General features: G+C 67.2%; 52 protein-coding genes and 4 pseudogenes (1 of these 56 running past the window's edge). 23 read left to right on the top strand and 33 right to left on the bottom strand.

Translation table 11 applies throughout. The features are described 5' to 3' along the window. The first annotated feature begins 31 nt into the window (after window positions 1-31). The 3 genes from VL15_RS15340 (at window position 32) to VL15_RS15350 (ending at window position 3721) form a co-directional block, all read left to right on the top strand. A complete protein-coding gene (locus tag VL15_RS15340) occupies window positions 32-934 on the top strand; it encodes an HpcH/HpaI aldolase/citrate lyase family protein (RefSeq protein ID WP_048246489.1) in 903 nt (300 codons plus the stop codon). Between the two features lie 190 nt (window positions 935-1124). Further along, window positions 1125-2207, top strand: coding sequence for a porin (locus VL15_RS15345; RefSeq protein WP_048246490.1), 1083 nt, complete (start codon window positions 1125-1127; stop codon window positions 2205-2207). A 44-nt stretch (window positions 2208-2251) separates the two neighbouring features. Continuing rightward, entirely contained in the window at window positions 2252-3721 is a 1470-nt protein-coding gene (locus VL15_RS15350) for an MmgE/PrpD family protein (RefSeq protein WP_048246491.1), read from the top strand. 14 nt (window positions 3722-3735) lie between these two features. On the opposite strand, the gene VL15_RS15355 is transcribed toward VL15_RS15350, so the two are convergent. The 17 genes from VL15_RS15355 to VL15_RS40155 all read right to left on the bottom strand — a co-directional run bounded on the left by VL15_RS15355 (window position 3736) and on the right by VL15_RS40155 (window position 21406). Then, window positions 3736-4665, bottom strand: a complete 930-nt coding sequence (locus VL15_RS15355) for a LysR family transcriptional regulator (RefSeq protein ID WP_048246556.1) — start codon at window positions 4663-4665, stop codon at window positions 3736-3738. A gap of 291 nt (window positions 4666-4956) precedes the next feature. Further along, on the bottom strand, window positions 4957-5976 hold the full coding sequence (locus tag VL15_RS15360) for a cyclase family protein (RefSeq protein WP_048246492.1): 1020 nt from the start codon (window positions 5974-5976) through the stop codon (window positions 4957-4959). Continuing rightward, window positions 5973-7454, bottom strand: a complete 1482-nt coding sequence (locus VL15_RS15365; protein WP_053077656.1) for an MmgE/PrpD family protein — start codon at window positions 7452-7454, stop codon at window positions 5973-5975. Before VL15_RS15365 ends, VL15_RS15360 begins: the two co-directional genes overlap by 4 nt. Next, complete coding sequence (locus tag VL15_RS15370) at window positions 7451-8323, bottom strand: HpcH/HpaI aldolase/citrate lyase family protein (protein ID WP_048246493.1); 873 nt, start codon at window positions 8321-8323, stop codon at window positions 7451-7453. Before VL15_RS15370 ends, VL15_RS15365 begins: the two co-directional genes overlap by 4 nt. Further along, a complete protein-coding gene (locus VL15_RS15375; protein WP_048246494.1) occupies window positions 8320-9558 on the bottom strand; it encodes a CaiB/BaiF CoA transferase family protein in 1239 nt (412 codons plus the stop codon). Before VL15_RS15375 ends, VL15_RS15370 begins: the two co-directional genes overlap by 4 nt. Before the next feature lie 102 nt (window positions 9559-9660). Further along, a complete protein-coding gene (locus tag VL15_RS15380; protein ID WP_048246560.1) occupies window positions 9661-10824 on the bottom strand; it encodes a zinc-binding dehydrogenase in 1164 nt (387 codons plus the stop codon). Between the two features lie 58 nt (window positions 10825-10882). Then, on the bottom strand, window positions 10883-11470 hold the full coding sequence (locus tag VL15_RS15385; RefSeq protein ID WP_048246495.1) for a hydrolase: 588 nt from the start codon (window positions 11468-11470) through the stop codon (window positions 10883-10885). A gap of 8 nt (window positions 11471-11478) precedes the next feature. Beyond that, window positions 11479-12975 (bottom strand): MFS transporter, encoded by a 1497-nt coding sequence (locus VL15_RS15390; protein WP_053077657.1) that lies wholly within the window; start codon window positions 12973-12975, stop codon window positions 11479-11481. A gap of 387 nt (window positions 12976-13362) precedes the next feature. After that, window positions 13363-14118: a histidine utilization repressor gene (hutC, locus tag VL15_RS15395; protein WP_048246496.1), complete on the bottom strand. Its 756-nt coding sequence runs from the start codon at window positions 14116-14118 to the stop codon at window positions 13363-13365. A 71-nt stretch (window positions 14119-14189) separates the two neighbouring features. Beyond that, window positions 14190-15683 (bottom strand): HAL/PAL/TAL family ammonia-lyase, encoded by a 1494-nt coding sequence (locus VL15_RS15400; RefSeq protein ID WP_048246497.1) that lies wholly within the window; start codon window positions 15681-15683, stop codon window positions 14190-14192. A gap of 7 nt (window positions 15684-15690) precedes the next feature. Beyond that, the gene (locus tag VL15_RS15405) at window positions 15691-16482 is read right to left on the bottom strand and encodes an ABC transporter ATP-binding protein (RefSeq protein ID WP_048246498.1); all 792 of its coding nucleotides are present in this window, start codon (window positions 16480-16482) and stop codon (window positions 15691-15693) included. Between the two features lie 27 nt (window positions 16483-16509). Then, window positions 16510-17256 (bottom strand): ABC transporter permease, encoded by a 747-nt coding sequence (locus tag VL15_RS15410; RefSeq protein WP_048246499.1) that lies wholly within the window; start codon window positions 17254-17256, stop codon window positions 16510-16512. Window positions 17257-17268: 12 nt separating this feature from the next. After that, a complete protein-coding gene (locus VL15_RS15415; protein ID WP_048246500.1) occupies window positions 17269-17991 on the bottom strand; it encodes an ABC transporter permease in 723 nt (240 codons plus the stop codon). A gap of 101 nt (window positions 17992-18092) precedes the next feature. Further along, window positions 18093-18953, bottom strand: coding sequence for a transporter substrate-binding domain-containing protein (locus VL15_RS15420; protein WP_048246563.1), 861 nt, complete (start codon window positions 18951-18953; stop codon window positions 18093-18095). A 579-nt stretch (window positions 18954-19532) separates the two neighbouring features. Beyond that, window positions 19533-20531, bottom strand: coding sequence for an ABC transporter substrate-binding protein (locus tag VL15_RS15425; protein ID WP_048246501.1), 999 nt, complete (start codon window positions 20529-20531; stop codon window positions 19533-19535). A 41-nt stretch (window positions 20532-20572) separates the two neighbouring features. Continuing rightward, window positions 20573-20917 (bottom strand): DUF3088 domain-containing protein, encoded by a 345-nt coding sequence (locus VL15_RS15430; RefSeq protein WP_048246502.1) that lies wholly within the window; start codon window positions 20915-20917, stop codon window positions 20573-20575. 105 nt (window positions 20918-21022) lie between these two features. Continuing rightward, the gene (locus VL15_RS40155; protein WP_155420232.1) at window positions 21023-21406 is read right to left on the bottom strand and encodes a hypothetical protein; all 384 of its coding nucleotides are present in this window, start codon (window positions 21404-21406) and stop codon (window positions 21023-21025) included. Between VL15_RS40155 and VL15_RS15440 the strand changes: the two genes are divergently transcribed. The 4 genes from VL15_RS15440 to VL15_RS15455 all read left to right on the top strand — a co-directional run bounded on the left by VL15_RS15440 (window position 21405) and on the right by VL15_RS15455 (window position 25828). After that, window positions 21405-22589 carry a porin gene (locus VL15_RS15440; protein ID WP_048246504.1) on the top strand — a complete coding sequence of 395 codons (1185 nt, stop codon included), beginning with the start codon at window positions 21405-21407 and terminating at the stop codon, window positions 22587-22589. The genes VL15_RS40155 and VL15_RS15440 overlap by 2 nt on opposite strands. A gap of 132 nt (window positions 22590-22721) precedes the next feature. Continuing rightward, entirely contained in the window at window positions 22722-23996 is a 1275-nt protein-coding gene (gene soxC / locus VL15_RS15445) for a sulfite dehydrogenase (RefSeq protein ID WP_048246505.1), read from the top strand. Continuing rightward, on the top strand, window positions 23989-24513 hold the full coding sequence (locus VL15_RS15450) for a c-type cytochrome (RefSeq protein WP_048246506.1): 525 nt from the start codon (window positions 23989-23991) through the stop codon (window positions 24511-24513). The genes soxC and VL15_RS15450 overlap by 8 nt, the downstream gene beginning before the upstream one ends. A 127-nt stretch (window positions 24514-24640) precedes the next feature. After that, on the top strand, window positions 24641-25828 hold the full coding sequence (locus tag VL15_RS15455) for an LLM class flavin-dependent oxidoreductase (RefSeq protein ID WP_048246565.1): 1188 nt from the start codon (window positions 24641-24643) through the stop codon (window positions 25826-25828). Window positions 25829-25830: 2 nt separating this feature from the next. Here VL15_RS15455 and VL15_RS15460 read toward each other — a convergent pair whose 3' ends face one another. From VL15_RS15460 to VL15_RS15475, 4 genes and pseudogenes are all read right to left on the bottom strand, one after another. Beyond that, window positions 25831-27192, bottom strand: coding sequence for an LLM class flavin-dependent oxidoreductase (locus tag VL15_RS15460; RefSeq protein ID WP_048246507.1), 1362 nt, complete (start codon window positions 27190-27192; stop codon window positions 25831-25833). A 68-nt stretch (window positions 27193-27260) separates the two neighbouring features. Next, window positions 27261-28478 (bottom strand): acyl-CoA dehydrogenase family protein, encoded by a 1218-nt coding sequence (locus VL15_RS15465; protein ID WP_048246508.1) that lies wholly within the window; start codon window positions 28476-28478, stop codon window positions 27261-27263. Window positions 28479-28690: 212 nt separating this feature from the next. Further along, window positions 28691-29092, bottom strand: a pseudogene (locus tag VL15_RS15470) (Tn3 family transposase); the annotation flags it as partial. A gap of 195 nt (window positions 29093-29287) precedes the next feature. Continuing rightward, window positions 29288-30871 (bottom strand): S8 family peptidase, encoded by a 1584-nt coding sequence (locus VL15_RS15475; protein WP_048246567.1) that lies wholly within the window; start codon window positions 30869-30871, stop codon window positions 29288-29290. Window positions 30872-31640: 769 nt separating this feature from the next. Here VL15_RS15475 and VL15_RS40160 point away from each other — a divergent pair. Next, window positions 31641-32096, top strand: a pseudogene (locus VL15_RS40160) (DDE-type integrase/transposase/recombinase); the annotation flags it as partial. Between the two features lie 48 nt (window positions 32097-32144). Here VL15_RS40160 and VL15_RS15480 read toward each other — a convergent pair. Further along, a pseudogene (locus VL15_RS15480) lies at window positions 32145-33071 on the bottom strand (TauD/TfdA dioxygenase family protein); the annotation flags it as partial. A gap of 168 nt (window positions 33072-33239) precedes the next feature. After that, window positions 33240-34448 (bottom strand): DKNYY domain-containing protein, encoded by a 1209-nt coding sequence (locus VL15_RS15485; protein WP_053077658.1) that lies wholly within the window; start codon window positions 34446-34448, stop codon window positions 33240-33242. 318 nt (window positions 34449-34766) lie between these two features. Here VL15_RS15485 and VL15_RS15490 point away from each other — a divergent pair, with 318 nt between their 5' ends. Further along, the gene (locus tag VL15_RS15490) at window positions 34767-35051 is read left to right on the top strand and encodes a helix-turn-helix domain-containing protein (RefSeq protein ID WP_048246510.1); all 285 of its coding nucleotides are present in this window, start codon (window positions 34767-34769) and stop codon (window positions 35049-35051) included. Further along, on the top strand, window positions 35041-36345 hold the full coding sequence (locus VL15_RS15495; RefSeq protein WP_048246511.1) for a HipA domain-containing protein: 1305 nt from the start codon (window positions 35041-35043) through the stop codon (window positions 36343-36345). The genes VL15_RS15490 and VL15_RS15495 overlap by 11 nt, the downstream gene beginning before the upstream one ends. Window positions 36346-36382: 37 nt before the next feature. Here the strand turns inward: VL15_RS15495 and blaOXA are convergent, their stop codons facing one another. Then, a complete protein-coding gene (blaOXA, locus tag VL15_RS15500) occupies window positions 36383-37174 on the bottom strand; it encodes a class D beta-lactamase (protein WP_048246512.1) in 792 nt (263 codons plus the stop codon). A 479-nt stretch (window positions 37175-37653) separates the two neighbouring features. On the opposite strand from blaOXA, the gene VL15_RS42725 reads away from it, so the two are divergent. Next, a complete protein-coding gene (locus tag VL15_RS42725) occupies window positions 37654-37797 on the top strand; it encodes an HHHH-motif protein (RefSeq protein WP_196319595.1) in 144 nt (47 codons plus the stop codon). A gap of 308 nt (window positions 37798-38105) precedes the next feature. On the opposite strand, the gene VL15_RS15505 is transcribed toward VL15_RS42725, so the two are convergent. Together VL15_RS15505 and VL15_RS15510 are read right to left on the bottom strand one after the other, a co-directional pair. Then, window positions 38106-38318, bottom strand: a complete 213-nt coding sequence (locus VL15_RS15505) for a twin transmembrane helix small protein (RefSeq protein WP_048246513.1) — start codon at window positions 38316-38318, stop codon at window positions 38106-38108. Then, window positions 38315-38665, bottom strand: coding sequence for a hypothetical protein (locus tag VL15_RS15510; RefSeq protein ID WP_048246573.1), 351 nt, complete (start codon window positions 38663-38665; stop codon window positions 38315-38317). The genes VL15_RS15505 and VL15_RS15510 overlap by 4 nt, the downstream gene beginning before the upstream one ends. A gap of 241 nt (window positions 38666-38906) precedes the next feature. Between VL15_RS15510 and VL15_RS15515 the strand changes: the two genes are divergently transcribed. Then, window positions 38907-39665, top strand: a complete 759-nt coding sequence (locus tag VL15_RS15515) for a YoaK family protein (RefSeq protein ID WP_048246514.1) — start codon at window positions 38907-38909, stop codon at window positions 39663-39665. 87 nt (window positions 39666-39752) lie between these two features. After that, window positions 39753-39938: a ribbon-helix-helix protein, CopG family gene (locus VL15_RS15520; protein WP_021158209.1), complete on the top strand. Its 186-nt coding sequence runs from the start codon at window positions 39753-39755 to the stop codon at window positions 39936-39938. Window positions 39939-39971: 33 nt separating this feature from the next. On the opposite strand, the gene VL15_RS15525 is transcribed toward VL15_RS15520, so the two are convergent. Together VL15_RS15525 and VL15_RS15530 are read right to left on the bottom strand one after the other, a co-directional pair. Further along, entirely contained in the window at window positions 39972-40808 is an 837-nt protein-coding gene (locus VL15_RS15525; RefSeq protein WP_048246515.1) for a spermidine synthase, read from the bottom strand. Between the two features lie 43 nt (window positions 40809-40851). Further along, window positions 40852-41205, bottom strand: coding sequence for a zinc ribbon domain-containing protein YjdM (locus tag VL15_RS15530; RefSeq protein ID WP_412025689.1), 354 nt, complete (start codon window positions 41203-41205; stop codon window positions 40852-40854). Between the two features lie 290 nt (window positions 41206-41495). Here VL15_RS15530 and VL15_RS15535 point away from each other — a divergent pair, with 290 nt between their 5' ends. The 5 genes from VL15_RS15535 (at window position 41496) to VL15_RS15555 (ending at window position 44459) form a co-directional block, all read left to right on the top strand. Beyond that, window positions 41496-41759, top strand: a complete 264-nt coding sequence (locus VL15_RS15535; protein ID WP_048246517.1) for an HPr family phosphocarrier protein — start codon at window positions 41496-41498, stop codon at window positions 41757-41759. A 64-nt stretch (window positions 41760-41823) separates the two neighbouring features. Further along, window positions 41824-42045: a hypothetical protein gene (locus VL15_RS15540; protein WP_048246518.1), complete on the top strand. Its 222-nt coding sequence runs from the start codon at window positions 41824-41826 to the stop codon at window positions 42043-42045. A gap of 139 nt (window positions 42046-42184) precedes the next feature. Further along, window positions 42185-42727, top strand: coding sequence for a carboxymuconolactone decarboxylase family protein (locus VL15_RS15545; RefSeq protein WP_048246519.1), 543 nt, complete (start codon window positions 42185-42187; stop codon window positions 42725-42727). 275 nt (window positions 42728-43002) lie between these two features. Beyond that, the gene (locus tag VL15_RS15550) at window positions 43003-43671 is read left to right on the top strand and encodes a peroxiredoxin-like family protein (RefSeq protein WP_048246520.1); all 669 of its coding nucleotides are present in this window, start codon (window positions 43003-43005) and stop codon (window positions 43669-43671) included. 71 nt (window positions 43672-43742) lie between these two features. After that, a complete protein-coding gene (locus tag VL15_RS15555) occupies window positions 43743-44459 on the top strand; it encodes an SDR family oxidoreductase (RefSeq protein ID WP_048246521.1) in 717 nt (238 codons plus the stop codon). Window positions 44460-44505: 46 nt separating this feature from the next. On the opposite strand, the gene VL15_RS15560 is transcribed toward VL15_RS15555, so the two are convergent. Continuing rightward, the gene (locus VL15_RS15560; protein WP_048246522.1) at window positions 44506-45411 is read right to left on the bottom strand and encodes a LysR family transcriptional regulator; all 906 of its coding nucleotides are present in this window, start codon (window positions 45409-45411) and stop codon (window positions 44506-44508) included. Window positions 45412-45627: 216 nt separating this feature from the next. Further along, complete coding sequence (locus tag VL15_RS15565; RefSeq protein ID WP_048246575.1) at window positions 45628-46629, bottom strand: AraC family transcriptional regulator; 1002 nt, start codon at window positions 46627-46629, stop codon at window positions 45628-45630. Between the two features lie 228 nt (window positions 46630-46857). On the opposite strand from VL15_RS15565, the pseudogene VL15_RS15570 reads away from it, so the two are divergent. Beyond that, a pseudogene (locus tag VL15_RS15570) lies at window positions 46858-47981 on the top strand (alkene reductase). Between the two features lie 75 nt (window positions 47982-48056). Here VL15_RS15570 and VL15_RS15575 read toward each other — a convergent pair. The 3 genes from VL15_RS15575 to VL15_RS15585 all read right to left on the bottom strand — a co-directional run bounded on the left by VL15_RS15575 (window position 48057) and on the right by VL15_RS15585 (window position 52502). Further along, window positions 48057-49184 (bottom strand): porin, encoded by a 1128-nt coding sequence (locus VL15_RS15575; RefSeq protein WP_048246523.1) that lies wholly within the window; start codon window positions 49182-49184, stop codon window positions 48057-48059. A 193-nt stretch (window positions 49185-49377) separates the two neighbouring features. Further along, on the bottom strand, window positions 49378-50259 hold the full coding sequence (locus VL15_RS15580; RefSeq protein WP_048246524.1) for an endo alpha-1,4 polygalactosaminidase: 882 nt from the start codon (window positions 50257-50259) through the stop codon (window positions 49378-49380). A 107-nt stretch (window positions 50260-50366) separates the two neighbouring features. After that, entirely contained in the window at window positions 50367-52502 is a 2136-nt protein-coding gene (locus VL15_RS15585) for a glycoside hydrolase family 36 protein (protein WP_048246525.1), read from the bottom strand. A gap of 387 nt (window positions 52503-52889) precedes the next feature. Between VL15_RS15585 and VL15_RS15590 the strand changes: the two genes are divergently transcribed. The 4 genes in view from VL15_RS15590 to VL15_RS15605 are tightly spaced (at most 22 nt apart) and all read left to right on the top strand, a layout consistent with a single transcriptional unit that may run on beyond the window. After that, window positions 52890-53792 (top strand): DMT family transporter, encoded by a 903-nt coding sequence (locus tag VL15_RS15590; RefSeq protein ID WP_048246526.1) that lies wholly within the window; start codon window positions 52890-52892, stop codon window positions 53790-53792. After that, window positions 53789-55084, top strand: coding sequence for a D-tagatose-bisphosphate aldolase, class II, non-catalytic subunit (locus VL15_RS15595; protein ID WP_048246527.1), 1296 nt, complete (start codon window positions 53789-53791; stop codon window positions 55082-55084). The genes VL15_RS15590 and VL15_RS15595 overlap by 4 nt, the downstream gene beginning before the upstream one ends. 22 nt (window positions 55085-55106) lie before the next feature. Further along, the gene (locus VL15_RS15600) at window positions 55107-56276 is read left to right on the top strand and encodes an SIS domain-containing protein (RefSeq protein ID WP_048246528.1); all 1170 of its coding nucleotides are present in this window, start codon (window positions 55107-55109) and stop codon (window positions 56274-56276) included. Further along, window positions 56273-56999, top strand: the 5' portion of a protein-coding gene (locus VL15_RS15605; RefSeq protein WP_048246529.1) for an N-acetylglucosamine kinase. The gene runs 248 nt beyond the window's last position; only the first 727 of its 975 coding nucleotides appear in the window; it begins with the start codon at window positions 56273-56275; its stop codon lies off the right edge, out of view. The genes VL15_RS15600 and VL15_RS15605 overlap by 4 nt, the downstream gene beginning before the upstream one ends.

Raw genomic sequence — 56999 nt, forward strand, 5'->3', positions numbered from 1 at the left:
TGAAAGTGACTTTCATTTTTAGAGATCAACGATGAATTCTTCGCATCAACCTGTCTGGCGCTCGCTGCTGTACGTCCCCGCCCACGTCCCCCGTTTCGTCGCATCGGCCGCCGCGAGCGACGCCGACGCGCTGATCCTCGATCTCGAGGACAGCGTCCCGGCCGCGTGCAAGGCGGCCGCCCGCGACGGGCTGGCCGACGCCGTGCCGGCGTTGCGCACGCCCGGCCGCGACGTGCTGGTGCGCGCCAACGGCCCGCTCGACCTGCTGGTGCCCGACCTGCGCGCGGCCGTCCGGGCCGGCGTGGACGGCGTCGTGCTGCCGAAGGTGCGCGGCAGCTCGCACGTCGAGGCGATCGACGAGCTGCTGGCCGCGCTCGAAGAGGAAACCGGCGCCCCGCCCGGCGGCACGCGGATCGTCGCGATCGTCGAAACGCCGCGTGCGTTCCAGGCCATGGACCGGATCGCGCGGGCGTCGCCGCGCGTCGTCGCGATGATGCTGGGCGGCGGCGACTTCGCGCTGAACTGCGAAAGCGGCGCGAGCGCCGACGTGCTGCGCGTGCCGAAACAGTTGCTGATCATCGCCGCGCGCGCGGCCGGCATCCTGCCGCTCGGCCTCGTCGGCGGCCTCGACGAGCTGCGCGATCTCGACGCGTTCGAGCGCATCGCCCGCATGTCCGCGGAGCTCGGTTATGCGGGCGCGACCTGCATCCATCCGCTGCAGGTCGGCGCGCTCAACCGCGCGTTCCGGCCCGACGACGACGCGGTGCGCGACGCGAACGCGGTGCTGGCCGCCTACGACGACGCGCGCGCGAACGGGCGCGGCGCGCTGCGCGTCGACGGCAGGATGGTCGACGCGCCCGGCGTCGCCCGCGCGAAGCGCGTGCTCGCGCGTCACGCGGCCGTGCAGGCGCGTACCGGCGGCACGCCCCGGTGATGCGCGTGCCGCCCTTCATCGCCGCGCTTCGACCCTGCGTATGCGCAGGTCGCACGATGCGCGTGTGCGTCCCGCCGCGACGCCCCCCGTTCGCCGCCCGGCCCGGATAGCGTCGCCCCGCAGCACCGCCGCGCCGCTCGACCGGCGCGGCGTCGCAATCCAATAAATAAACCCACGAAGGAGACAAGCCATGGGCAAGCGGATGTCCGCACTGTGCGGACTGGGCCTCGTATCGGCCAGCGCCTGCGCGCAGAACACGATCACGCTGTACGGCGTGGCCGACGTCTATACGGAATTCCTCACCCACCAGGCCGCGCCCGGCGACAAGTCGTCGGCATCGCTCGTGCGGATGGCGTCGGGCGGCAAGAGCGGCTCGCGCTGGGGCCTGAAGGGCGTCGAGGAACTCGGCGGCGGCTGGCAGGCCGCGTTCCGGCTCGAAAGCGGCATCAACCTGAACAACGGCACCGGCACCGGCGCGGGCGGCTTCGACCGCTCCGCGTGGGTCGGGCTGCAGCACGAACGCTGGGGCGCGCTGCGGCTCGGCCATCAGTACACGACGCTGTTCGACGTCATGGAGCACTATTCGCCGACGGGCGCGTACTCGACGCTGTACGAGCCGGCCGGTGCGATCGTCGGCGTCAACTTCCGCGAGAACAACGTCGCCAAGTACCTCGCGAAGATCGGCGCGCTGACGCTCGAAACGCACTATTCGTTCGGCGGCACGCCCGGCGCGTTCCAGTCGAACGCCGCCTACGGCGCCGGCTTCGACTATGCCGGCGGCGCATTCTCGGTCGCCGCCGCGTTCGACAACGTCAACACGCCGCAGCCGGGCGGCTTCGCGCATTTCCGCCGCTACGCCGCCGCCGCGATCGCGTCGGTCGACCGCGTGCAACTGCTGGCCGGCGTCACGCACGGACAGAGCGGCGTCGCCGCGCCATCGGTCGTGACGAGCTACACGTTCTGGTGGGCCGGCGTGCGCTATGCGATCACCCCTTTCCTGCAGGCGATCGGCGCGTTCTATTACGAGGACATCCGCGCGCAGAATCCGCCGAACGCGCAGACGCCCGCACCGCACCCGGCGAACCCGCAGCAGGTCACGCTGCAGTTGAACTACTTCCTGTCGAAAGCCGTCACGGTGTACCTGGCGGGCGGCTACGCGCGCCGCGCCGCGCTCGATTTCGACAACTACAACTACAACTTTCTCCACTACACGCTGGCCGGCGACCGTGCCAGCAGCGCGGGCGCGGCACTCGGCCTGCGCAAGCTGTTCTGAGCCCGCCTCTCCCCCCGTTTCAGGAACCTCCGGAGCCACGCACCATGAACCGCCGCCACTTCCTTTCCACGCTGACCGGCACGGCGCTCGCGCTGCCGTTCGCCCACGCCCGCGCCGGCGCGCTGCCGGCCGCCGGCGTCACCACCGGCCGCCCCGATCTCGCGCAGCAACTGGCCGACTACGCGGCCGGGCTGCAGTATCGCGACCTCGACGACGCGACGATCGAGACGATCAAGGCACACCTGATCGACGCGCTCGGCTGCGCGATCGCCGCACACGACGAACGCCCGGTGCGGATCGCGCGCGATGTGGCGCTTGCGTCGCCGGGCGGCGTGTCGACGATCGTCGGCACCCGCGAGCGCACGAGCCCCGATCTCGCCGCATTCGCGACCGGCACCGCGCTGCGCTACTACGATTTCAACGACGCATACGCCGGCAAGGAGACCGGCCATCCGAGCGACAACATGTCCGCGTGCCTCGCCGTCGCCGAAGCGCAGCATGCGAACGGCCGCGACCTGATCCTGTCGATCGCGATCGCGTACGAGATCGCGTGCCGGCTGATGGACGCCGCCGCGATCAGCCCGCGCGGCTGGGACCACACGTGCTACAGCCTGCCCGCCGTCGCGCTCGCCGCGGGCAAGCTGATGCGCATGCCCGCGCCGCAGCTGGTGCAGGCGGTGAACCTGTCGATCAACAGCCATCTCGCGCTGAACCAGACGCGCGTCCAGCAGTTGTCGAACTGGAAGGCGCTCGCCGATGCGGACGCGGCGCGCAACGCGGTGTTCTCGACGCAGCTCGCGCGCGCCGGGCTGACCGGCCCCGCGCCGATCTTCGAAGGCATGGCGGGATTCTTTCCGCAGGTGTCCGGACCGTTCGCCGTCGACACGCGCGAATTCGGCGGGCGCGGCGGTGCGTTCCGGATCGGCAAATGCTTCGTGAAGTTCTATCCCGCCCAGGGGCTCACGCAAACCGCGATTCCGGCCGCGGTCGACGTCGCCGCGCAGGTCGGCGACCTGCGCCGCATCCGGCGCATCGAGATCGACACGACCGAGGTCGGCTACGTGACGGCCGGCCGCGACCGCGAAAAATGGGCGCCATCGACCCACGAGACCGCCGATCACAGCCTGCCGTACATCGTCGCGCGCGCGATGCTCGACGGCGACATCACGACCGAGAGCTACCGGCACGACGCGCTGCAGGATCCGGCGCTGCGCGCGCTGATCGAGCGGATCACGGTGCGCGAGGACCCGTCGCTTACCGCGCGTTATCCGGTGCAGGCACCGAATCGCGTGACGGCCGTGTGCGAAGACGGCACGACCTGCACGAAGCAGGTGGACGACCTGCCCGGCTCGCCGACGCGGCCGATGCGGCGCGACGACTACGTCGCGAAGTTCACGAAGAACTGCCGGCGGCACTGGAACCCGGCACAGATCCGCGCGGCGCTCGATTACCTGTGGCGGCTCGACGAGCAGCCCGACGTCGCGACGCTGCCACCGCTGCTCGTCGTCGGCTGACCGGCGTGACCGGCCTACGCCACCGCCGCGACGACGTGCCGTTCGAGCGCTTCCGCGACCTCGACGATGCGGCTGCGCAGCCACGCGTGCGCGTTGCTGCCGTCGTAGCGGCGGTGCCAGTACAGCGACCACGCGACGGGCTCCATCGCGAGCGGCAGTTCGCGGATCACGAGCCGCGCATCGTCGAGGCTCAGCGCGTGCCGCTCCGACATGATCACCGCGTACGGCAGCGCGTCCAGCATGTTCGGCACGACGAGCCAGTGCGGCACGTTGAGCGCGATGCGCCGCGTGCAGTGCATGGTCGCGAGCAGGTTGTCGATCAGGCTGTGGTCGACCGGGTTGATCGTCACGTTGAGGAAGTCGAGCGCGAGAAATCGCTCGAGCGTCAGCGGCGCGGCCGCGTCCGGATGGCTGCAACTCATCACGCAGACCATCCGGTCATGAAACACGATGCGCGACGACAGCGTGCCCGAATGTTCGAGGCCGGCGCTGATTGCCAGGTCGAGCAGCCCCGATTCGAGCGCGTCGGCGGTCCTAGTCGCGCTCATGTGCACCACGTCCATGCCGATATTCGGGCTGGTCAATCGCATGCAGCGCAGCAGCGCCGGCAGCAAAAGCAATTCGGTGAGATCCGACATGCGCACCGTAAAATGGCGCTCGGACGTAAAAGGATTGAATTGATAATCCGATTCAAATAATTCCTCGATTTGTTGCATGATTTGTCGAATCGGCATGGCCAGCGCCTGTGCGCGCGGCGTCAATTCCATGCCGACCGCCGTGCGCGCCAGGATCTCGTCCTTGAACAGGAATCGCAGCCGCGCCAGCGCGTTGCTGACGGCCGGCTGCGTGAGGCCGACCTTCTGGCCGGCCCGTGTGACCTGCTTCTCCGTCAATAGCGCATCGAGTATGACCAGCAGGTTCAGATCGATCGAACGTAGATTCATGTTTGCGACCATCCACTAAACAGGTTAACCACCGCCTCCGATTACGATTGCGAAATTCTGCAATCGGAGCAATCCCCAGATATTTAGTGCAATGCACAAGAATAGTCCAATCTTGACGTATCTATATTTTTAGGTATCGGACGATATTGGTTAATTTTTTAAATTAATGGGTCCGTTTTGTGTCGATTCTTCTGAATACCGCGCCAATCGGCCATTTAATTCGCGATTTTCGCAACCCGGTCGCGTTGAAAAAAATGCGGGCGGCCGCCGCCACAGCCGCCGCCCGCAGGCTCAAACGGTCGCGACAGGATTCGCCGGCGCGCCGACCAGGCCGCGGATATGCAACGGCGGCGCGGTCAGCAGAAACCGGTTCCGGCCATGCGCATGCAGCCAGTTCGCGAGCGGCGTCAGGTGCCACAGCTCGCCGAGGTGAATGCCGAGCTTGAACAGGCACAGCTCGTGCAGCGGCATCAGTGCGCCCGGCTGCGGGAGCGGCTGCGCATTCTGCGGACGTTCCTCGATCGCATGGTTGTCGGCCACGAGCGCGGCCAGCCCCGATTCGTCGATCCATTGCAGCAGCCGCGCATCGCTGCTGTCCAGCACGCACGCGGTCGCGACCGTCGCCGGCGATCCGCCGTCGTCGTTCAGCAGCAGATCGGCGAAGCCGGTGTGAATGCAGACGATGTCGCCACGCTCGACCTGCACGCGGTCCGCCTCCATCACCTGCATCAACTGCGCGAAGCCGACCTTCGTGCGCGCATCGCCGAAATGACGCCGCAGGTCGATCAGCACGCCGCGCCCCTGCACGCCCGTCTGCGCCATCACCTCGATGCCGAGCGCGCGCGCGCCGCCCGTCGCGTCGCCTTCCTGCGGCACCCGCAGATGTTCGCCCATCCGGAAACCGTTGTAGAACACGATTTCAGGCACGCCGTCGTCGTCCGCGTCGAACACGCCGCCCACATGCGACAGGCCGTCCCATTGCGTCGAGAACTGCGAGTGCATACAGAACGAGTCGTCACAGACCACGTCGGTTGCGTTCGCAACCTGTTCGTCGGCCCGATAACCGAAGTACGGCTTGTCGCCGAGCAGCGCCGGCATGATCGCCGGCGGCCGGCGCCGCGCGTTCAGCCCGCCGCCGCGCGGCACGTCGAGCGGCAGGCTCAGCGAGAACGACAGCCCTTCCCGCACTTCGGCGACGCCCTGCCGTACCTTGTCCGGCGTCAGCCAGTTCAGCCGCCCCTTCTGATCGTCGGGACCGAAATCGCCCCAGTTCGAGCCGGGCGGCCGCTTTTTCCAGCGCGGTGCATTCAAGATCGGTGTCCTCCTTCAGTACCTGACGTCAGCGCCGCAAGCCCGTCGAGCGGCGCATCGTCGGCGAGCGCCTGCACCGCGTCGCGCAGCGCGAGCGCGCGCTCCATGCCGAGCTTCGAACTCGCCGCCAGCACGAATTTCGCGGTGAGTTCCTGTTCGGTCAGCGGCCGCGAATTCGTGCCCTTGCTCGACTCGATCCGCGCCTCGCGCACCTGCCCGTCGCGCAACTCGACGCGCAGCACCGCCGGCAGGAAGTTCGGAAAGCGCGTGTCGCACCACGGATCGGCCACGCAGCGCACCTTCGCGGCCAGCGCGCGCCGTGCGGGGTCCTGCGCAAGCGCATCGTCGAAATCGTCGAACCAGACGCCGAGCCCGCCGCCGCCGAGCAGCGCCGCCGCGACCGTGTACGGCCCCGAGAACGCCGCCGCATAACCGGTCGGCGGATTCGCCTTCAGTTCCGCCGGCTCGCCGATCGTGCGCAGCGTCGACGTCGCGACCCGCAGCTCGGCCGACACCACGTCGTCCGCCGTCACGCCTTGCGCCTTCAGTTGCAGCGCCGCGTCGATGCCCGGATGCGTGAAGTGGTTGCACGGATAGGGCTTGAAGATGATCCGGCTCGTCTCCCATTCGTCGCCGAGGCCGCGCAGCACCGCGTCGACGTCGGCAAGGTCGCCGCACCACGCGTGGAAGAAGCCGAAGCGGCCTTCGAGCGCGGTTGGCGGCGCGGTCACGCCCGCGCCCGCCAGTTCCGCCGCGCTCACGCCCGCGTGCGCCGCCCAGCCGCAGTGGATCCGCTTCACCGAGCCGCCGGTGCGGTTCGCTTCGAGCAGGCCCGCACCCATGCTCGCGGCAATGCCGAGCGCCGCCGCGATCTGCGCGGCGTCGAGCCCGAACAGCATCGCCGCGGCCGCCGCCGCGCCGACCGTGCCGCAGATCGACGTCGCGTGCTGGCCGCGCTCGAAGAACACCGAATTGCCGAGCCGCTCGTTGTACGCGGCGACACCGAGCCGGATGCACACCTCGGTGCCGACCGTGATCGCATCGAGCAGCGCCGCGCCCGACGCGCCGCTCGCCTGCGCGGCGGCGAGCGCGGCCGGAATCACGGACGCGCTCGGATGCAGCACCGAGCGCATGTGCGAATCGTCGAAATCCATCGCATGCGCAAGCGTGCCGTTGACGAGTGCGGCGCTCGCGGCCGGCAACCGGTCGGGCGCGCCGATCACGCTCGCCGGGCCGGTGCCGCCCCAGCGCCGCGCGACCTGCAGCACCGACTGCGCGACCGGTTCGTCGTGCGCGATCAGGCTGTTGCCGACCACGTCGAGCACGCGCGCGGCGGCCTCGACGCGCAGCCTGCGTTCCAGCCCTTCGGCGCGCACCTCCGCCGCAAAGCGGCCGAGCGCGCCGACGATGCCGTCGGGCGGCAATGGCCGGTTCGTCGTGGTCGCCGCCGGAGCGGAAAGCGTTTCGGGTGTACTCATGCCAGTGCTCCACTGAGTCGAAGATTGTTCGCGAGCGCGAGCGTCACGCGCGCGTTGGCGATCAGCGGCGGCGCGACCACGCGGCCGTCCGGCAGCACGAACACCGACGACGCCGAGGCCTTGCCGGCCGCCGCATCGACCGCCTCGAGCACGCGCTCGGCCGCGCGGATCTCGTCCTCCGACGGCGTGAACACCTCGTTGATCACCGCGAGCTGCGACGGATGGATCGCGAAGCGCCCGAGGAACCCCATCGATTTCGCGCGCAGCGTCGATTCCTTCAGCCCGTCGAGATCGGGCAGCGTGTGATAGACCGTCTGGATCGGGCCGCTCAATCCCGCCGCGCGCGACACGACCACGCAGCGCGCGCGGCACACCTCGAGCGTGAAGTTGTCGACGCCGATCTGCAGGTCCGCACGCAGGTCGCTTTCGCCGAGCCCGATCCGTTCGAGCCGCGGCGACGCGGTCGCGAGCTGGTAAGCCGTCTCGACGCCGTACGCCGACTCGATCAGGATCTGGATGCCCGCGTCGCAGCCGAGCGCGTCGAGCCAGCCCGCGACCTCCTGGATATGCTGCGGCAGGTCGCATTTCGGCAGGCGCAGCGCCTGCAGCGCCGGCTGCGCGATCGCGTCGACGTCGTCGCGGCACCAAGGGCTGCCGATCGGGTTGATCCGCACGTAGGTCGGCTTCGGCGGGCCTTCCGCGAGAATCGCGGCGGCCGCCTGGCGTGCCTCGGCCTTGTGGCTGGCCGGCACGGCATCCTCGAGGTCGAGCACGATGGCATCGGCTTCGCTTGCATACGCTTTTTCCACCACCTGCGCCTTGTGCGCGGGCACGTAAAGGTAACTGCGGTATGTTGCGCTGGTTTTCATATCACGCCTCGTTCGGTCAAATCGGCGATCTCGCGCCGCTCCAGTCCCAATGCGCCGAATACTTCGTCGTTGTGCGTGCCGCGCGCGGGTCCTCCCCAGCGGATCGCGCCGGGCGTGTCGGACAACCGGAACGGCACGTTGTGCGTGCGGAACGCGCCGAGCTCCGCGTCGGGCACCGACACGACCGAGCCGAGTGCCGCGTACTGCGGATCGCGCAGCACGTCGGCGACGTCGTAGATCGGCGCGACCGCCGCCTGCGCGCGCTCGAATTCGGCGATCACCTCGTCGCGCGTGCGCTGCCCGATCCAGCCGCCGACCGCCGCATCCAGCTCGTCCGCATGCTGCGCGCGCTCCGCGCCGTTCGCGAACCACGGTTCGTCGATCAGGTCCGCGCGGCCGACGAGGCGCATCACGCGCTCGGCGATGCTGTGCGCCGACGTCGACAGCGCGACCCACTTGCCGTCCGACGTGCGGTAGACACCGCGCGGCGAGTTGTTCGGCGAACGATTGCCGGTACGCTCGGGCACCCGGCCCGTCTGGTCGTAGCTCGCGACCTGCGCGCCCATCGCGGCAAGCATCGTCTCGATGATCGCGAGATCGACGACCTGGCCGCGCCCGGTGTGCTCGCGCGCCTTCAGCGCGGTCATGATCGCAAACGCGGCGGTCAGCCCCGCGACCGTGTCGGCAAGCGGAAACGACGGCAGGAGCGGCGGCCCGTCCGCCTCGCCGGTGATCGACGCGAGCCCGCTCATCGCCTCGGCCAGCGTGCCGAAGCCCGGCCGGCTCGCATACGGGCCGAACTGGCCGAAGCCCGTCACCCGCACGAGCACGAGCCGCGGGTTGATCGCGGACAGCACGTCGTAACCGAGCCCCCAGCGTTCGAGCGTGCCGGGCCGGAAATTCTCGACGACCACGTCCGCCTGCGCCGCCAGTTCGCGGAAGATCCGCTGGCCGTCGGCCGTGCCGAGATTCAGCGTGACCGCCCGCTTGTTGCGCGCGAGCACCTTCCACCACAACGGCACGTCGTCGCGACGCGCGCCGTACTTGCGCGCCGGATCGCCGTCCGGATGCTCGACCTTGATCACGTCGGCGCCGTAGTCCGCGAGCATCGTCGCCGAGAGCGGGCCCGCGAACAGCGTCGCGGCGTCGATCACGCGAATGCCGTCGAGCGGCGCCCGTTTGGAGGCGTCCGACGCCGCGCCGGCGTCGACGTCCCCGATTTCCACAGTGGCCATGCCGTTCTCCAGTCAAATGGATTGCACGGCGCGCCGCGCACCGACATCGTCTGCATGACTAATCAACATGCAAAGATGCGGGCGCGGCGCGCGACCTGTCGCTCAGACGGCGTTGATCCGGTAGATCGGGAAATACGTCTGGATCTTCCCGTTCAGGTAGTCGGACGCGAGCTTCGGCACCTCGTCGAAATCGAAGATCTCGGTCGGCTCCTCGCCGATCCAGCCGCTCGTTTCCTGGAAGTCGCGGATCGTGATGCTGTCGTCGTAGCGCCACGCATGCGTGTGGATGTGCAGGCGGCGGTTGATGCATTCCGTCGCGCGCAGGTTCCACAGGCGCATCCCGGTCTTCCAGCCGACCGTCGTGACGATGCCGGTGCGGCCGACCACGCGCATCGTCGAGCGATACAGCGCGCCGCCGAGGTTGTCGAGGAAGATCGCGACGCCGCGGCCGCCGCTCAGTTCGGCGATCGTCTCCGCGAACACACGCTCCGACTCGCGATAGCTCGCCTGATACTCGGGATCGGTCTTGTAGCGCTCTTCGTCATACGCGAGATTCGGGAACTTGCGGCGATCGACCGGCGTGATGCCGAGCTTCGCGAGCTCCTCGAGGCGCCGGTCGTTGCTCGCCGTCATCGCGACGCGAAAGCCCTCGCGCTTCGCGAGCTGGAGTTCGGCGAGCGTCGTGCCGCCGCCCCAGCCGAACACCAGGTAGTCGGCCGGATCGACGTCCGGCAACTGCGAGCGCCAGCAGGCCGACGCCACCTTCCAGTTGTCCCACGCGGTGAAGTAGCGGCCGTACGTTGCCCATTGCAGCAGCGAATGCCGGCTGTCCGTCGGCACCGCCACGAGGTTGTCGGCGCGCATCTTGGTCCGCTGCGCCATCACGCCGATCGTGCCCGGCGCGTCGTACGCGTAGACGAGTTCGGCGAACCCGTATTCGTCGCGCTTGCCGAACGGCATCACCATGCAGATCTCGCCTTCCTTCAGCGTCTTCACGCCGCGGCCGCGCTCGACGATGCGCACCAGCGCACCGTTGCCGAGCACGATCTTGTCCTCGCGGCGCTGCCGGCAGATGTCGACCGGATTGCGCGACAGCGCGTGGTCGAGGTTCGCTTCCCACGATCCGTACAGCGGCTCGACCAGCACCTCGTCGGCTTCCAGATCGGAGAATTCGAAGGTTTCGCGACGCAGCTCGCCCGCCACGGGCGCCTGCTTCTTGCTCGGTTCCGGTCCTGCGTAAAGAACCCATGCATCGGTCTTGATCATCGTCATGCCTCGTTAAATGGCTCTGTATGAATGGTGCACGCCGAACACGCCGCTTCGTTCAGCGCGAAAACGCCTGCTCCAGTGCCGCCTCCACGTCGGCCGTCGCGGCCACCTGCCCGAGCTTCGGGAAGATCTGCGTCAGCGCGAAGGTCTGCGCGTCGGTGGACGACGTGCTGACCGCGTCGCTGACGACGACGACGTTGTAGTTGTTCTCGTATGCCTGGCGCGCCGTCGATTCGACGCCGATGTTGGTTGCGATCCCGGTCAGCACGATGTCCGTGATGCCGCGCCGGCGCAGTTGCACGTCCAGGTCGGTGCCGGTGAACGCGCCCCACTGGTGCTTCGTCACGACGATGTCGGACGGCGCCACGCCGAGCGCCGGCGCGAACGCGCTCCATTCGGGGTCGAGATTCGGCGGCGCCGACGGCGCATCCGTCTTGACCTTCAGCGCCACGCCGCCGTCCGGCTGGTAGCTCGTGTGCACGTAGATGACGGGAAGCTGCAGCGCGCGGAACGCGGTCGCGAGCTCGACCGTCTTCGCCACGACCTGCGCGCCGGTGTACGGCACGACCGGCAGCGACACGATGCCGTTCTGCAGATCGATGGCGACCAGGGCAACCGTGCGATTGAGCGTCGGAATGGACATGTAAAACCTCACTTCTGTTGGGAGATGGAAGAAGCGGCGGCATCCAGGTGCCGGCTCGATGCCGCGTTGAGCAGCAGCAGCACGCTGATGACCGCCAGGACAATGGCCAGCTCGCGCAGGCCGCGATCGCTCGCCGGATGGCCGAGCGCCAGCCCGACGAGCGCAAACGACAGGCTGCCGCCGACATACTGCGCGGTGCGGTACAGCCCCGAGGCCGTGCCGATCCGGTCGTGCGGCGCGCTCTGGTAGAGCGCCGCCTGGTTGCCAAGATTGTTGAAGCCGTTCGGCACGCCGAACACGATCGACAGCAGCACGATCGACCAGACCGGCATCGCGCTGGTGAGGAAACTCATCACGACGCTGCCGACGCACAGCATCGCGGAGCCGATGATCAGCACCGGCCGCGAGCCGTGGCGGTGCGCGAGGCGGGTCGCGAACATCGTCGCCACGGTGCCGATCCCGGCGACCGGCAGCATCACGAGGCCGGCATCGGCGGCGGACAGGTGCTTGGCTTCCTGCAGCCACATCGGCAGCGCATAGAAGATCGCGTAGAACACCGCGTAGGTGCCGACGCAGCGCAGGTACGTGCTCGTGAGGGCGCGGTTGTCGCTCAGCATGCGGATGTCGATCAGCGGCGTCGCGGCCCGTCGCTCGCGCCCGACCAGCATCGGGCACAGAACCAGCGTCGCGACCAGCAGCAGCCAGTCGGGCTCGTGCGATACCGATTGCAGGAACAGCAGCAGGCTCGCGAGCGTCAGGACGAACAGCGCGACGCCCGGCAGGTCCAGTTCCTTCAGCGTGCTCCGCAGCGTGCGGCGCTCCTGCGCGCCGCGCGGGACGACGTCGGCCGGAATCCACAGCCATGCCAGCACGAAGGCCAGCAGCACGATCGGCACGTTGATCCAGAAGATCGCGCGCCAGCCGGCGAATTGCACGAGCGCGCCGCCGAGCGGCGGCCCGAACGCGACGGCCACCTGCGCCGCGACCGAGATCGCACCGAGGCCGCCCGTCGGCGTCGCGCCGTTCGCGTGCCGCTGCGACCACGTGCGGATCATCGCCATGCCGGCCGGATACGCGGCGGACGTGCCGATGCCGAGCGCGACGCGCGATGCGATCAGCCACCCGAGCGACGGCGCGAACGGCGCGAGCGCGGACGCGATCAATACGATCGCGAGGCCGATGCAGAAGATCCTCTTCGCACCGAACCGGTCGGCGAGTCGCCCCATCGTCGGCTGGCCGACGGCCGTCGCGAGATAAAGGCCCGACACGAGCCACATCGTGTCGATGCGTTCATGCCCCTGCGGGTTGAACGCCTGCTGGATGCTGACGAGCGCGACCGCGATCATCGACGAGTTCAGCGCGTTGAGCAGCGTCCCGAGCACGATCGGGCCCACCAGCCGGGACGGCAGGCTCAGGCCCGCCGCGCGCGCATTGCCTCCGCCTGCCGGCGTGACGCCGGGGCGCGGGGGTGACGCTTCCGCAGGTCGATCGGGAGTCGTTTTCATGGCATCGTCGAGTGGTGGATTCGCTTCGTTCGAGCAAATTCGAACGTGCGTTCACCTTACCGGGACGATTGCCGTGAATGAAATGGATTGTTGCGATGCACACATTCGTCGCTTGAATGCAGATCGCGAGCCGGATGCGCAAAAGCGGCCCCGGCAGGCCGGAAATGACGACGACAAACTCGCCGCGCCCCTTGCCGGACGGCCCTATCCCGGGAGCGCGACGGATCTTGCCGAATACATACGAAATGATTCGCCCTGCGCGCTTCCACCGGCTGATGACCGTTTTATGCGGCAGTGCGGCGAGAATTCAGAGCGGTCGCTCTAGACCGGCACGATGAATGGCATATCGCTACGCGGGGTTGAGCCGCCGGGTGGCGACCTGCACGCTCACACCTTCCCCGCCAGATGAAACCGCGATGCCGGATGCCACAAGCGCACCGACGTCGCGACATGCTCGCCGACCCACGTGCGGCGCCTCAATAACAGACACGGCTCGCCGATTTCCATCACGAGGTGGCGGCGCACCTGCGCGTCGGGCTTCTGCGCGTAGATCCGGAACTCCGCGCGCTGGATCGGCGCAAGCCGCACCATGTAGTGATTCGGCGTCTCGACCGTGAAGTCCTGTTCCAGATACGCGGGAAACAACGCCGGATTGACGTAGCGATCCTCGAACTGGATCGGCTCCTCTTCCTCGTAATGCACGATGCGCGAATGGAACACGGGCCCTGAACGCAGCCCGAGCGCTTCGACCGCCTCCTGATCGTCGCTGCTTTCGATCAGCAATACGCGAGCGCTGTGCCGATGGCCGCGCTCCGCGATCTCGTCCGCGATGTTGCGGATTTCCAGCACCGTCGATTCGTAGTGCCGCCGTTCGACGAACGTGCCGGCGCCCTGGATCCGGGTCAGCACGCGCTCGGCGGTCAGCTCGCGCAGCGCGCGCGACACCGTCATCCGCGCGACGCCGAACTCCTTGACCAGCTCGGCCTCGGTCGGAATCGCGCCGCCGGGCTTCCAGTCGCCGTTCGCGATCCGTTCGACGACGTAGCGCTTGATCTGCTGGTAGGCCGGCAACGCGCGCGCCGGCACGTCGTCGCCCGGTGCGCTCGCCTGCCGGCCGGCGAGTTGTCGTTCCGCTTCGTTCATGCGCCCTCGATCGAATGAATGATGGATCGCCCGCTGGCCGCCGCGATGTCACGGCGGCCGGTCTCCCGCCGTTACATCACCGGCGGCGGCACACCCGCGACGATGCCGGCGGCGATCGCGATGTCGTCCGCGAGCGGCCGGTCGTCCCGGTACGCCGGCACGCGTTCGCGCACATGCCGCCACAGCGTGTCGGTGGGTGCGGCCCGCGACGCGCTGCCCGCCTGCAGATCGTAGGCCTGCGCGGCGGCCAGCAGCTCGATCGCCAGCACGCGCGTCGTGTTCTCGATGATGTCGAGTGCCTTCAGCGCGGCCGGCGTCGCATGGCACAGATGGTCTTCCTGCAGGCCCGACGTGATGCCGCCGTCGAGGCTCGCCGGCCCCGCGAGCCGCTGGTTCTGCGCGACGAGCGCGACCGCCGTGTACTGCGCGATCATGAACCCCGAACAGGTACCGCCCGGCGTCGCGAGGAATGCCGGCAGCCCGCTCACGAGCGGATTGACGAGCCGGTCGAGACGCCGTTCGGCGATCGCCGCGACCTGGGCCATCGCCGCCGCGAGACTGTCCATCGCCAGCGCGATGCCCGCGCCGACCGCATGTGCCTGCGAATGGACGGCCGGCGCGTCGCGCGTGCCGGCCACGATCGGATTGTCGGTCACCGACGCCAGTTCGCGATCGACCACCTCCGCCGTCACGTCGAACACGTCGCGTGCCGCGCCGTGCACGTGCGGAATCGTGCGCAGGCTGAGCGGATCCTGCGTATGCCGGCCGCTTGCCGCCGCGAGCATGCCGCTGTCGGCGAGCAGCGCACGCAAGCGCGCGCCGACGTGACCGATGCCGGGCGAAATCCGCAACGCAAGCGACGCCGGGTCGAATGCGGCGAGCTGCCCGCCGAGGTTCTCGAAACTCATCGCGGCGACCCAGTCGGCCCAGTCGAGCAGCCGCTCGGCGCGGGCCAGCGCGAGCGCGGCCAGCCCCGTCACGCACGGCGTGCCGTTGACGAGGCTCAGCCCTTCCTTTGCGCCGAGCACGAGCGGTGCGCGGCCGATGCGGCGCAGTGCCTCGTCGCCGCGAATCCGCTCGCCGCGGTGGCGCGCATGGCCATGGCCGATGCAGACGAGCGCGACATGCGCCATATGCGTCAGATAGCCGACCGAGCCGTGCGCGGGCACCTCCGGCAGGCAATCGTGTTCCAGCAACGCGACGAGCTGGTCGACGACGTCGGCGCGCACGCCGGAATGACCGTGCGCGTAGTTGTTGATTGCCGCCGCGACGATCGCGCGCGTTTCCGCCGCGCCGAGCGGTGCGCCCACGCCGACCGCGTGGCTCATCAGGATGTTGCGCGACAGCGTGCTCTGCTGCGCCGGCGACACGATCACGTTGCACAGTGCACCGACGCCCGTGTTGACGCCATACGCGCGGATGCCGCGCGCGACGATTTCATCGACGAGCTCGCGGGCCGCGACGACGCGCATGCGCGCTTCGTCGGCGAGTGCAAGCGGTTCGCCTGCGGCCACCGCCGCGATCTGCCGCCAGTCGAGCGGCCTTGCCGAACGGAATACGGTCATGGCGGCCTCAGTTCGCGGAACGGTCGTGATGGCTCGATACGAACTGTCGGAAGCGCTCCGAGCACTGGCCGCCGAACAGGTCGCCGGGCGTGCCGTCCGAATCGACCTCGCCCTGATGCAGGAACATCACGCGGTTCGACACGTGACGCGCAAAACCCATCTCGTGCGTGACGACCAGCATCGTGCGCCCTTCCTCCGCGAGCGAGCGCATCACGCGCAGCACTTCGCCGACCAGCTCCGGATCGAGCGCCGACGTCGGTTCGTCGAACAGCATCACCTTCGGATGCATCGCGAGCGCACGGGCGATCGCGACGCGTTGCTGCTGGCCACCCGACAGGTGCGCCGGATAGTAGTCGCGCTTGTCCGCGAGGCCGACGCGCGCGAGCAGCGCCTCGGCCTCCTCGACCGCTTCCGCGCGGCTGCGCTTCTGCACGCGCAGCGGCCCTTCGACGAGGTTGTCGAGCACCGTCATGTGCGACCACAGGTTGAAGTTCTGGAACACCATCCCGAGCTGCGAACGGATCCGGTCGACCTGACGCCGGTCGCCCGGCTGCAGCTTGCCGTCGCGCGCACGCTTCATCTTCAGTTCCTCGCCGGCGAGCGCGACGGTGCCGTCGTCGGGCGTCTCGAGCAGGTTCAGGCAGCGCAGGAACGTGCTCTTTCCCGAGCCGCTCGCGCCGAGGATCGAGATCACGTCGCCTTCGTGCGCATCGAGCGAAATGCCCTTCAGCACATGGTGATCGCCGAACGACTTGTGGATGTTCCTGACCGACAGGGCAACGGGAGCAGCGGTGTTCATCGGATTCTCCGGGAAAGAGGGATGCGCTCAGGACGCGACGCGCCGGGCGTTGCGCGCGGCGGCGGCCGCCTTGCCGGCCGGCTTCGGCGCGCGCAGGTGGCCCGACAACCGCCATTCGAGCGCGCCGAGCACGCGCACGACGATGAAGTTCAGGCCGAGGTAGATGAGGGCCGCGCACACGAACACCTCGGTCGTCCGGTAGGTCTGCTGGATGATCTGCTGCGCGACGCCCGTCACTTCCCACACCGTGACGAGGCTGGCCAGCGCGGTCGACTTGACGAGCAGCACGGCTTCGGTCGAGTACGCAGGCAGGCACTGACGCAATGCGATCGGGCCGATCACGCGCCGCAGCAGCGCGAAGCCCGACAGGCCGATCGAATAACCGGCCTCGATCTGCCCGACCGGCACGGCCATCAGTCCGCCGCGCAGAATCTCGGCCGTGTAGCCGGCGGTACACAACGCCAGCGACAGCACCGCGCACACATACGGTTCGCGCAGCAGCGGCCACACGAAGCTCTCGCGAATCACGCCGAACTGGCCGAGCCCGTAGTACACGAGGAACATCTGGATCAGCAGCGGCGACCCGCGAAACACGAGGATGTATGCGCGTGCGAAGCGGTTCGGCAGCCAGCGCGGCGACACGCGCATCGTGACGATCACGAGCGACAGCAGGCCGCCGAGCACGAGCGACGCGAAGAACAGGCCGAGCGTGGTCGGCACGGCCGCGAGCAACTGGCGCAGCGTGTCGATGAGGAAGGCGAAATCGATGGACATGCGTGCTCTCCGTCAGTTGCGCGCGAAATTGCGGCGGAACGAGCGGCCCACGATCGCTTCCGCCCGGTTGAACACGCGGTTCGACAGGCCCGTCATCACGAGGTAGAGCGCGCCGCCCGCGACGAAGAACACGAAGTACTGGTGCGTCGAGTTCGCGGCGATCTGGCTCGTGCGCAGCAGCTCGGCGAGCCCGGCGACCGAGATCAGCGCCGAGTCCTTTAAGCTCAGTTGCCACACGTTGCCGATGCCGGGCAGCGCAAAGCGCAGCACCTGCGGAATCAGGATGCGGCGCAGCACCATGCTGCGCGGCATGCCGATCGAGCGGGCCGCTTCGAGTTCTCCCTTCGACACGGCCAGCACGGCCGCGCGGTAGACCTCCGCCTGATACGCGCCGGAAATCATCCCGACCGCCAGCGCGCCAATCACGAACGGCGGCACGCCGATGAAGCCTTCCGCGCCGAACCACTGGCCGATGGTCGTCACGAGCGTCGAGCCGCCGAAATAGAACAGGTAGATGACGAGCAGTTCGGGCACGCCGCGAAACACCGTCGTGTAGAGGTCGCCGAGCAGGCGGGCGCTGCGGTGGCGCGACAGTTTCGCGGCGGCGATCGCCGCGCCGATCACGGCGCCGACAGCAAGCGCGGCGAGCGTCAGCGCGACCGTCATCAGCGCGGCGAGCAGCAGCACACCGCCCCAGCCTTCGGTTCCGAAGCCCAGCATTTCAAGGATCGCCATGCGTGCCTCCCGGCAAGCGTTGAATGGATCGACAGGATGCGTGCCGCCGCGCGTCGCGGTGTCGTTGCGTGTCGCTTACACGGCGGCTGCCGGACGTGCGCTTACGGCGTGACGTCGGTCTTGAACCACTTGTCTGCGAGTTTCTTCACGGTGCCGTCCGCGAGCGCCGCGCCGATCGCCGCATCGAACTTCGTCTTCAGGTCGGCGTCCTGCTTGCGAAACGCAAGACCTTCGCCCGGCCCCCAGATCGGCCCGCCGAGCTTCGGGCCCGCAAGCACGATCGACGCGTTTTCCTTTTTCTCGATGTTCGCCGCGTAGTACGTGACGTCGTCGAACGACGCATCGATGCGACCGGCGACGAGGTCGAGATCGCGCTCGGGCGAAGTCTTGTACACGCGGATCGACGCGATGTCCTTGAAGCTGTCGTTGATGAATTTCGTATAGACGGTGCCCGACTGGATACCGATCGTCTTGCCCTTCAGCTGCTTGCGCAGCACGTCGACGGTCGGCTTGTCGGCGTTCGCGTCGCCGGTCAGCTTGACGGCCGGCGCGCCGGGCGCGGCCTTCGGAATGATCTTCGTGTCGGTGACGGCGAACGTCGCCGGCGTGGCCGCATAGGGGCGCGAGAACAGCAGGATCTTCTCGCGCTCCGGCGTGATCGAGATCGCATCCATCAGGACATCGAACTTGCCGGCCTGCAGGCCGGGGATCATCCCGTCCCAGTCCTGCGCGACCATGTTGCACTGAACCTTGATCCGGCCGCAGACATTCGCGAGCAGTTCCGGCTCGAAGCCGCCGAGCTTGCCGCCCGGCAGCGTGAGGTTCCACGGTGCGTAGCCGCCTTCGAGCGCCACCGTCACCGTCTTCCACTCCTTCGCCTGCACCGGCGCGGCGAGCGTTGCCGCCGCGGCCGCGATGACGCCGATCGTCTTGACTGCCCACTTGATGCGCTTGCCGTTCACGAGATTTCTCCTTGCGTTGAAGTTCGTCATCCCTTCGGTCATGCAAGCCGCCTCAGGAATTTGTCTATACAAGCATGCAAGAAGAAAAACGGCAGGACAAGCGTCGACAATAAAAATCGACGCAAACGCGGGAAATCCCTTAATTACAGGCCTCCGGCGTGCCTCGTTGCGGGGAATCCGGGCACGAATTTGGTGCAACAGACCTAGACGAATCGCAAGGATGACTAGACAAATTTCGAATTGGATTATTGCGCGCTTGCCACGCGACATGCGGAGACAGGCCTGTCGGGCTGACCGGCATTGCGTCTGCGGATTGGATATCCGGTCCATGCGCGATCGAGTATTTCGACCTCGCCAGCCTCAACCTGCCGGCCATTCTGCTGTCGCCGCTCCACGTAGACTGGCGCTACGAACGGTTGCCGAGGGCCACGCCGTGGTATCCCAGTGTCCGCATCGTTCGGCAACCGGCGATCGGCGCGTGGGATGCAATGGTCGCCAATGCGCGATACGGTTGGTGTCGTACGGGAAGGTTCGCGTGAGCTTCGCACTCAGGCACGGCATCCCGTTCTCCACATAACCTCACACCGACGCCACCAGCGCGTTGAACGACGTATCCCACAGCGGCGCGACATTGGCCGGCCCGTCCAGCACGCCGATCCGGGCGAACACGTCCGCGACCTGCTGATGCTGCGCAACCACGTCGGGCGTCACCGGCAGCAGCGCATAGTCTTCGCTGCGCTGCTCGAACATCGCGACGAGATCGGCAACCGGCACGCGCGTCTCGCGGTTCTGCACGAGCGCATAGTCATGAAAATGCCCGTTCGCCCACGCATACGCACGCCGGAACCGCAGCAACAGATCGCCGGTCGCCGCACGACGACGCGCATCGTCGAGCGTGCGGGGATTCGCGTAGACCGGGAAATTTCCCGACAGATAACCCTTCCCCGTCTTCAGCACCCGCGCGCCGTAGCGATTGCGCGCGAGCTGGCCGTTGTAGCCGTAGATCGCCCATGCGTCGATGTCGCCGCGGTCGTACGCGGATAACCCGTCGGTGGGCGACAGGTTGATCGGCTGGATGTCGTCGAAGCTCAGGCCCGCCTCCGCAAGCTGGCGATACAGGAAATAGTGCGACGTCGTCGCGCGCACGTAGCCGACGCGCTTGCCCTTCAGGTCCGCGATGCTGCGGATCGGCGTGTCCTTGCGCGCCAGCGTGACCTGGTTGTTCAGGTCTTCGCGGGCACGGGAGATGAACCGGACATTCGCTTTCTGGCGCGCGGCGAACACGGCCGGAATCTCGCTGCCCGAGCCGATATCGAGCGCATCCGCATTGAGCGCCTCGATGTGCAGCACGCCGTTGTTCAGTTCGCGCCAGTCGATCCGGTATGGCGTGTCGCCGAGCCCGGCCGCCTGCAGCAGCGCGCGCCAGCCGCCCTTGTAGGTCGCGACGCGCAACGTCGTGCCGGCAAGATCGGCGTTGATGGCGGGCGCGGCAAACGCGGCCCGCATGGCCGCGGGGGTCGACACGACGGCGGCGCCGGCGAGCAGCAGGCGGCGGCGTGCCGCCGAAATTGACGACATCGGATGCTCCTGTCGATGGGATGAGAAGTTGAACCGTCGCGTCAATGCAGCGCCGGAAATCCGTGGCGCTCGGCCAGCAGTTCGAGGATCCGGCGCGCGTCGGTGACGAAGCGCACGTCGCTGAGCGTCTGCGCATCGTCCGGTGCCGGCTGGTCGTGGCCGAGCACGAGCACCGGCAGGCCCTGGTGCGCATCGTCGAGTGCGTCGATCACCGTATGCCGCGGCCGCTCGAACCCGACGCGCTTCACGTCGAGGCGGCCGGCGCGGTCGGGCGCGCTCGCCAGCAGTCCTTCGATCGACAGTCCGTGCGGACAGACAAAACGTTGCCCCGGATGCTTCGGATCGGCAAAGCCCGGTTCCAGCAAAAACAGCACATCGCGACTCATGTCAAACGGCTCCCGTGTTCGTTGTTCAGCCGGGACGAACGCGCGCTTGCGCGCTCTCCTGTTCCCGGAGCATGCCGGCCCGCGACCGGATGCCCGACTCTACCGTCACGCCTCGCCCGGCCCTACCAACGTTTTGCGGAATCGATATGCGGGTGCGCGTAGCGCATCGGCCGTGCGCTGCACAGCGGGTCGTTGCGTAAATGCATCGCGCACCGAACGGCATGTATTGCGCACATCGAACGATTTCACCGATCGATATGACGGCGATCGCGCATTTCCGGCGGTCGACGTTCGCCGTCGGTGCGATGCGTTCGCCGCAGCATGCGTGCCGGATGCGATGGCGACGCACATGCCGGGCTTGCGGCATCGCACATTGCAAATCGGCTGCGCATCGATTTGCAAACCACGGATCGGCCGTTCATCGGAGCGCCCGTCGTCAATAGCATCGTGATCCTCGCAGACGTACCCATAAAAACAGAGGATGGTCATGATCAAGAAATCGGTAGTCCTGGGTTTGGTTTCGATCGGTTCGGTCAGCGCGCATGCGCAGAGTTCGGTCACGTTGTACGGCGTCGTCGATGCCGGTATCGCCTATACGAACAACCAGGGCGGCGCCAGCAACATCCAGCAGACGAGCGGCAAGCTGAGCGGCAGCCGCTGGGGCCTGAAAGGCGCGGAAGATCTCGGCGGCGGGTTGCAGGCGGTCTTCACGCTCGAAAGCGGGTTCCGTCCGAGCGACGGCGGGCTCGGCCAGGGCGGCCGCCTGTTCGGCCGCTCCGCGTACGTGGGCTTGAGCAAATCCGGCATCGGCACGCTGACGCTCGGCCGCCAGTACGAGCCGATCACCGATCTGGTCGCGCAGTACTCGGGGTCCGGCTTCTGGTCGCCAGCTACCCATGTGGGCGACAACGACAACATGAACCAGAGCTTCCGGCTGAACAACGCGGTGAAGTTCCGCAGCGACACGATCGCCGGCTTCACGGCCGACCTGCTCTATGCGTTCAGCAACCAGGCGAACGGCGGCGCGGGCACGGGGTTCTCGAACAACAACGCGTGGGGCGTGTCGGCGAACTACGTGAACGGCCCGCTGTCGTTCGGCGGCGGTTACGTGCGGTTCAATCATCCGAATGCGACGTCGAATACGAGCGGCGCGGTGGGCGGTGCGACCTCGACCACCGGCAACGACTACAGCGGCGCGTTTTTCTACGGGCTGAACGGCGGCGTGCTCAAGCAGCAGATCGGCGCCCTGGGCGCGAACTACGCACTCGGCCGCGCGACGCTCGGCTTCGCGTGGAGCCACACGCAGCTCAACTATGTCGACGGCTCGTCGCGCAAGTTCAACAACTACGACGTGAACGCGCGCTACCAGATCACGCCGGCAGCCACGCTGATCGGCGTTTACACGTTCACCGACGGGCGCGCGAGCGGATTGCCGGGCACCGGCGGCCAGACGCTGAAGCCGCGCTGGCACCAGTTCACGCTCGGTTTCGACTACGCGTTGTCAAAGCGCACCGACCTCTACCTGTCCGGCATCTACCAGCTCGCGGCCGGCGACCCGAGCACGGCAACGGCCGGCGGCTATCGCGCGGTCGCGGCGATCTCGAACATCGGCAGCGCATCGTCGACGAACCGCCAGGTCGCGGTCGTCAGCGGGCTACGCGTGAAGTTCTGACGGCACACGCAACGGGCGCGGCGCAACAGGCACGATAAGCAAAGCGGGAATCGTTGTTTGCCGCGTCGCGCCCGGTTGCCGAGAATGTCCGTTTCCCCGCGTGCGGCCCCTGCGCGCGATACGCGTCCGACCATGACCGACTCTCGTTTCCGTCCCCGTCCGCCCCGCACCGGCCGGCGCGCGGCGCTGCGCCAGCTCGCCGGCGGGTGGGCTGCCGCGATGCTGCCTGCCGGCGGCGCGCTCGCGAGCCAGCCGCTCGTTCCCCTGTCGCCGCTCGACGTGCCGCCGTGGACGCGCACACCGGGCGCGCCGCTGCTGTCGCCGCCCTACGGCGTGCCGGGGCCGCACGAAAGCGACGTGATCCGCCGCAGCGCCCGCGTGCCCGCACTGCCCGGTTCCGGCTCGTCGATGACGCCGCTCGCCGACCTGTTCGGCGACATCACGCCGAACGGCCTCGTCTACGAGCGTCATCACGCAGGCGTGCCGGACATCGATGCGCAACGCCATCGCGTCGTCGTGCACGGCCTCGTGCGCGAGCCGCGCGTGTTCACGATCGACGACCTGCTGCGCTTTCCGTCCGAATCGCGAATCCACTTTCTCGAATGCTCGGGCAATACCGGCAGCGAATGGAACGGGCCGAGCGGGCTGCCCGTCCAGTTCACGCACGGGCTGCTGTCGTGCTGCGAATGGACGGGCGTCCGGCTGTCGACGCTGCTCGACGAAACGGGCCTCGATCCGACTGCGCGCTGGCTGCTCGCCGAAGGCGCGGACGGCGCGGCGATGACGCGCAGCCTGCCGCTCGACCGGATCCTCGAACGCGCGCTCGTCGTCTATGCGCAGAACGGCGAACGGCTGCGCCCCGAGAACGGCTACCCGGTGCGGCTGATCGTGCCGGGTTTCGAGGGCAATACGAACATCAAGTGGCTGCGGCGGCTGAAACTGGTGCGCGCGCCGGAGATGACGCGCGAGGAAACGTCGAAATACACGAACCTGCTGCCCGGCGGCTGCGCACGCCAGTTCGTGTTCGAGATGGATGCGAAGTCGGTCATCACGCGGCCTTCGGCCGGCCATCGTCTTGCCGCGCACGGTTATTGCCCGATCAGCGGGTATGCGTGGTCGGGCCGCGGCCGTATTCGCGCCGTCGACGTGTCGACCGACGGCGGCCGCACGTGGCGGCCCGCGCGTATCGCGGGCGACGTGCGCGATCGCGCACTGACGCGCTTCGAGGCCGACTGGATCTGGAACGGCGAGTCGGCCGACCTGCAAAGCCGCGCAACCGACGACACCGGCTACGTGCAACCGACCCGCGACGCGCTCGTCGCCGCGCGTGGCGTCAAGTCGCAGTACCACTACAACGGCATCCAGAATTGGCACGTCGGCGCGGACGGCGAGGTGCGCAATGCGTAAGCCGCTTGCGTGCCTGATCGCCACGTCCGTGGCCGTCTCGAACGCGTTCGGCGCGGGCTTCGGCCTCGGGCAGCCGGTCGACCGCGCGGCGCTCGCCGCGTGGGACATCGACGTCGCGCCCGACGGCAACGGCCTGCCGCCCGGCGCGGGCGCGGTCGCGCGCGGCGGTCATGTGTTCGCGGACAAGTGCGCGATGTGCCACGGCGCGGGCGGCGAAGGCGGTGTCGGCGATCCGCTCGTCGGCGGCATCGGTTCGCTCGCGGGCGAACAACCGAAAAAGACGGTCGGCAGCTACTGGCCGTACGCGACGACGCTGTTCGACTACATCCGCCGTGCGATGCCGTACAACGCGCCGCAATCGCTGAGCGCGGACGACGTCTACGCGGTCACGGCATACGTCCTCCACCTGAACGGCATCGTGCCCGGCGACGCACGGCTCGACGCGCGCTCGCTGCCGCGCGTGCAGATGCCGAACCGCGCGGGCTTCGTGCCCGATCCGAGGCCGGGCAAGCTATGACGCGATGCGATCCGCTCGCCGGAACATCAGGCATCGCCCCCGGCCGAACCGCCGCCACGCGTGCGAGTCGTTGTCGTACGGCTTCGATTACGGCTTCGATGCGTGCACACGCCGCAAGGAACCCATCATGAGCGACACCGCCCTCGCCGCCCCCGTCGCGCCGTCGCCGTTCGTCGACGTCCGCTCGCCGGCGGATTTCCCCGACAGCCCCGTCTCGCGCGTGCTTGCGCAGCCGCTGATGCTCGGGCTGTTCCTGCCGATCCAGGCCGGCGGCTGGAGCGCGTCGACGCTGCCGCGCTCGACCGACTGGACGTTCGACTACAACGCCGAACTGGTCGCCCGCGCCGAGGCGCTCGACTTCGATCTCGTGTTCGCGTTGTCGCAGTGGCTGCCGAAAGGCGGCTACGGCGGCGTGTTCGATGGTCACGCGCTCGATTCTTTCATGACGCTGGCCGCGCTGACCGCGCGTACCGAGCGGATCATTCTCGTCGCGACGAGCCACGTGCTCTACGGGCCGTGGCATCCGCTGCATTTCGCGAAATTCACCGCGACGCTCGATCACATCTCGCGCGGGCGCTGGGGGATCAACGTCGTGACCGGCCACCGCGCGATCGAGCACGAGATGTTCGGCTGGAACCGGATCGAGCACGACCGGCGCTACGACATGGCCGCCGAATTCCTCGATGCGGTCCAGCAGTTGTGGGCGCAACCGGACAATTTCAGCTACGCGCCCGCGCTGTCGAGCTGGCGCCTGGGCGGCGCCTTCGTGACGCCGAAGCCGCGCTACGGCCGCCCGCTGCTGATCAACGCGACCGGCTCGGACGCGGGCATCGATTTCGCGGCGCGCTATTCGGACATCGTGTTCGTCACGAGCCCGGCCGGCCCCGACGCCGAGCGTGCGCTCGACGCGCTGCCCGCGCATACCGCCCGCGTAAAGGCGGCCGCCGCGGCACGCGGCCGGACGATCCGCACGCTGCTCAATCCGCTCGTGATCTGCCGCGAGACAGCGGCCGAAGCACGCGCGTACCGCGACGCGATCGTCGCGCATGCGGACGCAGGCAGCTTCCACCGTTTCGACAGCGACGCGCATGCATGGCGCGGCGGCATCGAGCAGCGTTCGCAGGCCGCCGCACGCGCGATCGGCGGCAATATCTCGATCACAGGCTCACCCGAAGAAGTCGCCGACACCATCGTGCGGCTGCACCGCGCGGGCATCGACGGTATCCAGCTGAGCTTCTACGACTTCAAGCCCGATCTCGACTTCTTTGGCGAGCGCGTGCTGCCGCTGCTGCGCGACGCCGGCTTGCGGCGTTGACGTCAGGCGGCCGACGCCTCGCGCGCCGCGGCGACGTCACGCACCGGCCGCCGCAACCCGAGATGCTCGCGCAGCGTATGGCCGGCATAGTCGCTGCGAAACAGCCCGCGGCGGCGCAACTCGGGCAGTACCAGCGCGATGAAATCGTCGAGCCCGCCGGGCAGCGTCGGCGCCATCACGTTGTAGCCGTCCGCGCCGTAGCGCACGAACCGCTCCTCGAGCTGGTCGACGATCTGCTCCGGTGTGCCGACGAGTTGCCAATGGCCGCGCGCGCCGGCGATGCGCAGGTAGAGCTCGCGGATCGTCAGGTTCTCGCGTCGCGCGAGCTCGATCGTGAGTGCCTGCCGGCTCTTGCTTGCATTGGTTTCCGGCAGCGGCGGAATCGGGCCGTCGAGCGGATACGCGGACAGGTCGAACCCGCCCGTGAGGCCCGACACGAGCGCGAGCCCGACCTTCGGGTCGATCAGTGACTGCAGCGCGTCGAATTTCTCCTTCGCTTCGCTTTCGGTGCGACCCACGACCGGAAAGACGCCGGGCATGATCTTCAGCGAGTCGGGGTCGCGGCCGAACGCCGCGAGCTGGCCCTTCACGTCCGCATAAAACGCAACCGCGTCGTCGAGCGTCTGCTGCGCGGTGAAGATCACCTCTGCCGTTCGCGCGGCCAGTCGCGTGCCGGCCGGCGACGACCCGGCCTGCACGACGACCGGATGCCCCTGCGGCGGCCGCGCGACGTTCAGCGGCCCGCGGACCTGGAAGAAGCGGCCGCGATGGTCGAGCACATGGCGTTTTTCCGGATCGAAGAAGCGGCCCGACGCGCGATCGCGCACGAACGCGTCGTCGTCCCAGCTATCCCACAGGCCGTGCACGACGTCGGCGAATTCCTCGGCGCGCGCATAGCGTTCCGCATGATCGAAATGCGTATCGCGATTGAAGTTGCGCGCCTCGTGCGCGCTCGACGACGTGACGAGGTTCCAGCCCGCGCGGCCGCCGCTGATGTGGTCGAGCGACGCGAACTTGCGCGCGATGTGGAACGGTTCGTTGAAACTCGTCGACGCGGTGCCGACGAGGCCGATCCGTTCGGTGACGACCGCGAGCGCCGACAGCAACGTCAGCGGCTCGAACTGCGCGACGTAGCTGTGCGCGGTGCGGCTCAGGAATTCGACGTCGTCGCCGCGCGTGCCCACGCCGTCGGCGAGGAAGACGAGATCGAACTTCGCGGCCTCGGCCGCCTGTGCGAGCCGCGCGTAGTGGTGAAAGTCGACGCCCGCGTCGGCCTGCGACCCGGGATGGCGCCACGCGGCGATGTGATGACCGGTCGGATACAGGAATGCGCCGAGATGCAGGTGGCCGGTGCGGGTCGTCATGAGAGGGGTTCCCGGAAAGGAGGCTGCGCGCGGCAGGCGATCGTCGTCGCCGGACCGGCGCGGCCGGGTCAGAACACGCGCCCTTCGGTCAGGTGCGTCGTCACGCCGTTCAACTCGTAATCGCCGATCACGCGCGCCTTGTGCAGCAGCGGGTTGTGGCTGAAGATCGTGCGAAGGTTGCGCCAGTGCCGGTCGAGGTTGTGCTCGCGCGCGGTCGCGGACGCGCCGCCGACTTCGAACAGCCGCTCGGCCGCATGCAGCGCGAGCTTGCTGACGATCAGCTGCGTGCGCGCGGTCGCGAGTGCGCTGTCGAGCACGAGCGTGTGCGCGTCGGCGTCGCCCGCTGCGATCGCGTCGGCGGAACGGTCGAGCGCCCGCGCGTTTTCGCGCACGAGCGCATCGATCGCGTGACTGTGCGCGGACAGTTCGCCGACGATCTGCTGGATAAAATGATCGTCGCGTGCGGTCGGCGCCGGGCTGTGCAGCGCTGGGCGGCCGTGCGCGAGCACGTAGCGGCGCGCGTCGGCCACCACGTTACGCACGATCCCCGCGCCGGTCGCGACGAGATGAAGCTGCCGCAGCGCACCGCAATGGCGGCCGACGAGCGACGCGCCGTCGCGCGCGGCCACTTCGTCCGCGAACACCTGCACGTCGTCGAGCAGCAGGCTGCCGCTCGCGGTCATGCGCTGGCCCATCCCGTCCCAGTCGTCGAGCACCTGCACGCCGTCGCGCGCGACGGGAACGATCACGGCAAGCGCGTCGCCCTGCTCGTTCTCCACGTTGATGCGCGCGAAATCGGCAAATGCGGTGCCCGTCGAATAGTATTTGCGGCCCGTCACGCGATGGTGATCGCCGTCCCGGCGCAGCACGGTCGTGTTCTCGCCCGGCCGCGACGTGCCGCGCTCGGTCGACGCGCCGCCGAAGATCGCGCCGGCCAGCGCGCGTTCGAGCTGCACGTCGTTGAACGGCGTGCGCGGCGACAGCCGCAGCGTCTCGGTCATGTCGTAGTGGATGCGCAGCGCGTGCGCAAGATTCGAGTCGGCCGCGGCCAGCGTCGCGATCGTGTCGAACAGATCGACCAGCGTGCCGCCGAGGCCGCCCCGTTCCACCGGAATCCGCAGCACGCCCAGCGCCGAGCGCCGGAAGATCGCGAAGCCTTCGAACGGCAGCTCGCGACGCGCCTCGCGTTGCGCGGCATCCTGCCCGATCGCATTCGCGAGATCGAGCAGTGCTGCAAGCGCGTCGCGCAACGCGTCGCTCGGATCGACGGCATCACGGGCAGTCATTCGGCGGTTCCTTAAGCGAGAAGATCGGGAGCGTCGCTGCGTGGCGCGATCACGGCATCCGCGACACGGCGCACACGCAGCACGGCAAAGTATAGGGACGCGCCCGACGCGCGTGAAAAACCGATTTCAGCTTTTGTTATGCGTGCGCCGGGAATGGTCGCGCACCATCGCGTCAGTGCTGGGGGGCCCTCAAGAAACGGGTTTTTCGTACGCTAAGGCGGCCCGGCCGATTTTCTGTGGTGCAAGGGCCGGAATCGTCCCTTGGCAACGCGTTTGTTGGCGTGCCACACATCATCACCGGTCAGATTGATGTCGTTCCAGCCGAGCGGCACGACGTGTGAGATCAGGCTGTCGTCGATCTTGCGCTGCTGCCGCAACGCGACGATCGAACACTCCAGATATACCGCGCTCCAGAGCGTGATCGCAGCCACTACCAGAAGACGGTAGAAGAACACCGCCCGTGCCAGTGAATTACGGACTTCTCCCTTATTCAGTCCGGCGGACACGCGCCGACGAAGCGCCAGGGCCTGAAGCCATTTCAGCGTGAACAACCTACGCTCGATCCGCCCGAGTTCGCGCAGGCCGACCGCAAGCCCGTTCTGCCGCGGATATGCGCTCTGGAGCAGCCCCTTGAAACACGGACATAACCTCTGCGGGTAGCCTGTTGCGTGAGGCGTGGCGTGTTGGTCGTCGTCATGATTGGTCAACGGTGCAGCGAGATCGGGTCGAGATATCAATCTCCGCCGATATCATGTCTCCCCACAACCCTGACGACGACCATCGACACGCCATGCGGGCCAGCCTCCCGATCAGCGTCGAGCGGCGGCTGCCACCGCGGCGGCAGCGTCCAGAATGCCGGCACCGGCGGGGCGCGCGCGGCACGACTGCACCGCCGCGCCGACAGCAGGTCGGGCTGTCTGCTTGAGGATCTCGGCGATCCGGCGCGGCGTGAGCGTCGGATTGACAGTAAGCATCAGCGAGACCACACCCGTTACCTGTGGCGCCGCCATGCTTGTTCCGCTATCCGCACTAAAGGTATCTTTCTGCGGACTGGTTGAACCAGTATTCGAGGTCGACAGGACGTTGGCGCCGGGCGCGCTTAGCAGTACGTCTGCACCGAAATTGCTGTCCCACGCACGGCGACCGGTGTTGTCCGTCGAACCCACCGCGATCACACCCCGGCAATTCGCAGGACGGTCCAGGCCGAATTGATTCCCTTCGTTGCCGGCCGCCACGACAACAGTTGTGCCTCGTGCGATCACGTCGTCTATCGCGCGTTGCATCTCGTCACCACACCGCCCTTTCCCGCCGAGACTGAGATTGATCACCTTGGCTGGCGTAGGGTTCGCAGGCGCGCCCGGCACGTCGATTCCAGCAGCCCAGCGAAGTCCGTCGATGACATCGCTCATCGGGCCGCCACACTTCCCCAGCACCCGGACAGGCAAGATTTTGCCGTACCAATTGACCCCTGCGATACCCATACCGTTGTTGGCTGTGGCGCCAATCAATCCCGCGACTTTCGTCCCGTGCCAGGAACTTGCCCGAGGATCGCAGTTGTAGAACCGGCTCGACCGGTCGGCCGCTTCTTCACGCGTGACCCAATTGCCCGGATCGATCGCATCGGGCCCGCGCGCGTGCCCGTTGTTACCTATCGCAATGCTCGTGAGGAAGTCATAGCCCGGTAGTAGATTCGTGACGAGATCCGCGTGCGGCACATATCCGGTGTCCAGGACCGCGGTCACCACTGTGGGCGCGCCCGTCGTGATGTCCCAGGCTGCCGGGAGGTTGACGCCGACGGTCGGACTCGAGAGATTCCATTGCTGGGCATAGTCCGGATCCGTTGGTACCGCACGGACGTTCATCATATCGTCCGCTTCCGCGCCGACCACATCCGGGTCCGCAGCGTAGGCGTTGACAAGCGCTTCCAGCTTGGCGGCAGGGATGATCCGGTCGAACGCAACCAGCGCAGTCGAGGCCGAAAGCATTCGCTCGATATGTGGGCGGTCGGCCCCATCCACAGCCGCAAAGATCCGTCCGCCAGCGCCCTGCTTGCCCGTCGCCGCGGCGACTCGATCAATCACGGCCGCGATCCGTCGCTCCGGCGTAACGGCGGCCATCGCTCGCCCAGCAAGGGCGACGGTTTCGAATGGCGACAGCCTTACGATCACGCCTGCCGCACCTTGGCCCCCGGTGGACGAACTCGGTGCCGTCGCCACCTTTGTACTGGAAGTACTGCAGTCCGTGTTATCGGTTGTCGTCGCCGGCGGAGTTGGCGGAGTTGGCTTGGTGCTCGTGCCGCCGTCAGCGGCTGGCGGCACGGTTGAAACATTCGGCAGCTGGCCTCCCCCGCCATCCCCACCACCGCAACCCGTGAGCGTACTAACAACTGCAATAAGGAATACTGATAATCTTGCGTCTGCAAAAAGCTTCATAGAGATCCACGTATCGTGTTGGCGAAGCATGGCCCCCTCGCCTGGCTCACGATTAATTATAGTTACGGTGTTTCGACTGGTATCTACAAACGTATATCGAATTACGGAATTGTAACGTTGCCGGAGGTGATTGTGTAGGATGACGGAATGATGAATGGCAAATCACGCTACCTCGGACGCCGTTTCCCGGCGCACGAGGAAGCGCCGATAGTGGATCGGCATATCCCCGCCTTTATTCGTCATTCCGTTTCTTCTCGCAATTATCATTAATCTTTAATTAAGCAATTCTAAATAACAAATATAAAGTATTTCATTTCCGACACCGCAATGATTGGCAATTTCGGCAATGAATTAAATGGCATCAAAAATTACCAGTCAAATCAAATGACAAATATACACAGGCAACGTTACTCAGAAGTGACTAGTCAAAAAAAACGACAAATCTATACAATTAGCGCTGTCCAGTGGCGGATGAGCATGGACGAGCCGTCCGGAGTCGATCCTGGTCGCGTCTTGCGCTCTGTAAAGTTTGCGGGGAGTTGGCGGCAAGATGACGACATGAAGAAGACAAAATCTCTTTATTTCGCTCTCCGTAGTACGTCATCGAATATCCGCAGCCGGAAAGTTTTTCGCGCTGGTACGCAGCGAGCCGCCGCTGCACTATGTCGACGTGCCGCTACTTGACAGGAGCTGAATCCGTGGCCCGTACCTCCACCAAGAAACCGCCGGCCCGGTCGCCCTCCCTCGCGCCGTCGACGAGAACGGTGCCGAACTTGACATCTTGCTGGAGAAGCGGCGCGATAGGGCCGCAGCCAAACGCTTCTTCCTGCGAGTGCTACGCGCCTGCCCCGCGCCGAACAAGATCGTCACCGATCAACTGCGCAGCTATCCGGCGGCCAAGGCCGACATTCCGTAACTCGCGAACGTGAAGCATGTTTTCGTCGAAGCCGCTGCGCGCGTGAACAATCGCGCCGAGAACAGTCATCAGCCCACGCGCGAACGCGAGCGCCGCATGCGTGGCGTTCGACTGCCCGGTCGGACGCAAGCATTTCTGTCGTGCTACGGCCCGATCCGGCAACACTTCGCGCTCAAGCGCCATCTGCTGCACGCCTCGCTTTATCGAAAACAACTCGCGGCACGATTCGAGGCCCGGCGCCTGTTCACCGGTTTGGCCCAGAATCCGTCCACCGCCGTCTGTGACCTGGGGCGGACGAATGACGCGGCACGCGGCCCAGAAAGGCGCGTCGCCTTCGATCGTCGTGCGGTACAGCTTGCGGCGCAGGTAGTCGGGCGTGCCGGCGGCGAGATGCATCAGCGAACGGTTGTCCCAGAACACGAGATCGTGCGCGCGCCAACGGTGCCGGTACAGGTGCTCGGCACGCACGCTGTGCGCGAACAGTTCGTCGAGCAGCGCGCGGCTCTCGTCGTCGGGCAATCCGACGATGCGCGTCGTGAAATGCTCGCTGACGAACAGCGCGTGGCGGCCCGTTTCCGGGTGCGTGCGCACAATCGGATGCACGACCGCGTCGACCTGCGCGATCTGCTCGGGCGACAGGTTCGGCCGCCACGGGCTGCGCGCCTGCAGTTCCGCATAACGCGCGAGATACGTGTGCTCGGCGCGCCGTCCTTCGATCGCGCGGCGCAGGTGGGCCGGCAGCGTGTCCCATGCAAGATGCATGTTCGCGAACAGCGTATCGCCGCCTTCCGCCGGCAACTCCTGCGCGTGCAGCAGCGAGCCGAGGCTCGGTTTCTCCTTGTACGACAGGTCGGAGTGCCAGAAATGGCCCGCATCACCGAGCCCGATCGGCTTGCCGTTCTCGACGATGTTCGACACGATCAGCACCTCCGGATGTCCGGCGAGCGCGAACTGGTGCAGCACGTGGATCTGCAGCGGGCCGAAGCGGCGGCTGAACGCGATGTGCTCGTCCGGCGTGATCCGCTGGTCGCGAAACACCAGCACGTGATGGTCGAGATGCGCGCGATGGATGCGCGCGAAACCATCGGCGTCGAGCGGCTGCGACAGGTCGAGGCCGATCACTTCCGCGCCGAGCGGCGCGTCGAACGGAACGATGTCGAAGCGCTGCGCCGCACTGTCCGGCCGCGCGGCGGGCGGATGCCCGGCGGCAAGCGTTGCAGCGTCGCGGATGGCGGTAGTCGTCACGGCACGGCCCCTGATTCGGTCAAAACGCGAATCTACGAGTGCGTGCCGGACTGCGTCAACGAAGCGATTCGGATACGTTTATCTGCTGCGGTCATAAAGATCGCTGCTCGGGCATCCGCGTGGCAACGGGCGGTTGCGCCGGGCACGGAGCCGCGCCGGGCGAGGCCTTCACGATTCCGTCGACGGATCCGGTACGCGCACGATGCCTTCCGGATAGCGGATATCGATCCGGCCGTCCCGATCGCGGATACCCATCGACGACACGACCTCCACGCTCGCGCGATCGACGCCTTCGCAAACGGCCAGATTCGTGTTGGTCCGGTAATAGACGCGATGGTCGTCGACCGCAAAGAACCGCGTCAGGAACCGCAGGCTTTTGGCATCGATCCCGGGCAGCGGCTTGCGGTAGTTCTGCCCCCACAGCACGTGGCCGTCATCGTCGATCAGCACGTCGTGGAAAACGCCGCACGCGGTCTCGACGTCGATGTGCCCCGGCTTGGTCACGATCTTGCCGTCGTAAAGAATCTGCGCGCCGAGCCGCGCATACCGGTAGCCGAGGCCGACCACGCCGGCCGGATCGTCGATGCCGCGCTTGCGCACGCCGGCGCAGAACAGGTGCTTCGCATCCCGCGCATACGCGCCGCCGATAAGCGTCAGGCTGGCGACATCGGCCTTGACCACGGTCAGGTAGCGTTCGCCGAGACCGTAGATATCGGTGCCGAAATAGTAGGCCTGCCGCGAATCGCGATACCAGTCGCCGCCCAGCGATTCCAGCGTCACGGCATCGCCATCGGCGACGAGCCCTTCGCCTTCGTCGTCGTAGCTGAGCGCGGCGCCGCTCGCGTAATAGCGCAGCCCCGACGCATCGACGGCAAAGTTGTCGACCAGATGCCGAAAGCTGCCGAGATCGAAATTGTTGAGCGCACGATACCGATGCCCGCTGCCGACGCGTGCCCATACGCGTTCGCCATCGCTGTGGAACGGTCCGCCGAGCGGCGCCAGCGGCTCGGTCCGCGTGTCGCACCGTTGCCGCGCCTCGGCCCCCTGCTGGCGTTGCGCCTCCTCCGCGTCGTAGACCGCCTGCTGCTCCGGCGTGACCGCCGATGCATCCAGATGCTGCTGCAGGTGGAGCGCATGCAGCGATTGCACGGTCGCGATACAGAACACCGCATGCGGGATCGAGCGCAGATACAGCGCCCAGTCCTCGTCGTCGCACCGGTAGAACCAGTGCACCGCCTCGCCGTCCCATCCGGCCGCATCCGTGCGGGCCAGCAGCGCGGCCTTGACGTCGCCGACCTTGCCGGGCACGACGAAGGAAATGCTGTAGCCGGTGTCGCCGAAGACTTCGAGGCTGTCGTCCTCGAACAGACTTCGCATCCGTTTTTCCAGTTCTTGTACGGTCATGGGTTCCAGTCAGGCAAGGGGCGCGCCACGGCATGGCGCATGCGCCGCGGTCATTCTAACCATGTCGACGCACACCGCCCCTGCCCCCTTCGGGACACGCAAGGCGCGTATCCGCCCGGATACGAAGACGCCGTTGACCCCGATTCCATCCCATCCGGTTCCCGATCGGGTACGAAACAGCCGATCCATAGCCCGTTCTTCGTTTTCGTTTCCGTCCGGATACGAATCAGTGCCTGTACCCGCGAGTTGTGCAATACTGTTCCCGATCAGATACGAAGCACGGAGAACGTCATGCCGGAGACCCTGTCCGTCAACACGATCGGCGCGCTCGCCAACCTCATCCGCGCGGCGCGGCTCCAGCAGGGGTTCACGCGGGACGCACTCGCGAACGCCACGGGGCTCTCGCCGAAGTTCATCAGCCAGGTGGAAGCCGGGAAGCCGACCGCGCAGATCGGCAAGGTGCTGCTGCTGCTCGGCGAACTGGGCGTGCACCTGCTCGCGCAGTCGTCCATCGAGATTTCGGCGGAAAACGCGCTCAAGGCCGCTCAACGCCGCAGGAGCCGCCATGGCAACTAGAACGCTGATCGCATCCGCGAACGGGCTGCGTATGGGCACGCTGACCGACGACAAAGGCGTCTGGTCGTTCACGTACGACGCGCAGTGGCTGGCCTCGCCGCGCGCGTATCCGCTGTCGCCGGCTTTCGCACTGCGCGCCGGCACCTTCACCGACAGCTCGACCGATCGCCCGGTCCAGTGGTTCTTCGACAACCTGCTGCCCGAGGAAGGCATGCGGACGTCGCTCGCGCGCGAGGCGAAGGTCGATGCCGCCGACGCGTGGGGCCTGCTCGCGTACTTCGGGCGCGAATCGGCCGGCGCGCTCACGCTGCTGGCCGAAGGCGAGCAGGAAGCGGCCGGCAGCATGCAGCCGCTTGCGCTCGACGAACTCGAACGCCGCATCCAGGCGATGCCCGAGCGCGCGCTGACAGCCACCGCGCCGAAGCGCATGTCGGCAGCCGGCGCGCAGCAGAAACTGCTGCTGATCCTGCGCGGCGACGCGCCGGACTACGCGCTGTTCGAACCGGTCGGCAGCGAGCCGTCGATGCATCTGCTGAAGCCGGACATGCGCGCCGCCGGTTACCCGCATTCGGCGATCAACGAGTTCTTCTGCATGAAGCTCGCGAAGCGGATGGGCCTCGACGTGCCGGACGTGCATTTTCTGCGCGCGCCGTCCGCGTGCTACGTGATCGACCGTTTCGACCGCGATACCGCGGCGGAGCCGGCCGGACGCCTGCACACGATCGATGCGATGCAGCTGCTCAACTACGATCGCGGCTTCAAGTACCAGCGCGCGAACGCGGCGGAACTCGGCCGCGCGATCGGGCAGACCAGCACGCGCGCGCTGGCGCGCCTGTCGGTGTTCCGCTGGACGATTTTCAACGTGGTGGTGGGCAATGCCGACGCGCACCTGAAAAACCTGTCGTTCTTCGTCGATGCGCGCGGCTACCGCCTTGCGCCGTTCTACGACATCGTCAGCACGGTCGTCTATCACACGCCCACGCATCGGCCCGACCATCGCGGCGATCATTGGCCGCACTGCGAACTGACGATGCCGCTCGGCGCGGCGACGCGCTTCTCCGACATCGACACGGGTGCGCTGATCGCATTCGGCAACGCGCTCGGGCTCAAGGAGAAGGCGGCCGAAAACGAGCTTCAGCGCTTTCTCGAACCGCTCGATCGCAGCGTCGCGCAGACGCTCGATGAAGTCCGGGAAATCGCGCGCCCCGACGCCGGGGAAATCCGCCTGCTGAACTCGATTGCCGCGATGCCGATCGCGGAAATGAGCCGCGCGCTTCGCCGGACGCAGGGATAGGCGGCTACGGTTCCTTGCTGACTCGTGTCAGCAAGGCTCAGCCTGGTAATGCGTCAAGGGACCGTAATACCTGGCGGACGATTTTCTCGCGCTTTGGCAAGTCTTCCATCCGGTTCGGTGTATCGATGTTGAGCGCGAAAAATACCGGGCCGCTAGGCCATTCAACCCACCCCACCCACCAGCCGATTTTCCCGGTCCACCCGGATTTTGCGCGAAGAATCCAGTCTCGACCCGCCTCATTGATCAGGACATCCTTGACGATCAACTGGTGTTCGACGCGGAACGGCAATGTGTTGTTGTAGAGACGGCGCAGGAAAGCGACCTGTTCCTGAGCCGAAATGGCAAGATCCCCGTCGACCCAGAACGGTTCCGCGCCACTTGAAAGCGCATTCCCGTAGGGAATCTTTCGCATATATGCGGCTTCTTTTTCTCGACCGATTTCCTTTGCAAAGCGCTCGAAAACCCACACAGCCGAGTTGCGTACGGCAGAACGCAAGTCCTGGTCGCGATTCCACGCTTCGATAGGACGCTTTACACCATCCCACGGAATAATCTGAAACTCGTCGCGCAACACACCGGCGTCGAGTGCAATCAGGCTGTGGGGAATCTTGAAGGTTGACGCGGGCGACAGGCGTTGCGCAGCGCGCTCCCTGTCGTGCACGAAGACAACTTCTTTGCCGCCTCTCAGGTCGGCTACGACAAGCGTGCCTTGTGCGTTGGCTTCGGTAAAGTATTTGCCCCAGGTTTCGCCGTCAGGTGCGGCAGCAAACGCGCCACTTGAAACCGCGGCCGTGGCGAAAGAGGCAAGTAAAAAGCGACGTCGATTCAATCTTATGTAGTCCTCTTCAAAACTCTATCATGGCCAGACCGAGTTCGGCCAGGCAATCGGGGAGCGGACAATGATAGCATTTCACTCCGCGCTTATTTCGCTCGTCGCAATCACCTGTGCTCGGTTTGTCGACGATTTGTGTTCGTGGTTCTTAATGCCAACCGAACAGTTTTCGATCGCCCGACGCGATTCTCGCCGGCCGCCGACCTGAACGGGAGATCCATGTCACGGCAACTCACGGACACGGTGCGAACGCGCCGACATCCCGGGCTGCATCACCCTCTCCGAGCGAAGATGACGCTTGCCGCGCACTGTTCATCGCGAGTCCCAAAGGGTGACAATCGTTCAATTTTCGCTGCGCGGGGCCAAGTAGCATGGATTCCCAGTCGCGCGGGTCAGGCAGGCGCCAGACTTCGGCGTGATGCCTGCCGCGACGAAATCGTCACGACCAACAACTGCTACATCATTGGAGAAGCGCGATGAAAAGAGCGAAAGCACTGCTGCTCGTCGGTCTGGTTACGGCTGCCGCCTTTGCGGCACTGGCGCCCGAGGCGGCGCAGGCGAGCCCCCACAAGGTCTGCCACTCGCATCATCTGCATCGCACCTGCCACTGGGTCCGCTGATCCACCCAACGCTCGGTAGCAACACGTACCGGCAGCCCGGGAAAGCAGACACCGCAAGCCGATCTCACAGGATCGGCTTTTTCGTTTCAGGTGGGAGAACGACGGCTCAAATCGTCACCGGTTCTGCAACAGGCATTCACTGTTCAGGGCGTCCGTGGCCGCGCCGGGGTGCGTGGATATGTTTACCGGATCGACCGCCCGTCAAGAAAATCAATCCATCAGGATAAGTTTTCTTATCACAACATCACGATTACAGATTCAAACTTCCATTTTCGAGAACGCCCCGCACGCAGCGGGGCGCACCCCGCTCAACGCCCGATCGGCAACCCGGTCGGTTCGATCCAGCCGAGCTTGTACGCGATCAGCAGCGACAGAAACAGCGTGACCGACAGCCCGACACGTGCCGCAAGCGACCACGCCATCCGCTTGGACTTCCCGCGATCGTGATTCATGAAGTACAGCGCGAAGATCAGGCTCGCGATGATCAGCGCGAATGCCACGGAAACCAGCAGAGTTTTCATTGGTGTTGCCCTTGAAGATCGGAATCGGCCTGAATCAGTTCGGCCAGTTTTTGCCGTTCGTCGGCGAGGTCGCCGACGCCCGACGCCGGCCAGTCCAGCGCGACGCCGTTGCCCAGCGAATCGCGCACGAGCGTCTGGTAGCGCCGATCGTTGATCCGGCCATGGTCAATCGCTTCCGAGATCTCGCGCCGGAACGGCAGCGGAAAACTCGCGTACGCACGCGACAGCGCCGCATATTGTCTCGCATCGATCTCTTTCGACGATGGTATGGCAGTCCAGATCACCACGGCCACGATGGCCGTGAACGGGATCGCCGTGTAGCGAAGAATGAACTTGGTCGGGGTCATGAAACGGTGGGTCGAAGTCATCGCGAAGGCGGGCCGTGCGGCTGCGAAGCCGCGGGCAGGCCGCGCCGCACACATTGTACTGAAAGCCCCATCAGGCCAACAGAGTATGATAATGACATTATCATGTTCATCACATGATTCGAGAGACCCGGCGCCGTGTGCGAGCGGCCTGCCCGCACGGCCGTCCGGCGCCGGTCTTCCCGTCCGTGCCCGCGATCCGCGGCGATTGAGCGAAGCCCCTATGCCAGCGCAGTACTTTCGAAACCTGACGGGAAAACACCGCAGCGCGACCGCAAACCGCCAGCTCGGGTTTTCGCTGGCGTTCGTCGCCGGCGCCGCCAATGCCGGCGGCTTCCTCGCGGTCAGGCAATACACGTCGCACATGAGCGGCATCGTGTCGGCGATCGCCGACCAGACGGCGCTCGGGGACGTGCGGCTCGCACTGGCCGGCATCAGCTCGCTGGGGTCGTTCCTGATCGGCGCCAGCTGCTCGGCGATCCTCGTCAACTGGGGGCGCCGCCGCGGCCTGCAGAGCCAGTTCATGCTGCCGCTACTGGTCGAAGCCGCGCTGCTGCTCCTGTTCGGGCTGCTCGGCAGCCATCTCGCGCTGTGGGAGACGTTCTTCGTGCCGGTGACCGTCACGCTGCTGTGCTTCATCATGGGGCTGCAGAACGCGACGATCACCAAGCTGTCGGGCGCGGAGATCCGCACGACGCACATGACGGGCATCGTGACCGACCTCGGCATCGAACTCGGGAAACTGTTCTACTGGAACCGGTCGGCCGTCGACGTCGACGCGCACGCGGTCATCGCCAACCGCTCGAAACTGAGGATTCACGGCGCGATGCTCGCGTCGTTCTTCGTCGGCGGCCTGGCCGGCGCGATCGGCTTCAAGCATGTCGGCTACGTGTCGACCGTGCCGCTCGCCGCCCTGCTCGTCACGCTCGCGATCGTGCCCGTGATCGACGACCTGCTCGCGCTGCGCCGCGGCAGACGCTGATCGCGCGCCGGGGCGGCGCTTTCCGCGGTAGCCCGCCAGGCGGATCGATTATAATTTGATTAACATACCGACCACCCGCGCCCTGCAATGGAAACGAAAACCGCCCGCCTGACCGTCCTGATCGACCCTGCGAAGAAAGAAGCCTTCGAGATGCTCTGCGCGGAGCAGGATCTCACGCCGTCGCAAGTCGTGCGGCAGTTGATCCGCGAGTATCTCGACCGGCACGGCGTGACGTACAAGACCAAAAGCGCGCTCGGCAAGCGCGTGAAGTAACTGCGGCCGCACGGGCCACACCAGCGGCGCCGCTTACGCGCCGATTTCCCATCGCCCGTGCGACTGCGCACGCCACACCAGCCGCCGCGGATCGACACCTTCCCCGTCCTTCATGCGTCTCGCGGTGGCCGCCAGCTTGAGCTCGCCGGCCCGCGCACACGCGAGCGCACGCTCGAGCAGGATGCGCAGCGACGGCAGCCGTCGGTCGCCCCTCCACGCAAACGCGATGAAGTTGTTGTCGTCGCCGCACGGCACCAGCGCATACGACGAACCGAACACCGATCGCAACTGCTCGAGATGCCGCGGCAGCGCCGGATCGTCGTCCATCAGGTTGATCGCCAGCACGCCGGCTTCGCTCAGGCGCTCGCGGCACGCGTCGAGAAACGCCGCGCCGGTACACCGGCCCGGCGTGCCGTCGGCGACAAACGCGTCGTGCAGAATCACGTCCGTCCGGATGTCCGCGCGGTTCACATGATCCGCGCCGTCGGCACACACCACGGCGAATCGCGCATCATCAGCAGGAATCCTGAACACGTCGCGCAGCGCGATCACGTCCGGGTTGATCTCGACCGCGTCGATCGCCGCGCCGGGCAGGTGCCGGTAGCAGTACTTCGCCAGCGACCCGCCGCCGAGCCCGAGCATGCAGATATGCGCGGGCGCGGGCTGCAGCAGCAGGAAGCCCATCATCACGCGCGTATAACCGAGTTCGAGCCGGATCGGATCCCTGAGCGACATGAAGCTCTGCGTGCCGAAATGATCGAAGTGCAGCGACAGCGCGTGCCGCGTCTCCAGCACGAAAGGCCGGCCGTCGTTCAGTGGCGTCGACAGAAATTCGACAAACGCGTCGTAGGAAGTGCGATCCTCTGCCATGCCCGGGTAGCCAGATGCAAACGATTGAGCGAAGCGTGCGCGCTCAGACCTTCTTCAGGTAGCAGGCCTTCAGCATGAAACCGCCCATGTCGGTCTTGCAGTCGACTTCGTGATCGCCGCCGACGAGCCGGATGCTCTTGACCTTGGTGCCCATCTTCAGCGTGATCGACGAACCCTTCACGCGCAAGTCCTTGATCAGCACGACCGAATCGCCGTCCGACAGCACGTTGCCGTTCGCGTCCTTGACGACGTCGCCCGCCGGTTCGTCGCCCGCTTCGGCACCGGCGCCGGCCGACCATTCATGGCCGCAGTCGGCGCACACGGTCAGCGTGCCGTCCGGGTAAGTGTTTTCCATCGCGCATTGCGGGCAGGCGGGGGCGTTCATTGCGGCTTCCATTCGGGGGAGTTGAGTCGATCGAAAAAAATGCCGGGCGAGCAGGCACGTCACCCTGGCGGCATCGACGCGCGTGCCGACGGGTCGGCAGGCCGGCATCGGCGCACACGACATTATAATGCAATACACATATATTGCCCGCTGTATTATAATCCCCCACTTCCTGCCATTCATCGGACTTGCCGGCTATTTCACCGAGATTGCCAGCAAGTTCAAGCAAGATGGCACGCCCCGGTTACCCGATCGGCGCCGCGCACTGATCCCGACGACCCGTCCAGAGGCTATCCGACATCGTGGCAACCGTTGTGTACGTTGAAATCGGCCCCGCATGGAACCGCAACCGCGGCGGCACCGCACGAAACGCAACCGTCGAAGCGGCACGCGGCTTCGAAAGCGACATCCTGATGATCGCGAACGGGCAAAGCGGCAACGCGAAGGACGGCACGGCAATCGCGTCGCTGCAGGTGCACGGCGGCGCATCCGCGCAGGTGCTGGCCACCGGCCCCGACGAGGAAGCGGCGCTTCAGGCGCTGCTGCCCCTGCTGCAAGCGCGCTGACCCGCGCGACGCGATGGCACGGCATGGCCCGTCCATCCCCGAATCTCCATTCCATGAGGAAGCGATGAGCGACACCTTCACGTCAAACGCCCCGAACCTGTCAGCCTCCGCCATCTGGGCGCTCGAACGCCTCGCCGATGTTCGCTACGGACGCGATGCGCCGGCGCTCGGCTGGTCGATCGCGCGGGAGCTCGTCAACGCGGGCTTCGTCAGCCATTCCGCACACGGCCGCTCCGGCGCGTCGATCACGCCCGAAGGTCGGACCTTCCTGAAAAGCCGGAAGTAGGTCGCGCGCCGCGGCCAATCAGCTTGATACTTTCGAGCATCGTTTTGGCGATTTTGCGTCTTACGAGGATCAGCATGCGCTTCTAAAGTGGAGTCACCCCGAACGAACGGGCCTCAACTTTCCAGTCAAGGAGCCAGTCATGAGCCGCATCGCCATCCCCGCCATCGAATCCGCCACCGGCGCAACCGCCGACGTGTACGCACAAGTCCGCAAGGTCGCCGGCGGCACCGTCCCCAACCTGTTCGCCGCCGTCGGCCATCTCGCGCCGAACGCGCTCGCAGCCGTGCTCAACGCCGAAGGCGTGCTCGCCGGCGGCACGCTGAGCAAGCAGGATCTCGAAACGATCAAGCTGCTGGTCAGCGCCGACACTGGGTGTGACTACTGCGTCGCCGCGCACAACCTGCTCGGCAAGATGACCGGCCTGTCGGCCGACGCGCTGCGCGCGATCCGCTCGGGGCAGCCGGGCACCGGCGACGCAAAGCGCGACGCGCTGATCCGCTTCGTGCTGAACCTGCAACGGACCAGCGGCACGATCACCGACGACGAATTCGCGGCAATCCGCGAAGCCGGCTACACGGATGCGCAACTCGCGGAAATCTCGCTCGCGATCGCGCTGACGATCTTCACCAACACGTTCAACCGCATCAACGACACGGTCGTCGATTTCCCGCCCGTGAAGTAAGCGATATCGCCGGCATCGGGACCACATGCGTCCCGATGCCGGCTCCCCCTCCCTGTTTCGACCGCGCCCGTCCCGGCCCCGTTGCCGCGACGGGCGCACTGCGTCGATCATCGCCGCGACGCAGGATCCGCCGCCGCCATTCCCGCCGGGAATGGAAGTTATGCGTGCGCGCCCGCTACCGACGCGAGAGCGCTTCGCCGAAGATGGGTTCCACGACGAGCCGATCGCTCGCCAGCCACGCAACCCGACTTCCATTCATTCACAGGAGATTCGCCATGTCGCTCCAGGACAAACTCGACGCATTCAAGGCCGACTTCAAGGCGGGCAAGCCGCCGTACCACGCGCCGCCCGAAATCCACCCGATCATGGAACGCGCGACGGCCGAACTGATCGCGAGCGGCCAGGCCGCCCGTGCGATCAAGGCCGGCGATCGCGCGCCGACGTTCCGCCTGAAGGACCAGGACGGCAACGACGTATCGTCCGTCGACCTGCTCGCGAAGGGGCCGCTGGTCGTCACGTTCTATCGCGGCGTCTGGTGCCCGTATTGCAACCTCGAACTGCAGGCGCTGAACGAGGCGCTGCCGCAGCTCCAGGCGCTCGGCGCGAACGTGGTCGCGATTTCGCCGCAAACAGCCGTCAACAGCCGCAAGTCCGTCCGCACGAATCATCTCGGCTTCCCCGTGCTGGTCGACGCACACGGCGAGACAGGCGCCGCGTTCGGCCTGCGCTTCAACCTGCCCGACTATCTGGTCGACCTGTACACGATGCTGAAGAACGACCTGCCGGCATTCAACAACGATCCCGGCTGGACGCTGCCGATGCCGGCACGCTACGTGATCGGCCAGGACGGCATCGTGCTGTACTCGGAAGTCAATCCCGACTACACGCATCGCCCCGATCCGTCGGACATGTTCCCCGTCATCGACAAGGCCGTGCACGCGTAAGCGCGTGCCGCCGCGCCACCGCACGTGGCGCGGCGACTCTTCCTGTTTTCCTATTTCATCTGGAGTCCTCTATGACCGCACGCACTTTTCTCGTCACCGGCGCGACCAAGGGGATCGGACGCGCGCTTGCCGAACGGCTGGTGCGCACCGGGCATCGCGTCATCGGCCTCGCGCGCGACGACGCGGAGTTCCCGGGCGAACTCGTTCGCGTCGATCTCGCCGACAGCCAGGCGACCGGCGCCGTGCTGCAAGCACTCGTGCAGCGGCACGCGATCGACGGCGTCGTGAACAATGTCGGCCTCGTACGCCCGCAGTCCGTCGGCGACGTGACGCTCGGCGACCTCGACGACGTACTCGCGCTGAACCTGCATCCGGCCGTCCAGACCGTGCAGGCACTGCTGCCCGGCATGCGCGAGCGCGGCTGGGGGCGCGTCGTCAACCTTTCCAGCCTGACCGTGCTCGGCATCGTGCAGCGCACCGCGTATGCGGCGGCGAAAGCCGCGCTGGTGAGCTTTTCGCGATCGTGGGCGCTGGAACTCGCGAACACGGGCATCACCGTCAATGCGGTGGCGCCCGGGCCGACGGAAACGGAACTGTTCCGCGCCAACAATGCACCGGGCAGCGAAGGCGAGCAGCGTTATCTCGCCGCCGTCCCGATGGGGCGCTTCGGCAAGCCCGACGAAATCGCGGCGGCGATCGCGTTCCTGCTGTCGGACGATGCCGGCTTCATGACGGGACAGACGCTCTACGTCGACGGCGGCGCGTCGATCGGCAAGGCGCCGTTCTGAGCGGCGACCACGGGTCGGTGAAAACGGCGGCCCTGCCCGGCCGCCTTCATTGCGCCGATGCGGGCTCGCCGTCCGCCAGCGTCTGTTCGACGAATTCGACGAACGCGCGGGCGCGGGCCGTCACGAGCCGGCCGGCCGGAAACACGGCCCACAGGTCGATCGGCGGCAGTTCCCAGTCGGTCAGCACGGCCTGCACGGCGCCGGACGCGAGCTCGGGCGAGAACATCCAGCGCGACGCGACCGCCAGCCCCATGCCGGCGATCACGGCGGTCCGCATTCCTTCGGCCGCGCTGACGCGCAGGCGCCCTGAAACCGCGACCGCGACTTCGGCACCGTTCCGGTTGAACGACCAGGTTTCGCCGCCGCCCCGCTGCGAATACACGATCGCCTGGTGACGGGCGAGATCGGCCGGCGCTTTCGGAATGCCCGCCCGCGCGAAATACGCCGGCGTGCCGACGACGAGCCGCGGGCTGCGCGCGATGCGCCGCGCGATCATCGACGAATCGACCAGCTCGCCCATCCGCAGCGCGACGTCGGTGCCCTCTTCCAACAGATCGATGTTGCGGTCGTCGAGTGCGAGATCGATCTCCAGATCGGGATGCCGGCTCAGGAATGTGTCGAGCAGCGGCAGCACATGCAGGCACGTGAAGCTCACGGCGGCGCTCACGCGCAGCTTGCCGGACAGGCTCGCGGACGCATCGCGCACCACGTGCTCGGCCTGATCGGCCTCGCGGATCGCGAGCTTCGCGTGTTCGTAGAAACGCTGTCCGGCGTCGGTCGTCGTAAGCCCGCGTGTCGAGCGCAGCAGCAGACGCACGCCGAGCCGCTCCTCGAGCTGCGCGATCGACTTCGAGATGGCCGGCTGGCCGAGATTCATCCGCTTCGCGGCCGCCGAGAACGAACCGGCTTCCACGACGCTGACGTAGGTCTCCATTGCCGCGAGTCGATCCATGCGCTGCTTCTCCGTGTTCGGGTGCCGTGCGGCACGACCATGCCGGCAGTCGGCATGCCGTTCGCGCAAATTGTAGTACGACGCTCGCGCGAACCTGGGTCGAACCGGCGGCTGCCGCGCTGTTCCTCGCGTCGGACGACAGCGGTTGTGTGGTCGATGGCGGGCGGGCCCGGGTGTGACAACCGCAACCGGAGCGGACAACCGCCCGCTTCGGACCTACTCCGCGTCGCCGGCCTCGCCATCGTCCGGCGCCGCCGCATCGTGCCGGTCGCCGAGCGACTGACGCCGCCAGTCGCCGGGCGTCATCCCCGCCCAGCGCGTGAAGACGCGGCGAAACGCAGCGACCGACTGGTAGCCGACGTCGGCCGACACGGCTTCGGCGCTGGCCGACGGCTGGCGCAGCGCATTCGCGGCGAGGCTCATCCGGATGTCCGTCAGCAGGTCGGCTGCCGAGTGCCCGAGCTTCGACTGGAAGTGACGCATGAACGTCGCGCGCGACATGCTGCACAGCGCGGCCAGCTCGGGCAGCGTCCACGGCCTCGCCGGATCGTCGAGCATCGCAACGATCGCGGGCGCGAGGCGCGGATGGCCGGCCAGCGCCAGCAGGCCGGTCGGCGCCTGCCCCGATTCGCTGACCGCGCGCAGCGCGAGCGCGAACAGCGCCGCCGACAGCGCATTCAGGATCGCGAGGCCGCCGAGCTGCTGCTCGAGCGATTCCGCCCGCATCAGCTCCACGAGGGCGGTCAGCCGCGCGGTGGCGGCCAGCGCGTCGGGCACCCGGCTGTCCGTCGCCGCGCGCACGACGAGATCCGGCGGCAGGTGGCGCCGGATCAGCCGGTCGTGCGGCGGCGCGACCACGAAGCGTCCGCACAGCATGTCCAGCCGCTCGCCCGTGCCCGCGTTCTCGCCGATGAAAACGTGACCGCCGGGCCGCTTGATCGCCGGCAGCGCCGGCAGCCCGCTACCGTCGTGCAGCACGTGCGGCGAGCTGTGCGGCAGCAGCACGAGGTCGCCGCCGCCGAGTTCGCGCACCGTGCCGTCGTCCGGATTCTCGAGGATCGCGCGACCGCGCAGCACGACGTGATACGGGATCTCGCACGCGGGCGACCGCTCGTACGTAACCGCCCACGGCGCGCCGAACGCGCAGCGGATTTCGAGCTTCCCCGTGACCGTGACGAGCGCGATGAAGCGGCTGAGCCAATCGGATTCGAGCGTCATGTCGAGTGATGGAGGCGGATCGGAAGTGCGGCGCGCACACGTCATGCGTCGCGTGAAGTTCCGATTATCGCGCGGGAAGGCGATGTCATCGCGCGCGGCAGCGTTGCGGGCCGCGTTATTGCCGGCCATTCCGCTGCGGAATGGGTTTTATCGCCGCGGCCGGCCTACTGGCGCGCGGCGTTCGGGACGAACATCGAGTCGTCCAATACCCGTTCCAAGGAGAACGCCATGAACAAGCTGTTCAATCCGCTGCAGCTCGGCCCCGTCACACTCAACCACCGCGTCGTGCATGCACCGGTGACCCGCATGCGCAGCGAACCGGGCAACGTGCCGGGCGACCTGATCGTCGAGTACTACACGCAGCGCGCGACCGACGGCGGCCTGCTGATCACGGAGGCCACCGCAATCTCGCCGCTCGCGATCGCGTATGTGGATGCGCCGGGGATCTATACCGAGGCCCAGGTCGCCGGCTGGAAGCGGGTCGTCGACGCCGTACACGCGAAAGGCGCGCGCATCTTCCTGCAGCTCTGGCATGCGGGCCGTCAGGCGCATCCGGCCAACACGGGCGGCTTGACGCCCATCGCGCCGTCCGCGCGGCGCTCGCTCGAACATGCGGCGATCCGCGATGTGCACGGCGGGATTACCGAAGCCGAACTCGTCGAGCCTCGTCCGCTCGCGCTGCACGAGATCCCGGGCATCGTCGAGCAGTTTCGCGCCGGCGCGCAACGCGCAAAGGCGGCCGGTTTCGACGGGGTCGAACTGCACGCGGCGAACGGCTACCTGCTCGACCAGTTCCTGCTCGACGGCGCGAACGACCGCACCGATGCCTACGGCGGCCCGATCGAGAATCGCGCGCGCTTCCTGTTCGAGGTCGTCGATGCGACGGTGTCCGTCTGGGGCGCCGGGCGCGTCGCGGTGCGGTGCGGCTGTCGCCGAGCGGTTCTTACGGCACGGTATCCGACAGCGATCCGCACGCGACGTTCGGTTATGTCGCGCGGCGCCTGAACGACTACGGTCTCGCGTATCTGCACGTGATCGAGCCGCGGATTCGCGGCAACGAGGAAAATGCGGACGCAAGCGAACACGACGTATCGGCGAAGGACCTGCGCCAGGCGTTCCACGGCACGATCGTCGCGGCCGGCGGCTTCACGCGCGACAACGCGGAACAGATCCTCGCGGATGGCCACGCCGATCTCGTCGCATTCGGCCGCATGTTCATCTCGAACCCCGATCTGCCGGAACGGCTCCGGACCGGCGCGCCACTGACGCGCTACGACCGCACGACGTTCTATGGCGGCGATGCGCGCGGGTATACGGACTATCCGTTTCATCGGGAAGCCGCGGTGGCGTAACGCGGGAGCGGCTGCTTGCGCGGGCGAGCGTCCGGGAAATCCGCACGTTCGCCGTCGCACAGGCCGGCAGAGGGCTCAGAACCGGTGCCGAATGCCGACGATCGCGAGCAATTGCGAATTCGTGCCGGCGTCGACGTTGTACGACCCGATCACGGCCTGGGCCGGCCCGCTCCCGTTGAAGCCGTTCGCGTGCTGATAACCGACGGTCGTATAGAGGTCGGTGCGCTTGCTCAGCAGATAGTCGACGCCGACGTTGACCTGGTGATAACGCGCGGACGAATCGCCGTCCGACCACGTGAAGTGGTAGCCGACGATGGCCAGCAGCGCCGGCTGCGCCTGCCATTGCGCGAACGCGGAACCGTTCCTGTAGCGCTCCGCATGCACGAACGTCGACGACGCGTCGGGACGGTATTCGCTGAAGCTGAACGCCGCGCCGACCGTCACGTTGCCGATCGCATATTGCGCACCGGCACGCGCGATCCCGATCGAACGGGCCGACGCATACGCGCGACTGACCGCGCTTTTGAAGAACGAATCGGCCGACGACACGCCGCGCGTCGAACGAATCGCATTGCCGTTGTCGACGTGCAGGTAGCCGGCCGCCGCGCTCAGCGGACCGTCGGCATAACCCATCGCGCCGGAATACACGAGGCCCGATCCCGACGCGCCGGCCACGCCGCCCGGCGCGGCCATCGCCGCGACCGTCACGCCGTGCCATGCCGCGCTCGTCCATTTGACCGCGTTGCTGAACGTCACGCTGCTGTCGTAGTTGTCGACGTCGCCGGGCGGCGCGAAGAGCCCGCTGAACGCGTCTGCCGTGATCGGCTGCACGAGGTCCGTGACGGGATCGTTCTGCCTGCCGAGCGTCAGCTTGCCCCACGTATCGGACGCGATGCCGACGAACGCCTTCGAACCGAACAGCCGCCCGCCGTCGAGCTGCCCGCTCGCGACGTCGAAGTTGTTTTCCAGCGTGAAGATCGCGTTCATCCCGCCGCCGAGACCCTCGCTGCCGGTCAATCCCCATTCGTTCGACGACAGCGCGCCCGACGACATCGACACACGCGACTGCCCTCCTTCCGCGTGATTCAGATAGGCGATTCCCGTATCGATCGTGCCGTACAGCGTGACCGAGCCTTCCGCGCGTGCGGCGACGGAAAGCGAAGCCGCAACGACGGCGCCTGCAATCAGCATGCAATTTTTCATCGTGTCTATGGATAAGTACTGCGAATCGATATGAACGAACGTCGTCAGGACGTCGGCCGTGCGTTGCGCATCGGTTTCGGGCCGCGCCGGTTCACGGCATCGTGACGCTCGCGGACGCGCACGCCTGGGCACGCGGCGTGCGCGCGCGAGCATCAGTCACACGGGTTCGCCCGTCGCGGCGGGCGCGGCCGGATCAGGATGCTTCGCAGCTGAACCGGTAGCTGTCGTCGAGCTTCTTCGCCAGCACGAGCGTGCGCATGTTCAGGGCGCGCGCCGCATCGCACAGCGTGCGCTGCCCGCTCGGCGTGCGGTACTTGCTCGCGTACTCGGCGTTCAGCACCGGCTTGTTCTTCGATGTGAACACCGTGTAACCGCCGCACTCCTTGTGCTCGTTGCATTCCTCGTTCACCGCGAAATCGAACGACGGCTCGAGAGCCACGAGCTGGTCGACGTCGTTCTTCAGCCCGACCGCCAGATTGCGCTTGTGCGCCTCGTTGGCGATGAACACGTTGAACGCATACTGATCGCTGTCCTGCAGCGGGAAACCCGTGTCGTTCGCATAACCGTCGACGTTGTCGGGCTCGACGCCGTCGCACCCTTTCGACACCGCGCGATCGAGGCGGGCCGTCATGATGTCCCGGACGTTGCTCGAACGGATGTCGAGCCAGCGCTCGCCTTCCCAGTCGTCGAGCTTCTTGCCCTGGTCGGATTCCTTGAACTTCGAGAAATCGGGCCGCCAGTTCTCGGAACTCCCCGCCGAGAAATAGCAGACGACCTTGCGCCCGGCCTGCTTGAGCGCCGCGATGGTCGCCGGATCGGTATCGAACAGGTCGATGTCGTAGATGGCCACGTCGTAGGACGTGTTGAGCTTGCCCCTGAGCTGCCATTGCCACGTGTCGGATACGACGGGCGCCCAGTGCGAGCCGGCACGCACGGGCGTCGGCGCGGCCGGACGGGTCGCGGCAAAGGCCTTGGACGACAGCGGGTCGGATGACCCGTCGCCGCAGGCCTGCAGGATCGATGCGCACAGCGCGAGCGCCGCGACACACGAAAGGTTGCGTACGGTTTTTTTCATCGATGCTTCTCCAGTGGAGGGGTCGGGATGACGAATGGAACTGCGGGTTGCGGAACTGCCGGGTTGCTCGGTGACGCGAGATGATGCCGGGTGACGCGAGGTGACGCTCAAGCGTCGAGCGGTTCGGCGCGCAGCAGCGCCGCATGCTCGAAGCGCAATGTGATCGCGGCCTGCCCGGGTGCGACGTGGCCGACCGTGCGATTGCCGTTCGCGTAGTCGACGATCCGGTACAAGCGGTCGGGCTGCAGGCCGCGCAGCGCGATGGAGCCGCTCCAGCGGTCGGCGTAGAACGCGTAATGCAGCACGCCGTCCTTTTCCACGACGTGCGCCTCCGGCTTGTCGAACGCGATGTCGTAGAGCTCGCCGCGATAGCGGCCCTCGGCGAGCCGGTGCGCGTTGTACACGCCGACCCAGTGCCGCCACGCCTGCTCGTGCTCGGGTGTCAGCAGGAACGAGTTCTTCGGCTTCGGATCGACGGGCCACGTGAACTTCGTCGAGATGACGGCGCCGACGCCGACCGCCGACGCGAAATCGCGCCCGCCGTCGCTCAGTTCGACGTGGTCGCCCGCATACGCGGACGACGCGCCCATCAGCGCCTTCAGCGTCTTGCCCTTGTGGCGAACCTGCCAGCTCGACAGCGGATCGGACGCGGGCGCCTGGTCGATATAGCGCATGTTGTGGAACGCGTACGCGGTGCCGCACGGACACACTTCGACGACGGCGTCCGGCTTGAGCGCATGCGCGGCGTCATGGAACACGCGGTAGAAATCCGCGAGATGCTCGACCGACTCCTCCGGCCGCGCGTGCTGGTGCGCGGGGTTATAGCAAGGCGCGACGCCGTTCAGGTGCTGGCCGTCGATCTTCATCCCGTCGAAACCCCACTCACCGATCACCTTCTTCACGAGCGTGGCGATGTGCGCCTGGGTCTTCTCGTAGGCCGGGCACAGATAGAAGCTGTTCCACCACGTGATCGCCTGCGGCGCGCCGTCCGCGTCGAGCAGCAGCATGTCGGTGTTGTCGTGCAGTTCGTCGCTGCCCGGTGCGACCGCGAGCGGCGCGATCCACAACCGCGCCTTCTGCCCGCGCGCATGGATGTCGTCGACGAGCGCCTTCATGTCCGCATCGCCGGCCGGGAATTTCGCGCGGTCGGGCACCCAGTCGCCGGTCCGCCGTTGCCAGCCGTCGTCGAGCACGACCCACTTGAAACCGAGCGCCTGCACCTTCGGCAACGTGGCGCGCACGTAGTCGAGGCTGAACTGGCGCTCGTAGCCCCACGCGCACCAGATCGGCTCGTACGCGCTTGCCGGCGGCGGCGGCGCATGGAACCCCTGCGCGCCCATCATCTGGCGGTAGGTATCGAGCGCGACGAAATAGTCGCCGTCGTGCAGCATCACGAACGCGGTCGGCGTGTCGAGCGTCGCGCCCGGCGCGAGCGTCACCGTCTTCTCGCCGCGCAGGCCGAGCGCGACTTCGTTGCGCACCGCCTTCACCGGCAGCGACACGAGGCGCGGCACGGTGTCGAGATGGCCGAGCGCGATGCCCTGGTCGCGCCGCCACACGTCGACGACGGGCGTGCCGCCGCCGTAGTCCGACGCGTTCATGCCCATGAAATTGCGCTGGTCGAAGCCGGCCTTCACCGGCTGCACCCAGTCGCGCCGGTCCGCATGGCTCGCGCCCGAATAGGTCCAGTAGCCGCCCGCGCCGGCGGCGGCCGGCAGCAACCGGTGCGCGCCGACGTTCCATGCGCGGATGTCGGCCGCCTGCGCGCCGACATTGCGAAACTGCGTGTCGATCAGCGCGACACCCGGCCGCGCGTCGAGCAACGTGATGCGCAGCGTCTTCTCGAAGCCCTCCGCCGAGCGCCCGACCAGCCGCAGTTGCCGCCCCGAGCCGAACGCGGTCGCGACTTCCGCATGCGCGGCGTCGACGATCGCGAAGCGGTCGATCGTGCGCACCGGCCGCGTGTCGGGCGCGGGGCCGTCCGGCGTCGGCGCCGGGGCCGGGCCGATCAGCTGTTCGAGCGTCTCGCTCGTATCGAAACGGGTCAGCGCGCGCGTGCCGCCGCCTCGGCGGACGGCCAGCCGGCAGCGCATCGCCGAATCGAACTCGATCACGAGCCGGTCATCGCGCAGCGCGACGCGCCGCGGTTCGCCGCCGTGGGCATCGCGCACGCCGACACCGACCAGGATCGGGCTCGCCGCGCCGGCGGCCAGCCACTGCACGAACGCGCGCCGCGTGGTCATGGGCGCACCTCGCGGCAAAGCGGCGCGCCGGCGCCGCCGACGGCCGGCGCGCGCCGGGTTGGCCGGCCGGCAAACCCGGCGGGCCGAAGAAATCGAAAGGAAAAGCAAGCGTTCATACGAGGTTCCTCGTGAAGAAGGGCTGTGCGCCGACACATCCGCATCGTGCAGATCGGCAATCTAGTTCATCTTTCGTTTTCTTTCGTTTGTGGTTTACACTAATAACGAAAGATATCGAAAGAACATAGATTGGCGGCTCCCGGCAGGTGATTCTGATGTTTCTTTGTGAAACACCGTCGGGAGTGGCCCATCGATTGCTTCCGAGTATGCTCGCTCAGCGAAAAACGAAAGCATTCGACGGTTCTGAATCATCTTCGAAAGACGCGACCGATGCAAAACAACTGGCTTGTCCACGCGCTCGTCACGACCCTGCTGTGGGGCGTGTGGGGCGCATTCACCGGTTTGCCCGCCGAACAGGGCTTCCCCGATACGCTGATCTACGTGGTGTGGGCGTTCACGATGATTCCTCCCGCGCTGGTCGCGCTGGGGCGCGCCGGCTGGCGCGTGCGGCACGACAGCCGCTCGCTGGCGCTCGGGCTGGCCATCGGGCTGCTCGGCGCGGGCGGACAGATGCTGCTGTTTCGCGCGGTCGAATCGGGGCCGCCGTATCTCGTGTTCCCGATCGTGTCGCTGTCGCCGGCGCTGACGATCGCGCTGTCGTTCCTGCTGCTGCGCGAACGCACGGGCAAGCTCGGCCTGGCCGGGATCGTGCTCGCGCTCTGCTCGCTGCCGCTGTTCGATTTCCAGTCGGGCCAGGGGCCCGCCAGATTCGGGTTGTGGTTCGCGCTCGCGCTGCTGGTGCTCGTCGCATGGGGGCTGCAGGCGTACTTCATCAAGATCGCGAACGCGTCGATGGATGCGGAATCGATCTTCTTCTACATGGCGCTGACCGGCCTGCTGTGCGTGCCGTTCGCGCTGTGGATGACCGACTTCGGCCGGACGATCAACTACGGGATCAGCGGCCCGGGCCTCGCCGCCGTCATCCAGGTGCTGAACGCGATCGGCGCGCTGACGCTCGTCTACGCGTTCCGCTTCGGCAAGGCGATCGTCGTGTCGCCGCTCGTCAATGCGGGCGCGCCGTTGCTGACGTCAGTGATCTCGATGGCCGTCACCGGCACGGCGCCGACCGGCAGCAAGCTGACGGGCATTGCGCTGGCGCTGCTGGCCGCGCTGCTGCTCGCGCTGCAGCCGGAAAACGCGACGGCCGCCAACGCAGCGGGGGAATCGGCGTGAACTACCTGCTCGATCTCGTTCGCCGTCACAAACAGTCGCCCCGGCACGCATCGCGCGGCGGGCCCGCGATCGGCATCCCGTCCGTGTGCTCCGCGCATCCGGTCGCGATCGCCGCCGCGCTGCGCGAATGCGCGGCGCTCGATCGCCCCGCGCTGATCGAAGCGACCTGCAACCAGGTCAACCAGGACGGCGGTTATACGGGGATGACGCCGCACGACTTCCGCCGCTACGTGTTCGACATCGCCAGGCGCGAACGCGTGAGCCCCGACGCGATCCTGCTCGGCGGCGATCACCTGGGCCCGAACGCGTGGCGCCGGTTGCCGGCCGCGCACGCGATGGACAAGGCCGAGACGATGGTCGCGCAGTACGTCGCGGCCGGTTTCCGCAAGCTTCATCTCGACTGCTCGATGTCGTGCGCGGACGATCCGTCGCCGTTGCCCGAAGCCGAGATCGCGGCGCGCGCCGTGCGCCTGTGCCGCGCCGCCGAACACGCGTGGGCAGCCGGCTCGCCGCGCGGCGAGCCGCCGGTCTACGTGATCGGTACGGAGGTGCCGGTGCCCGGTGGCGCGCACGAGACGCTCGACGCGCTGGCCGTCACCACGCCGGACGCGGCCGGCGCGACGCTGGCGCTGCACCGCGACGCATTTGCGCGCGCGGGCCTCGACGATGCGTGGTCGCGCGTGATCGCGATGGTCGTGCAGCCCGGCGTCGAGTTCGATCATCACCAGGTCATCGACTACGACGCCGGCAAGGCCCGCGCGCTGAGCGCATTCATCGAACGCGAACCCGCGCTCGTATTCGAAGCGCATTCGACCGATTACCAGACGCCCGACAATCTCACGCAACTCGCACGCGATCACTTCGCGATCCTGAAGGTTGGACCGGGCGTGACCTTCGCGATGCGCGAAACGCTGTGGGCGCTCGCCGCGATCGAGCGCGAATGGCTCGGCCGCGACGACGGCTTCATCGCGACCGTGCTCGGCGTGATGCGCGACGAACCCGCGCACTGGCGCGACTACTACGCGGCCGGTGCACAGCTCGATCTCGACCTCACATACAGCCTGAGCGACCGGATCCGCTACTACTGGACCCATCCGGCCGTGCAGCGCGCGTGTGCCGACCTGCTCGCGCGTCTCGACGCGTCGCCGCCGCCGCTCACGCTGATCAGCCAGCATCTGCCGCGCCAGTACGAGGCCGTCCGCGAAGGGCGGCTCGACCTGCGTGCCGGCGCCCTGTTGCAAGACGGCACGGCCGCCGCCGTCCGTCCGTATCTTCACGCGTGTGCCGCGTGACCGACTCTCCTCTGAACTGCTCATGGAATTTTTCGACCTCGATCCCGCTGACCTTGCCCGCCGCCACGCCGCCCACACCGCGCGCGAAATCGCCCAGCAGCCCGACGTATGGCCCGACGTTCACGCGGTCGTCGACGCACAACGCGCGGCGCTCGACGCATTTCTCGTGCCGCTTCTCGCCGATCCCGGCCTGCGCATCGTCCTGACGGGCGCCGGCAGCTCGGCCTTCATCGGACAGTGCCTCGTCCCCGCGCTGCGGCACCGCTTCGGCGGCCGCGTCGAAGCGGTGGCCACCACCGACATCGTCGCGTGCCCCGGCGAAACGCTGCAGCCCGGCGTGCCGACGCTGCTCGTCTCGTTCGCGCGCTCGGGCAACAGCCCCGAAAGCGTCGCGGCCGTCGAGCTGGCGGACCGCTTCGTCGACGGCTGCCACCATCTCGTGTTCACGTGCGCGGCCGACGGCATGCTGAACCGGCACCTCGGCACGCATCCGCGCGCGCACGTCGTGCTGCTACCGGAGGCCACGCACGACCAGGCGTTCGCGATGACGTCCAGTTTCAGCGGCATGCTGCTCGGCGCGGCCTGGGCCTTCGACGTGACCGGCATGCCGGTCGAACCGCTGGCCAACGCCGCGTGCACGCTGCTGCGCGAGCAGGCATCGCGGATCGCCGCGCACGTGCGGCAGTTGCCCGAGCGCGTCGTCTATCTCGGCAGCGGCACACTGCTCGGGCTCGCGCGCGAAGCCGCGCTGAAGCTGCTGGAGCTGACCGACGGGCTGATCGTCGCGATGGCCGAATCGCCGCTCGGCTTCCGACACGGCCCGAAGACGTTCCTGGACGAGCGCACGCTCGTCGTCGTGCTGCTGTCCGGCGATCCGCATACGCGCCGCTACGATCTCGACCTGCTGCGCGAACTGCGGCGCGAAAACCGTGCGGCCGGCATACTGTCGGTCGGCGTCGCGCCGGCCGACGGCACCGCAACACTGCCGTCCGACGACGACCTGACCGTGCCGCTACCGCCTGGCCTGCCCGATCTCGCGCTCGCGCCCGTTGCGCTGATTCTCGCGCAGTGCTTCGCGCTGCTCGCATCGCTGCGGCTCGGGCTCACACCCGACAATCCGAGCGCATCCGGCACCGTCAACCGCGTCGTGGCGGGCGTCACCATTCATCCGTATGCGGGGCAGCCCACATGACTCCACTCTTTCTCGGCATCGACGGCGGCGGCACGAAAACCGCCTTCATGGTGATCGACCAGCAAGGCCGTATCCTCGCGCGCCATGAAACGACCACCAGCTACTACCTCGAAATCGGCATGGATGCGCTGCGCACGCTGCTCACCGACGGCGTGCACGCGGTGCTGGCCGCGGCGGACGTCGCGCGCGACGAGATCGCGTACGCGTTCGCCGGCTTGCCCGCCTACGGCGAGGACAGCCGCCTGCTGCCCGAACTCGACGGCCTGCTCGCCCCGTTGTTCGACCACGGCCGCTACCGGATCGGCAACGACATGGTGTGCAGCTGGGCCGGCACGCTGGCCGGCGGCGACGGCATCAGCATCGTCGCCGGCACCGGGTCGATCGCGTACGGGCAGCTCGAAGGCCGCACCGCGCGCTGCGGCGGCTGGGGCGAGATCTTCGGCGACGAGGGTTCGGCGTATTGGCTCGCACGCGAAGGACTCGCCGCGTTCTCGCGGATGGCCGACGGCCGCGTCGCTCGCGGGCCGCTGTTCGACATCGTGCGTGCGCACTTCTCGCTCGAACACGACCTCGACCTGTGCGCGGCGGTGAATTCGGGCGCCGTGCGCAGCCGCTTCGCACAGTTGTCGCGGCTCGTGATCGATGCGGCGCGCGCGGGCGACGCGCACGCGCATGCGCTGATCGAACGCGCGGCCGACGAACTCGCGCGGCTCGCGGCCGGCG

Origin of the sequence: Burkholderia cepacia (genome assembly GCF_001039005.1) — a bacterium.
Lineage (GTDB): Bacteria > Pseudomonadota > Gammaproteobacteria > Burkholderiales > Burkholderiaceae > Burkholderia > Burkholderia theae.

Coding starts and splice junctions, on each gene's coding strand:
- VL15_RS15505 (WP_048246513.1), bottom strand. CDS start 38,318: ATGAAAACTCTGCTGGTTTCCGTGGCATTCGCGCTGATCATCGCGAGC.
- VL15_RS15380 (WP_048246560.1), bottom strand. CDS start 10,824: ATGATCAAGACCGATGCATGGGTTCTTTACGCAGGACCGGAACCGAGC.
- VL15_RS15345 (WP_048246490.1), top strand. CDS start 1,125: ATGGGCAAGCGGATGTCCGCACTGTGCGGACTGGGCCTCGTATCGGCC.
- VL15_RS15365 (WP_053077656.1), bottom strand. CDS start 7,454: ATGAGTACACCCGAAACGCTTTCCGCTCCGGCGGCGACCACGACGAAC.
- VL15_RS15410 (WP_048246499.1), bottom strand. CDS start 17,256: ATGTCCATCGATTTCGCCTTCCTCATCGACACGCTGCGCCAGTTGCTC.
- VL15_RS15385 (WP_048246495.1), bottom strand. CDS start 11,470: ATGTCCATTCCGACGCTCAATCGCACGGTTGCCCTGGTCGCCATCGAT.
- hutC (WP_048246496.1), bottom strand. CDS start 14,118: ATGAACGAAGCGGAACGACAACTCGCCGGCCGGCAGGCGAGCGCACCG.
- VL15_RS15340 (WP_048246489.1), top strand. CDS start 32: ATGAATTCTTCGCATCAACCTGTCTGGCGCTCGCTGCTGTACGTCCCC.
- VL15_RS15375 (WP_048246494.1), bottom strand. CDS start 9,558: ATGGCCACTGTGGAAATCGGGGACGTCGACGCCGGCGCGGCGTCGGAC.
- VL15_RS15510 (WP_048246573.1), bottom strand. CDS start 38,665: ATGACCCCGACCAAGTTCATTCTTCGCTACACGGCGATCCCGTTCACG.
- VL15_RS15560 (WP_048246522.1), bottom strand. CDS start 45,411: ATGGATCGACTCGCGGCAATGGAGACCTACGTCAGCGTCGTGGAAGCC.
- VL15_RS40155 (WP_155420232.1), bottom strand. CDS start 21,406: ATGACCATCCTCTGTTTTTATGGGTACGTCTGCGAGGATCACGATGCT.
- soxC (WP_048246505.1), top strand. CDS start 22,722: ATGACCGACTCTCGTTTCCGTCCCCGTCCGCCCCGCACCGGCCGGCGC.
- VL15_RS15515 (WP_048246514.1), top strand. CDS start 38,907: ATGCCAGCGCAGTACTTTCGAAACCTGACGGGAAAACACCGCAGCGCG.
- VL15_RS15460 (WP_048246507.1), bottom strand. CDS start 27,192: ATGACGACCCGCACCGGCCACCTGCATCTCGGCGCATTCCTGTATCCG.
- VL15_RS15490 (WP_048246510.1), top strand. CDS start 34,767: ATGCCGGAGACCCTGTCCGTCAACACGATCGGCGCGCTCGCCAACCTC.
- VL15_RS15575 (WP_048246523.1), bottom strand. CDS start 49,184: ATGAAAAATTGCATGCTGATTGCAGGCGCCGTCGTTGCGGCTTCGCTT.
- VL15_RS15495 (WP_048246511.1), top strand. CDS start 35,041: ATGGCAACTAGAACGCTGATCGCATCCGCGAACGGGCTGCGTATGGGC.
- VL15_RS42725 (WP_196319595.1), top strand. CDS start 37,654: ATGAAAAGAGCGAAAGCACTGCTGCTCGTCGGTCTGGTTACGGCTGCC.
- VL15_RS15425 (WP_048246501.1), bottom strand. CDS start 20,531: ATGTCGTCAATTTCGGCGGCACGCCGCCGCCTGCTGCTCGCCGGCGCC.
- VL15_RS15390 (WP_053077657.1), bottom strand. CDS start 12,975: ATGAAAACGACTCCCGATCGACCTGCGGAAGCGTCACCCCCGCGCCCC.
- VL15_RS15450 (WP_048246506.1), top strand. CDS start 23,989: ATGCGTAAGCCGCTTGCGTGCCTGATCGCCACGTCCGTGGCCGTCTCG.
- VL15_RS15550 (WP_048246520.1), top strand. CDS start 43,003: ATGTCGCTCCAGGACAAACTCGACGCATTCAAGGCCGACTTCAAGGCG.
- VL15_RS15565 (WP_048246575.1), bottom strand. CDS start 46,629: ATGACGCTCGAATCCGATTGGCTCAGCCGCTTCATCGCGCTCGTCACG.
- VL15_RS15545 (WP_048246519.1), top strand. CDS start 42,185: ATGAGCCGCATCGCCATCCCCGCCATCGAATCCGCCACCGGCGCAACC.
- VL15_RS15370 (WP_048246493.1), bottom strand. CDS start 8,323: ATGAAAACCAGCGCAACATACCGCAGTTACCTTTACGTGCCCGCGCAC.
- VL15_RS15465 (WP_048246508.1), bottom strand. CDS start 28,478: ATGACTGCCCGTGATGCCGTCGATCCGAGCGACGCGTTGCGCGACGCG.
- VL15_RS15555 (WP_048246521.1), top strand. CDS start 43,743: ATGACCGCACGCACTTTTCTCGTCACCGGCGCGACCAAGGGGATCGGA.
- VL15_RS15525 (WP_048246515.1), bottom strand. CDS start 40,808: ATGGCAGAGGATCGCACTTCCTACGACGCGTTTGTCGAATTTCTGTCG.
- VL15_RS15415 (WP_048246500.1), bottom strand. CDS start 17,991: ATGGCGATCCTTGAAATGCTGGGCTTCGGAACCGAAGGCTGGGGCGGT.
- VL15_RS15600 (WP_048246528.1), top strand. CDS start 55,107: ATGGAATTTTTCGACCTCGATCCCGCTGACCTTGCCCGCCGCCACGCC.
- VL15_RS15455 (WP_048246565.1), top strand. CDS start 24,641: ATGAGCGACACCGCCCTCGCCGCCCCCGTCGCGCCGTCGCCGTTCGTC.
- VL15_RS15355 (WP_048246556.1), bottom strand. CDS start 4,665: ATGAATCTACGTTCGATCGATCTGAACCTGCTGGTCATACTCGATGCG.
- VL15_RS15585 (WP_048246525.1), bottom strand. CDS start 52,502: ATGACCACGCGGCGCGCGTTCGTGCAGTGGCTGGCCGCCGGCGCGGCG.
- VL15_RS15405 (WP_048246498.1), bottom strand. CDS start 16,482: ATGAACACCGCTGCTCCCGTTGCCCTGTCGGTCAGGAACATCCACAAG.
- VL15_RS15530 (WP_412025689.1), bottom strand. CDS start 41,205: ATGGAAGCCGCAATGAACGCCCCCGCCTGCCCGCAATGCGCGATGGAA.
- VL15_RS15400 (WP_048246497.1), bottom strand. CDS start 15,683: ATGACCGTATTCCGTTCGGCAAGGCCGCTCGACTGGCGGCAGATCGCG.
- VL15_RS15440 (WP_048246504.1), top strand. CDS start 21,405: ATGATCAAGAAATCGGTAGTCCTGGGTTTGGTTTCGATCGGTTCGGTC.
- VL15_RS15430 (WP_048246502.1), bottom strand. CDS start 20,917: ATGAGTCGCGATGTGCTGTTTTTGCTGGAACCGGGCTTTGCCGATCCG.
- VL15_RS15580 (WP_048246524.1), bottom strand. CDS start 50,259: ATGAAAAAAACCGTACGCAACCTTTCGTGTGTCGCGGCGCTCGCGCTG.
- VL15_RS15590 (WP_048246526.1), top strand. CDS start 52,890: ATGCAAAACAACTGGCTTGTCCACGCGCTCGTCACGACCCTGCTGTGG.
- VL15_RS15540 (WP_048246518.1), top strand. CDS start 41,824: ATGAGCGACACCTTCACGTCAAACGCCCCGAACCTGTCAGCCTCCGCC.
- VL15_RS15350 (WP_048246491.1), top strand. CDS start 2,252: ATGAACCGCCGCCACTTCCTTTCCACGCTGACCGGCACGGCGCTCGCG.
- VL15_RS15485 (WP_053077658.1), bottom strand. CDS start 34,448: ATGCGAAGTCTGTTCGAGGACGACAGCCTCGAAGTCTTCGGCGACACC.
- VL15_RS15520 (WP_021158209.1), top strand. CDS start 39,753: ATGGAAACGAAAACCGCCCGCCTGACCGTCCTGATCGACCCTGCGAAG.